52 protein-coding genes (2 of these 52 running past the window's edge) are annotated in these 57,671 nt (G+C 35.4%); 30 read left to right on the plus strand and 22 right to left on the minus strand.

Features of this window, described 5'->3' with window-relative positions; all coding sequences use genetic code 11:
* The 13 genes from moeB to FGF67_RS13215 form a co-directional block, all read right to left on the minus strand.
* Window positions 1-485, minus strand: the start of a protein-coding gene (gene moeB, locus FGF67_RS13155; protein WP_139698225.1) for a molybdopterin-synthase adenylyltransferase MoeB. It extends 613 nt beyond the left edge of the window; only the first 485 of its 1,098 coding nucleotides appear in the window; the start codon lies at window positions 483-485; its stop codon lies off the left edge, out of view.
* Between the two features lie 5 nt (window positions 486-490).
* A complete protein-coding gene (locus tag FGF67_RS13160; RefSeq protein WP_139698226.1) occupies window positions 491-724 on the minus strand; it encodes a MoaD/ThiS family protein in 234 nt (77 codons plus the stop codon).
* Window positions 708-1,292 carry a molybdenum cofactor guanylyltransferase gene (gene mobA, locus FGF67_RS13165; RefSeq protein ID WP_139698227.1) on the minus strand — a complete coding sequence of 195 codons (585 nt, stop codon included), beginning with the start codon at window positions 1,290-1,292 and terminating at the stop codon, window positions 708-710. Before mobA ends, FGF67_RS13160 begins: the two co-directional genes overlap by 17 nt.
* Complete coding sequence (locus FGF67_RS13170) at window positions 1,293-2,033, minus strand: sulfite exporter TauE/SafE family protein (protein WP_139698228.1); 741 nt, start codon at window positions 2,031-2,033, stop codon at window positions 1,293-1,295.
* Between the two features lies 1 nt (window position 2,034).
* Window positions 2,035-2,373: a winged helix-turn-helix domain-containing protein gene (locus FGF67_RS13175; RefSeq protein ID WP_139698229.1), complete on the minus strand. Its 339-nt coding sequence runs from the start codon at window positions 2,371-2,373 to the stop codon at window positions 2,035-2,037.
* 11 nt (window positions 2,374-2,384) lie between these two features.
* The gene (locus FGF67_RS13180; RefSeq protein ID WP_139698230.1) at window positions 2,385-3,560 is read right to left on the minus strand and encodes a molybdopterin molybdotransferase MoeA; all 1,176 of its coding nucleotides are present in this window, start codon (window positions 3,558-3,560) and stop codon (window positions 2,385-2,387) included.
* 160 nt (window positions 3,561-3,720) lie between these two features.
* On the minus strand, window positions 3,721-4,269 hold the full coding sequence (locus FGF67_RS13185) for a rhodanese-like domain-containing protein (protein WP_139698231.1): 549 nt from the start codon (window positions 4,267-4,269) through the stop codon (window positions 3,721-3,723).
* An 18-nt stretch (window positions 4,270-4,287) separates the two neighbouring features.
* Window positions 4,288-4,950 (minus strand): rhodanese-like domain-containing protein, encoded by a 663-nt coding sequence (locus tag FGF67_RS13190; RefSeq protein WP_139698232.1) that lies wholly within the window; start codon window positions 4,948-4,950, stop codon window positions 4,288-4,290.
* A 12-nt stretch (window positions 4,951-4,962) separates the two neighbouring features.
* Window positions 4,963-5,556, minus strand: a complete 594-nt coding sequence (locus FGF67_RS13195) for a YeeE/YedE thiosulfate transporter family protein (RefSeq protein ID WP_139698233.1) — start codon at window positions 5,554-5,556, stop codon at window positions 4,963-4,965.
* Between the two features lie 24 nt (window positions 5,557-5,580).
* Complete coding sequence (locus FGF67_RS13200; protein WP_139698234.1) at window positions 5,581-6,111, minus strand: YeeE/YedE thiosulfate transporter family protein; 531 nt, start codon at window positions 6,109-6,111, stop codon at window positions 5,581-5,583.
* 11 nt (window positions 6,112-6,122) lie between these two features.
* Window positions 6,123-7,082, minus strand: coding sequence for an NrfD/PsrC family molybdoenzyme membrane anchor subunit (gene nrfD, locus FGF67_RS13205; RefSeq protein WP_139698235.1), 960 nt, complete (start codon window positions 7,080-7,082; stop codon window positions 6,123-6,125).
* Window positions 7,083-7,094: 12 nt separating this feature from the next.
* Window positions 7,095-7,628, minus strand: a complete 534-nt coding sequence (locus FGF67_RS13210) for a 4Fe-4S dicluster domain-containing protein (RefSeq protein ID WP_139698236.1) — start codon at window positions 7,626-7,628, stop codon at window positions 7,095-7,097.
* Window positions 7,625-9,868 carry a molybdopterin-containing oxidoreductase family protein gene (locus FGF67_RS13215; protein WP_139698237.1) on the minus strand — a complete coding sequence of 748 codons (2,244 nt, stop codon included), beginning with the start codon at window positions 9,866-9,868 and terminating at the stop codon, window positions 7,625-7,627. The genes FGF67_RS13210 and FGF67_RS13215 overlap by 4 nt, the downstream gene beginning before the upstream one ends.
* Window positions 9,869-10,034: 166 nt before the next feature.
* Between FGF67_RS13215 and FGF67_RS13220 the strand changes: the two genes are divergently transcribed.
* From FGF67_RS13220 to FGF67_RS13340, 25 genes are all read left to right on the plus strand, one after another.
* Window positions 10,035-11,921 (plus strand): hypothetical protein, encoded by a 1,887-nt coding sequence (locus tag FGF67_RS13220; RefSeq protein WP_139698238.1) that lies wholly within the window; start codon window positions 10,035-10,037, stop codon window positions 11,919-11,921.
* 126 nt (window positions 11,922-12,047) lie between these two features.
* Window positions 12,048-12,287 (plus strand): hypothetical protein, encoded by a 240-nt coding sequence (locus FGF67_RS13225; RefSeq protein WP_139698239.1) that lies wholly within the window; start codon window positions 12,048-12,050, stop codon window positions 12,285-12,287.
* Window positions 12,288-12,289: 2 nt separating this feature from the next.
* Window positions 12,290-14,617, plus strand: a complete 2,328-nt coding sequence (locus FGF67_RS13230; protein WP_139698240.1) for a molybdopterin-dependent oxidoreductase — start codon at window positions 12,290-12,292, stop codon at window positions 14,615-14,617.
* A gap of 12 nt (window positions 14,618-14,629) precedes the next feature.
* The gene (locus tag FGF67_RS13235) at window positions 14,630-15,325 is read left to right on the plus strand and encodes a nitrate reductase cytochrome c-type subunit (protein WP_139698241.1); all 696 of its coding nucleotides are present in this window, start codon (window positions 14,630-14,632) and stop codon (window positions 15,323-15,325) included.
* Entirely contained in the window at window positions 15,312-15,941 is a 630-nt protein-coding gene (locus tag FGF67_RS13240) for a cytochrome c3 family protein (protein ID WP_199240689.1), read from the plus strand. The genes FGF67_RS13235 and FGF67_RS13240 overlap by 14 nt, the downstream gene beginning before the upstream one ends.
* Window positions 15,942-15,974: 33 nt before the next feature.
* A complete protein-coding gene (locus FGF67_RS13245) occupies window positions 15,975-17,105 on the plus strand; it encodes a 4Fe-4S dicluster domain-containing protein (RefSeq protein ID WP_139698242.1) in 1,131 nt (376 codons plus the stop codon).
* A 127-nt stretch (window positions 17,106-17,232) separates the two neighbouring features.
* On the plus strand, window positions 17,233-18,459 hold the full coding sequence (gene dsrP, locus FGF67_RS13250; RefSeq protein ID WP_139698243.1) for a sulfate reduction electron transfer complex DsrMKJOP subunit DsrP: 1,227 nt from the start codon (window positions 17,233-17,235) through the stop codon (window positions 18,457-18,459).
* A gap of 154 nt (window positions 18,460-18,613) precedes the next feature.
* Window positions 18,614-19,363 (plus strand): Crp/Fnr family transcriptional regulator, encoded by a 750-nt coding sequence (locus tag FGF67_RS13255; protein ID WP_233244080.1) that lies wholly within the window; start codon window positions 18,614-18,616, stop codon window positions 19,361-19,363.
* 217 nt (window positions 19,364-19,580) lie between these two features.
* Window positions 19,581-19,994 (plus strand): globin family protein, encoded by a 414-nt coding sequence (locus tag FGF67_RS13260; protein ID WP_139698244.1) that lies wholly within the window; start codon window positions 19,581-19,583, stop codon window positions 19,992-19,994.
* Between the two features lie 18 nt (window positions 19,995-20,012).
* The gene (locus FGF67_RS13265) at window positions 20,013-20,825 is read left to right on the plus strand and encodes a c-type heme family protein (RefSeq protein ID WP_139698245.1); all 813 of its coding nucleotides are present in this window, start codon (window positions 20,013-20,015) and stop codon (window positions 20,823-20,825) included.
* Between the two features lie 87 nt (window positions 20,826-20,912).
* On the plus strand, window positions 20,913-21,392 hold the full coding sequence (locus tag FGF67_RS13270) for a hypothetical protein (protein ID WP_139698246.1): 480 nt from the start codon (window positions 20,913-20,915) through the stop codon (window positions 21,390-21,392).
* 8 nt (window positions 21,393-21,400) lie between these two features.
* A complete protein-coding gene (locus FGF67_RS13275) occupies window positions 21,401-22,429 on the plus strand; it encodes a ferredoxin--NADP reductase (protein WP_139698247.1) in 1,029 nt (342 codons plus the stop codon).
* Window positions 22,430-22,443: 14 nt separating this feature from the next.
* Entirely contained in the window at window positions 22,444-23,151 is a 708-nt protein-coding gene (locus FGF67_RS13280; RefSeq protein ID WP_139698248.1) for a cytochrome c3 family protein, read from the plus strand.
* A gap of 327 nt (window positions 23,152-23,478) precedes the next feature.
* Entirely contained in the window at window positions 23,479-24,876 is a 1,398-nt protein-coding gene (locus tag FGF67_RS13285; RefSeq protein ID WP_139698249.1) for a CmpA/NrtA family ABC transporter substrate-binding protein, read from the plus strand.
* 37 nt (window positions 24,877-24,913) lie between these two features.
* A complete protein-coding gene (locus FGF67_RS13290; RefSeq protein WP_139698250.1) occupies window positions 24,914-26,020 on the plus strand; it encodes an ABC transporter permease in 1,107 nt (368 codons plus the stop codon).
* 34 nt (window positions 26,021-26,054) lie between these two features.
* A complete protein-coding gene (locus tag FGF67_RS13295; protein ID WP_139698251.1) occupies window positions 26,055-26,903 on the plus strand; it encodes an ABC transporter ATP-binding protein in 849 nt (282 codons plus the stop codon).
* Between the two features lie 9 nt (window positions 26,904-26,912).
* The gene (locus FGF67_RS13300; protein ID WP_139698252.1) at window positions 26,913-27,746 is read left to right on the plus strand and encodes an ABC transporter ATP-binding protein; all 834 of its coding nucleotides are present in this window, start codon (window positions 26,913-26,915) and stop codon (window positions 27,744-27,746) included.
* Window positions 27,747-27,910: 164 nt separating this feature from the next.
* Window positions 27,911-29,197, plus strand: coding sequence for an alginate export family protein (locus FGF67_RS13305; RefSeq protein WP_139698253.1), 1,287 nt, complete (start codon window positions 27,911-27,913; stop codon window positions 29,195-29,197).
* 102 nt (window positions 29,198-29,299) lie between these two features.
* Window positions 29,300-30,835 carry a YifB family Mg chelatase-like AAA ATPase gene (locus FGF67_RS13310; RefSeq protein ID WP_139698254.1) on the plus strand — a complete coding sequence of 512 codons (1,536 nt, stop codon included), beginning with the start codon at window positions 29,300-29,302 and terminating at the stop codon, window positions 30,833-30,835.
* Window positions 30,836-30,896: 61 nt separating this feature from the next.
* Complete coding sequence (locus tag FGF67_RS13315; RefSeq protein ID WP_139698255.1) at window positions 30,897-32,015, plus strand: DUF2891 domain-containing protein; 1,119 nt, start codon at window positions 30,897-30,899, stop codon at window positions 32,013-32,015.
* A 32-nt stretch (window positions 32,016-32,047) separates the two neighbouring features.
* Window positions 32,048-35,290, plus strand: coding sequence for a S41 family peptidase (locus FGF67_RS13320; RefSeq protein WP_139698256.1), 3,243 nt, complete (start codon window positions 32,048-32,050; stop codon window positions 35,288-35,290).
* A gap of 7 nt (window positions 35,291-35,297) precedes the next feature.
* Window positions 35,298-36,530, plus strand: coding sequence for an Nramp family divalent metal transporter (locus FGF67_RS13325; protein ID WP_139698257.1), 1,233 nt, complete (start codon window positions 35,298-35,300; stop codon window positions 36,528-36,530).
* 1 nt (window position 36,531) lies between these two features.
* Window positions 36,532-37,269 carry a 5-oxoprolinase subunit PxpA gene (gene pxpA, locus FGF67_RS13330; protein WP_139698258.1) on the plus strand — a complete coding sequence of 246 codons (738 nt, stop codon included), beginning with the start codon at window positions 36,532-36,534 and terminating at the stop codon, window positions 37,267-37,269.
* Between the two features lie 4 nt (window positions 37,270-37,273).
* Window positions 37,274-38,005, plus strand: coding sequence for a 5-oxoprolinase subunit PxpB (gene pxpB, locus FGF67_RS13335; RefSeq protein ID WP_139698259.1), 732 nt, complete (start codon window positions 37,274-37,276; stop codon window positions 38,003-38,005).
* The gene (locus tag FGF67_RS13340; RefSeq protein ID WP_139698260.1) at window positions 37,998-38,849 is read left to right on the plus strand and encodes a 5-oxoprolinase subunit C family protein; all 852 of its coding nucleotides are present in this window, start codon (window positions 37,998-38,000) and stop codon (window positions 38,847-38,849) included. Before pxpB ends, FGF67_RS13340 begins: the two co-directional genes overlap by 8 nt.
* Before the next feature lie 71 nt (window positions 38,850-38,920).
* Here FGF67_RS13340 and deoD read toward each other — a convergent pair whose 3' ends face one another.
* The 4 genes from deoD to clpB form a co-directional block, all read right to left on the minus strand.
* Window positions 38,921-39,619 carry a purine-nucleoside phosphorylase gene (gene deoD / locus FGF67_RS13345; RefSeq protein WP_139698261.1) on the minus strand — a complete coding sequence of 233 codons (699 nt, stop codon included), beginning with the start codon at window positions 39,617-39,619 and terminating at the stop codon, window positions 38,921-38,923.
* Window positions 39,620-39,627: 8 nt separating this feature from the next.
* The gene (gene deoC, locus FGF67_RS13350) at window positions 39,628-40,293 is read right to left on the minus strand and encodes a deoxyribose-phosphate aldolase (protein WP_139698262.1); all 666 of its coding nucleotides are present in this window, start codon (window positions 40,291-40,293) and stop codon (window positions 39,628-39,630) included.
* Window positions 40,294-40,445: 152 nt separating this feature from the next.
* Window positions 40,446-41,168, minus strand: a complete 723-nt coding sequence (gene deoC, locus FGF67_RS13355; RefSeq protein ID WP_139698263.1) for a deoxyribose-phosphate aldolase — start codon at window positions 41,166-41,168, stop codon at window positions 40,446-40,448.
* A 327-nt stretch (window positions 41,169-41,495) separates the two neighbouring features.
* On the minus strand, window positions 41,496-44,102 hold the full coding sequence (clpB, locus tag FGF67_RS13360) for an ATP-dependent chaperone ClpB (RefSeq protein WP_139698264.1): 2,607 nt from the start codon (window positions 44,100-44,102) through the stop codon (window positions 41,496-41,498).
* Window positions 44,103-44,307: 205 nt separating this feature from the next.
* On the opposite strand from clpB, the gene ytxJ reads away from it, so the two are divergent.
* From ytxJ to FGF67_RS13380, 4 genes are all read left to right on the plus strand, one after another.
* Entirely contained in the window at window positions 44,308-44,697 is a 390-nt protein-coding gene (gene ytxJ, locus FGF67_RS13365) for a bacillithiol system redox-active protein YtxJ (RefSeq protein WP_139698265.1), read from the plus strand.
* A 94-nt stretch (window positions 44,698-44,791) separates the two neighbouring features.
* The gene (locus FGF67_RS13370) at window positions 44,792-46,579 is read left to right on the plus strand and encodes a DUF885 domain-containing protein (RefSeq protein ID WP_139698266.1); all 1,788 of its coding nucleotides are present in this window, start codon (window positions 44,792-44,794) and stop codon (window positions 46,577-46,579) included.
* A 6-nt stretch (window positions 46,580-46,585) separates the two neighbouring features.
* Window positions 46,586-46,984: a gamma-glutamylcyclotransferase family protein gene (locus tag FGF67_RS13375; RefSeq protein ID WP_139698267.1), complete on the plus strand. Its 399-nt coding sequence runs from the start codon at window positions 46,586-46,588 to the stop codon at window positions 46,982-46,984.
* Between the two features lie 61 nt (window positions 46,985-47,045).
* A complete protein-coding gene (locus FGF67_RS13380) occupies window positions 47,046-48,731 on the plus strand; it encodes an RluA family pseudouridine synthase (protein ID WP_139698268.1) in 1,686 nt (561 codons plus the stop codon).
* A 45-nt stretch (window positions 48,732-48,776) separates the two neighbouring features.
* On the opposite strand, the gene FGF67_RS13385 is transcribed toward FGF67_RS13380, so the two are convergent.
* Together FGF67_RS13385 and fahA are read right to left on the minus strand one after the other, a co-directional pair.
* Window positions 48,777-49,952, minus strand: a complete 1,176-nt coding sequence (locus FGF67_RS13385) for a hypothetical protein (RefSeq protein ID WP_139698269.1) — start codon at window positions 49,950-49,952, stop codon at window positions 48,777-48,779.
* Between the two features lie 123 nt (window positions 49,953-50,075).
* Window positions 50,076-51,359, minus strand: coding sequence for a fumarylacetoacetase (gene fahA, locus FGF67_RS13390; protein ID WP_139698270.1), 1,284 nt, complete (start codon window positions 51,357-51,359; stop codon window positions 50,076-50,078).
* Window positions 51,360-51,558: 199 nt separating this feature from the next.
* On the opposite strand from fahA, the gene glyA reads away from it, so the two are divergent.
* Complete coding sequence (gene glyA / locus FGF67_RS13395; RefSeq protein ID WP_139698271.1) at window positions 51,559-52,830, plus strand: serine hydroxymethyltransferase; 1,272 nt, start codon at window positions 51,559-51,561, stop codon at window positions 52,828-52,830.
* Window positions 52,831-52,945: 115 nt separating this feature from the next.
* Here the strand turns inward: glyA and FGF67_RS13400 are convergent, their stop codons facing one another.
* The 3 genes from FGF67_RS13400 to FGF67_RS13410 form a co-directional block, all read right to left on the minus strand.
* Window positions 52,946-54,508, minus strand: a complete 1,563-nt coding sequence (locus FGF67_RS13400) for a hypothetical protein (protein WP_139698272.1) — start codon at window positions 54,506-54,508, stop codon at window positions 52,946-52,948.
* A gap of 680 nt (window positions 54,509-55,188) precedes the next feature.
* Window positions 55,189-55,809, minus strand: a complete 621-nt coding sequence (locus tag FGF67_RS13405; protein ID WP_139698273.1) for a hypothetical protein — start codon at window positions 55,807-55,809, stop codon at window positions 55,189-55,191.
* A gap of 189 nt (window positions 55,810-55,998) precedes the next feature.
* Window positions 55,999-57,671 carry the 3' portion of a helix-turn-helix domain-containing protein gene (locus FGF67_RS13410; RefSeq protein WP_139698274.1) on the minus strand. It continues 190 nt past the right edge of the window, so the window shows 1,673 of its 1,863 coding nt (coding positions 191-1,863); its start codon lies off the right edge, out of view — the gene reads right to left on this strand; its stop codon occupies window positions 55,999-56,001.

The raw sequence follows: 57,671 nt of genomic DNA on the forward strand, positions 1-57,671 counted from the left end.
GGTCCGTTTTTATAATTAAATACAGAGACTTGTCCTTCAAATTTATATATAGCACCAAATACCAAAGGTTTATTAGTCAAAATACAAGCATCGTTTACTAAATAACGTGTTTCAAAATTATCAGATCCATCTATTATAATATCATACTTTTGAAATAACTTGATTGCATTTTGGTGTGTTAATGCTTCAGGGTAAGTTTTGATAGAAACCTCAGAATTTAAATCTTGAAGCCGTTCTTTTGCAGCAATAGCTTTGTTTTTACCTAAAACAGACGCACCAAAAAGTACTTGGCGTTGTAAATTAGATAGTTCTACCGCATCAAAATCAATAATGCCAATAGTACCCACGCCAGCGGCCGTAAGGTACTGTAATACAGGGCAACCAAGACCTCCCGCTCCAACAACCAAAACTTTAGCTTGATTAATTTTGTCTTGTCCTTGTTCACCAATTTCTGGTAATATAATATGTCGGCTATATCTTGTCATAATTATTAACCTCCTGAAAATGGTGGAAGTAAAGCGATTTCGGCACCTGAAAGTTTGGTTTCAGTAGCTACTAGCTCTTGATTTTGAGCTATTTGAAAATCTTTGTTTTTTAGTTCTTTATACTTTTGGTTTAAAGCATCGAGTAACTCAGAAATATGACTGGCTGATGTTTCTATCTGTTCCTCGTTCTTTTGAGTAACCTCGGCTATTTGACCAAAATATTTAATCGTTATAAGCATGTTTTATCTGTGTTAATTCGTCTTTAGTATTCACATTCATGGTAGTAATCTGTTCATTTTTAGTTAAAACGATATTTTTCACTTTACAAGTATTTACGGCTACACGCAAACGCCGTTCCCCACTTTTTAATAATCTTGAAAATGGAGTCAGGCAAGATTTTTTGTAAAGCGCAATGAGCGGCATAGATTTACCTTGACTTTCTATTTGAATAATATCTGCATCATCTTCTACGCTATGGATAAGCTTTTCTAAAATAGTAGATGTGATAAGCGGAATATCACAACTAAGTATCAGGTTGTAGTCCGTTTTTGAAGCCTCAAGCCCAGAGCAAATACCTGCTACAGGACCTGCATTTTTAACTAAATCGGTAACTCTTTTATAGCCAAACGTATCATATTCAGGAATGTCAGAGACTATGAAAATTTCAGAAACTAATGGTTTTAAGGCATCTAGGCTATATTGTACAAATGCCTTTTCCTTTAACATGAGTCGGCCTTTATCGGTTCCCATTCTTGAACTTTTTCCTCCAGATAAAACGATACCAGTTATGTCTTTTCTTTGAATCATTTAAGTAAAAAATAGTTTAATAGAAGCTATTATTAATACAAAAGCTAAAATGTGTCTTAAGCGTTTATTGTTCATTTTTTTACTGCCATAATAACCTCCAAGAATTCCGCCAATAAGAGCAATGGCAACTAATAAAAAGGATTCTTTTTCTAAAGTTATACCTGTGCTTAGTTGTCCTATGAGTCCAGCAGCGGAGTTAACCCAAATAAATAAGGCAGACACGGCAGCGGCTTCTTTCATTTTGCCCCAATGTAAAAGCAAAATTACCGGACTTAAAATGATGCCCCCACCAATACCAATGAGCCCCGAAAAAAAACCTATAAGCCCGCCAACCAAAAGGCCTTGCCATAATGTTACTTTCTTTATGTGGGTACTTTCTTTACCAAACACATTAAGCATTTTAAGTATAGCGAAGATGAGTAACACGGCAAGTATTTTTTTATATATGGAGGCATCTACTTCTATGGTCCCCCCTAAAAAGGCCAGAGGGATAGAGGCTATTGCAAAAGCTAGAAATAACTTTTTATTGAAAAAACCTTCCTTATAGTAATAATAAAAGGATATACCTGCAACAAAGAGATTGAGTAAAAGGGCAGTAGGTTTCATGTTTTCTGGAGCAAATGAAAATAAAGCCATTAGAGCTAAATAACCACTTGCGCCACCATGCCCCACACTAGAATATAAAAACGATACAACGGGTAATATCGCTAAAAAAATGTATATGTTTTCCGTTTTTAGCATATTAAATTCGTTCTATTTTTTCAATCTGTTTATCTAAAAAAGCCCAACAGTTTTTATTAATTTCATCAAAAGCGGCTACGAGTGACTTGCCGTAATCAGTAAGTTCGGTACCACCACCATCTTTTCCGCCAACACTATTTATGGTGACTGGTTTTTTTGCTGATTTGTTTACAGAATCAAGTAATTGCCAAGCTTTTTTGTATGAAATGTTTAAGGATTTAGCTGCCTTTGAAAGCGAGCCTGTCTCTTGAATGGCTTTTAATAAATGAACTCGCCCTTCTCCAAGAAGTACATTATTATTGGTTTCAATCCATATTCTACTTTTAATTTTATACTTCATGCTAATCTGTTTTAAGGGAGTAAAATAACATCTACCAGGTCTTTTATTTCAATCGTTTCAATTTCGGCTGGCACTAATACTAAGGCATTAGCAAGGGCAAACGTTTGAAGCATGGAAGAGTTTTGTCCGTCTAAAATGTCAACACAATCACCATCAAAAATACCTTTTAAAAATTGTGGCCGATCGCCTCGTTTTATAAAGTTTGAAGCAGATATGGCTTTTGTTTTAGGTAATTCGGTTTGATGATGATGCATCATCTTTTGTAACGTGATATATACGTAAATGTAAAAACAAGAAAGAGCTGCAGCAGGATTTCCGGGAAGCGCAAAAACATGTGTATGATGTTTTTTTCCATAGAAAAGTGGTTTGCCTGGTTTTTGTTTTACTTTATAAAATAGCTCTTTAACCTGTAATTCGTTTAGTGCTTTGCCAACAAAATCATAATCACCAACAGAAATGCCTCCTGTAATAAGTACCAAATCATTGGTGTTAATAACGGTATTTAGTTGCGCTACTGTTTTTTTGTAATCGTCTTCGACTTTAAAAATGGTAACATCATAATATTTTAGTTGATATAAGGCACTCAATAGCATTTTTGAGTTACTCTCATAAATCTTTCCATAATCTAAATGCTGTCCTGGTTCAATCAATTCATTTCCAGTGGTAACAATAGCAATGGTAGGTTTTTTGTAAACCATCACCGTAGAAATGCCTAAAGACGTTAAAAAGCCAATGGCTGCTGGTGTTAGTTTTGTGTCTTTTTTAAGCGCAACTGTACCCGCTTTTACCTGTTCGCCTAGTGGACGAATATTATGTTCTAAATCTAGTTGGTGATCAATTGTAATTTTGGTACCTGCATTAATAACTTTTTCTTGCATCATAACCGCATTGGCGGTTTCAGGAACAGGGGCGCCTGTAAAGATTCTAACAGCATCGCCTTTCTGTAAAACAGGTTGATGGGTATCACCGGCTTTTACTTCACCTATAAGCTGATAGGATAAATTATCATGTAGGTTTAAAGCATAACCATCCATAGCCGATTGCCTAAACGGAGGCATATTTATAGGAGATATAACGTCTTCGGCTAACTTATAACCACCTGCCTTTTCAATAGGTTTGATGGTGGTTTTCAATAATGGTTTGCCGTGCTGTTTTACAATAGAAATGGCCTCTGAAATAGAAATCATAGATTAATCGTTATGTTTTAGCAAATATAACGGTTTTTGTCTGGAATCTAATCAAAAGATATACAGTTTTTTTAGTAGGCTATCTTTTTTAAGTTGCTTTAATTTTTCATTTATTTAACAACCACCTTCTGCAACCTACTTTTTTTCTTTTGTACAGTAATTACTTTTTTGGTGTTTTTAATGAAGAAGTAACATTTGTATTTGACTGCGCAATAAACGCATTAATGTTTTGATGGGCTGCTTCAATAGAAACTTCGGTAGTGATTAATTTATTTTGGTGGTAAGTAATTTCAATAGGAAGTAATTTAATAGTATTGAAGCCTAATTGATAAAGTATTAAAAACGGGATGTTTACTTGCTCTGGATTTTCAGCATATAAAATGAGGGTTTTATTTGATGCGTCAATGCGTTTTAAAATTTCCTGATTTTCTTCCGATAAGATATCTGGAGCACTCATGTTTATGGCATTATTTAAATGGCCTTTATTATACTCGTACTCACTTCTTGTATCAAGTAGCACAATGTTGCTATTTTGAATGTCATTTAAACTGGCAAAATAATTTGTTTTTGTTACAGCTTGTAATGTGCTTTTGGTATTTAGTGTGAAGGTGTTTTTTGGTCGTTCATATGTTAAGAATCCAATAAGCAGGACTAAAATGAATAATGTTGAAGCAATTGAGATGCGTTTAGTTTTTTCTAGTTCTTTCATGATACTTATATTTTCTTTTTAACAGCCACCTTCGGCAACACGTTTCTTTTTCTTTTGTACCGTAATGATTTTTTTTGGTGTTGGTTTAGGTACGGTAAGATTATTATCGATGTCTTGGTCTGGGTAGGTAACGCCAAAATACATACTGGCTGCTTTTCGGGTTTTGTAACGTTCAAAATCTTCCAAAGGCTGGTCTTCTGAAGGGATACTTGGGTTTATAATGGTAGTAAACCATGTATTTAGTCCGCCTTGTAGTACACGTAAATTTTTAAACCCTAACCGATCACATAGCAACCAAGCTTGATCGGCATGAAAATTATCATTAGAGAAAAATACAACATCAAATTGATCCTGATTTATATACTCAAGATGCGCATCTTTAAACAACTCTGGAAGCGGAATATTGATAGCATTGGGCAGTGAATAGGTTTGATAACTTTTTTCATCCCTAACATCTACTAAAATAAAGGAAGGATCTCCATTGATGATTTTATGCGAAATCTGGTCGGTTGATATGTAGCGCTCGTTACTAATGGCATGGCTAAGCAAGGTTTCAGAAGTAATACCTTCTTGTTTTTGATGCTTTGGAAGTAACAATAATCCGCCAGCTAGTATGATTAACACAGTAGCCATGAGCATATACCGAAACGATAAAATTTTTGCAATATTCTTTTTATTCATCTTGGTTTGAGTTTATTCGTAAAACACTTTTTTTACTCGCTTTCTTATAATATCTGCAATGACGAAAGAAACTACGGCAATAATGGCAAATATGAATATAATCCAATATGGATTCCATCCAAATGAATCAATGAGGGTAATGTTGCCTAAAAAATAGCCGTCATAAATGGGCTCAAACAGCGGAAACAATTCAGAGAATAAAAACACGCCAATCATAATACCAAATACGTAAACCCAGGCGTCTAGTTTTCCTATGGCTACAGCACATAAACTTGTTCCGGGGCAAAAGCCTCCAGCTACAAATCCAACACCCATTATTACACCACCAATAATAGCGCCCCATAAATAGGTGGGGTGTATGTATAGTTGTGTGATATCTAGATACCCCAAATAGTCCATATAATAAATACCGATAACCGATACGGCTGCGGCTGTGAAAAACACTTTTAGTACAGCAAAGTCATAGCCGTAAAATACGCCCGCTAACTTTCTTGATGAAGAAAATCCTGAAGACTCTAGGACAAAGCCAAAGGCTATGCCAATAATAATGGCTATAATACTATCCCATTCAAAAGGAATAAAGCCGTTAGGAAGTAATGGTCCCATAATTGTATATGTTTAAGTATGTTGTTAAATCCAATTTTTTCTAAAAAAATATGCGGTGGCAAATGCAGAACCAAAAATGGCTAACATGGTTATAAATCCGCCAGATGATAGCACGGCCATACCACTTAAAGCCGCACCACTTGTACATCCTCTGGCAATTTGTGCTCCAAGCCCGAATAATACACCTCCTAATAGTGCAAAAACAAGTCGCCTTTTGCTTGATATTTTTGGAGAGTGCTGTATGCGCCATCTAATTCTACCGCTTAAACTCCCCGATATAAAAGCCCCAATTATAACCCCTAAAGCTTCAAATACCAGCCAGGTATTCATTGGGGTATCATCATCTTTAAGAAACTGACTGTAATAGGTGTTGTTTTCAGCATGGGTTGGCGCTACTTGATCAACTATTGTAACAACAGTACTTTTTACGGCACCACTAGCACCCAGGCCACGTCCTGTTAAATAGAATGTAAAAATGATGATAATGCCTAGAAGAAAACCTCCAAAGTAGGGATTCCAATAGATGTGTGAATTATTTTGTTTTTTTGTTTTCATTATGTGTTGGTTTAATAGAGATATCGAGTGAGTTGTCCAGCTTCTACCATTATAAATCTAAAAAGGAGTCCGCCAATAATAACTAAAACGGCGGGCACTACTACGGGAACTTTGAAACCGAATAATTCAATGGTTTCTAAGGTAGCAGGAACAAGTAAGCCTAATAGAATGACAAACCCAAAGAACATGAGGGTAAACTCGCCACCAACTAAAAGTTCCATAGCTTCCAGCTGAACCTGAGAACCAGCATAATACCCCATAATCATATGAATGATAAGTGCCATTTCTATAACAATTAAGGCTAAATCTATTTTACTAAATACACGGCGCTCATTTCTGCTTTTTGATAGCAAAATGATTGCTGCGGCTCCTGTTGATAAACCTGAAGTTAAAAATAATGGTCCCAGAATAGCATTGTTCCAAAGCGGGCGCGCATTAAAGGCAGATAGTAAAATACCTGTATATACTCCTAGTATAATAGATAAAGGAATTAATGCATAGGCTATATATTTTCTGTTAGAAATAATAAAATGCTCTGTGCGGGCTAGAAACTTTAATTTTTTAAATAGTTTAAGTTTCGATTCAGTTTTAGGGTATGATTCTCTGTAAAAACTAAATGCCCATAAAAAGGATAACGGTGTTGTTATGAGAAGTACCCATGCCCCCCAAGACATGGGGGACTCTATTCTGAAGGTTGTATAGAGTTGCCAAGTATATAGCGGATGGGTTAAATCGTAAACTAACGCCATTATACCTATTGATAATGCAATAGGAGGAACAATAGATGCTGTTTTTACAGCAGTGGGATATTCTTTTTCTTTTCCTAGAAGGTAAAAAAGAGCTGCAAAAAACAAGATACCTGCCGCAAGGCCTCCTAAAAATAAATATAAGGAAATAGGCCAATGCCATATTTGTAAAGAAGGGTCTATATTTGGAATGTTTCTTCCACTTGTAAATAATTCTTCTTGCATAATGTAGATTCTTTAAGTTAGGTAAAATACATGTGGTTTGGTTCCTGCTTCGGGCGCTAATGTTTTATAGGTTCTGTTTTTCAATAGTTGAGAAACATCACTATTAGGATCATCTAAATCACCAAAATACATGCATTTGGTTGGACAAACCGAAACGCAGGCGGGTAGTTGTCCTTTTTTTAATCGGTGATAACAAAACGTGCATTTATCAACATAACCATCGGGGTGTTGGTATCGTGCATCATAAGGACAAGATTCTATACAAGCGCCGCAACCTATACATTTGTCTGGCGTCACTAATACAATCCCGCCTTCTGCAATATGGCTAGCTCCGGTAGGGCAACATCTTACACATGGTGCATTGTCACAATGGTTACAGCGTTCAGATCTTAATTCTAATTCTAAATTGGGGTAAGAGCCACTAACGGCTTCTGTAATCCAATCACGACAATAGCCATGTGGTATGTTATTTTCAGTTTGACAAGCAACCACACAATCACTGCATCCCACGCATTTTAGTGTGTCTATTACCATGGCGTATCTCATATCTCTTTAGTTTTATGTGGATTTTCTTTTAAAATAGAAACAAAATTTCCTCTAAGTCCTGTGCCGCCCATTAGGGGGTCTATTACGGTGCTTGAAATTAAATCTGTGTCACTCATGCCTTTACCAAAGGCTCTGGATAGTTTTTTGTTATTGTGACCAAAACCATGGTACATATAAACGGAATCCCAACGGATGCGTTCGGTTATTCTAACTTTAATGGAGAAAGTAGAAATAATATCGTCTTGATTTTTAAGCCAGACTTCTTGATCTTTTTTCAAGTTTAAAATGCGTGCCACTTTAGGGTTTACCCAAAGCGTGTTTTCGCTTTTTAAATTGTTTAAATACGGGTTGTTAATAGTTCTGCTAAAGGTGTGCATAGGAGAACGGCCGTAATTTAGTCTGTAAAACCCCTGTGGGGGTTCTGGGTGCGGTACATAAACAGGAATGGGGTCAAACCCATAGTTGGCAAGTTCTTTAGAGTATAATTCTATTTTGCCACTTGGCGTATTAAACTCATAATCTTGTTCGACTTCTAAATATAACGGACCAGATTGCCGTGGAAAGTTCTTTACGCCAATCTTTTTCATTTCTTCAAGCGAAGTACCTAATTTGTTTAATTGCCAAGCGATAACTTCTTCAAAATCATCATAATTAAAATAGGCACCTAAGCCTAATCTTTCGGCTATCTGTTTGCTTATCCACCAGGCAGGTTTTGAATTATATTTAGGTTTTACGGCAGGAATCCTAACGGCTATTGAAGGCGTTCTGTTTGGTGCAGAGCGGATACCGTCGTACCGTTCTAAATAGGTGCATTCTGGTAATACTACATCAGCATATCCTGTTATTTCCATCGGCATGGTATCTACAACCACTAAGAAGTCGAGTTTGTTTATGGCTTCAATGGTTTTTTCTCTCTGCGGAAGGGTGTTGATTAAATTGGTTCCCGCAACCATCCAGGCTTTGATGGGGTATTTACTTTTATCTGCCTGTAACGTGGCATCAACAATAGCTGTAGTTAATCCCATTTCAGCATAAGGGTATTGGGTGCCTAAATCATGCCATCCCCATTTTGGTTCAGGGTAATGAGGGTGTGGGTATTTAGGAATACTTATTTTTTCTTTGAAATAAAAACCGCCTCTATTGCCCCAAGAGCCGAGTAAACCATTTAGAATAGCAACGGCTCTAGAGCGTTGTGAATCGTCACCATACCACACCACATGTCTGCCTGGGTGTATAATAACAGACGGCGCTGCGGCGGCCATAATACGGGCTGTTTTTCGTATGTCTTCAGGTTTTATGGTGGTGATGCCATAGGCCCATTCTGGGGTATAAGGTTTAACGTGTTTTTTAAGTTCCTCAAAACCTGTAGCATATTTTTCAACATAATTTTTATTGTAAAGGTCTTCTTCAATTAAAACGTGCATCCAAGATAGTAGTAAGGCAATATCGGTGGCAGGTTTTATAGGTAGCCAGTGTTTTGACTTACTTGCTGCCGTTGAATATCTAGGGTCTACAGTGATTAGGGTGGCATCATTATCAATAGCATCAGACATTTCTTGAACCTGAGAATTATGCATGTTTTCACCAAGGTGAGAGCCAATTAAAACCAAACATTTAGTGTCCCTAATGTCCGTGGGTTCTGGCGAACCTATCCATGAACCAAAGGTTAATCCAAACCCTGTTTCTCGCGGCCCTCTGCATTGTGCGTAGGCGGGTTCTGCAATAGTATCAGAACCATAAGCTTTAAAAAGATGTTCTAAATGACTACCAGGAGATCCGTGTTTTAGCAATGCGAATGCTTCAGAGCCATAGTTGGCTTTTATGTCTTTAAATTTTGAAGCAATGAGGTTTAAAGCTTCATCCCAACTGGCTTCTCTATAAGTTTCTTCCCCGTTTATGGTAGTTCTTATTAAAGGTGTTTTAAGGCGGTCTTCATCACTATACATACCAATGCCTCCAGTGCCTCTTGGGCAAAGTCTGCCGTTGCAATGGGAATCTTGCTCATTTCCAATGATTTTTTTTATGTCATTATGTTCATCTTTATAAATCCATGCGGCACATTTCCAAAAACAGACTTCACAATAAGTGGCCGATCGTGATAGTCTTTTTGCAACCGTTTCTTTTACGGCTTTATCTAAAATGGGATTGGACTCAAACATGTTTAGTGCGGCCGATGTTGTTGCCAGTCCTCCTAAACCTAAAGCCGAAATTTTAATAAATTTTCGTCTGGACGTAACCATAATTTCGTTAGTTTTTCTGATACAAATATATTGGTTGATTTGTTTTGATTTTATGATAAATGTCACATAATCAGATGTTTATGTGTAACATTTGTTACATAAGCTTTAATATTTGGGGTTAGTTTTAACCCATTAAATTATTGTACATTTGAGTAATTACTTGAAAATGAATCATAAGACTTTTAGGGTTGGGGTTTTTGTTATAGCTATCATCATTTTTGGTGTACTTTTTCTTTTTAGGAATTTTAATTTTTTTCATTTCAGCCCATCTGAAGGTCATGACTATTCAAATATTGAACACAATCAAAAGGAATCATGTTTAGCCTGTCACCAAAACACTAAGGGGTATTCAGCGTATCATAATCCCAAAAATATTGGGTGTGCAAGTTGTCATTTAGGCAATGCTAGGTCCATGGATAAAGAGGCATCACATGATGGTATGGTATTGATTCCTGGAAATTTAAGTGATGCCGAAAAAACCTGTGGAACCTGTCATCAAAGTGAATTATATAAAATAGAAAACTCGCTCATGACTACGAATAGTGGAATTGTTGCGGTTGACAAATTTGTCTTTGGTGAGTCCAATAATTTAGATGCTCATTACCATATTAAAGATTTGAAATTTTCAGCTGCCGATAAGCATTTAAGAGATTTGTGTGCCAATTGTCATTTGGGTGCTCAAAAATCAGAATTTGGTGAAATCAATCAGTTGAGTAGAGGAGGTGGGTGTAATGCCTGCCATTTAAATTACTCAAAAGAAGCGAAGCTGGGGCTTGACACGTATTTAAGTTCAAATAAAACCGTATTGCCCACCTATCATCCTGCAACAGATATTCATGTGAATGATACACATTGTTTTGGTTGCCATAGTAGGTCTAGTAGAATTTCTACGAACTACATGGGATTACAAGAAACGTTACTGGAAGCAGATGCGGTTGTGAATAATAGTGACTATCAGGTTTTAAAAGATCATCGGGTCTATTTAAAATTGGAAGAAGATGTACATCATACAAAAGGGTTGTTGTGTATTGATTGTCATTCTTCTCATGAGGTTATGGGAAATGGAAAACTCTATGCTCATGAAGAACAGGCCGTGACTTTGCAATGCAGTGATTGCCATTTTCAAGAAAAGCCCAAAACAACCTCTTATGATGATCTCGATGCAGAAAGTAGCTTGGTATTTTTACATAGGCATTATACCCATACAGATGCCCCTATTCTTGTGGCTGAAAAGGATGGCCATCCTTTGGTTAATACTTTTGTAGATGCGTTAGGACATGCTTATTTAATAGGCAAAAAAGATGGCACCCTACATGAAATAAAACCCCAATCAGAGGTTTGCGCTAGAGACGTTGCACATAAAAATGTAAGCTGTAGCGCCTGTCATTCATCTTGGACTTCGCGTTGTATTGGCTGTCATAATCAATTTGATGCGGATGAGCAACATGCTTTTGATTTGTTAAGTAAAAAATATACAAAAGGACAATGGAAAGAATATGTTGCTGAATTTTCATCAGACTTACCTGCGTTGGGTGTAAGAGAAGATTCAGATAACCATAGTATAGAACCCGCAGTTCCTGGTATGATTTTAACTATCGATAAAGGAAGTTATACGGGTATGCCTGAAAAAGAGGTATCGTTTCATAGATTATACGCACCCAATGCACCGCATACTACAACAATATCGGTTCGTAACTGTGAGTCTTGTCATGTTAACTCTGCTGCTTTGGGGTATGGTAAAGGTGACTTACAGTATGTGATGAATGAGACCTATGGAACATGGGAGTTTACAGCTGAGTATGCGCTTAATTCAAATGATAGTTTGCCTGAAGATGCCTGGATTCCATTCATGAAAGCCCAGAATAGTAAGAAGCCAAATTCAACAAGATCGGATTTTAGACCTTTTAACCTTGAAGAACAAAAAAACATACTACGTGTGGGTGCGTGTTTACAGTGTCACGATTACAATTCTAAGGTAATGAAACAAAGCTTAAGAGTAGGGTTAAGTAGCATGATTAATAAGGTAAGCAGTTCTTGTGTGTTGCCTAAATAAGTTGTTCGTTTATTTAGAATAATTATAAATATCTGTGTTTTAATATAGAACATGATAAATGTCAGTTTCTTTATTTTTAATTAAGATAAATTTGTCTTAAATTTAACGAACACTAAAACTAAACTAATGCCAATTAAAAGCTATTTAGCGCACCCTCATGACGGTAAAAAAGAGGAGTTGGTTCAGGCTCTATCCAGTCTAAAGAATTGTGAGGTTATCCCAGCAGAAAATAAGGACTTGCTTATTGTGGTAACAGACACCAATGACAAATTAGAAGACGAAAATTTAAAAGAAAAAATAGAAACCATTAAAAGTTTAAAATTGCTTGCAATGGTTTCAGGATTTGATACACCTAAAAGTAATTAAGTATGTATACCTCGTTAACAAACAGACGTAGTTTTATAAAGAAAATGGCTATTATGTCTGCAATGACAGCTGCAGCCACTATGTTTCCAGGCATTTTATTTGCTGAAGAACAGGAGAAGAATCTTCCAAAAGGAGGTAATTTAGATTGGAAAAAAGCACCTTGTAGATTTTGTGGTGTTGGTTGTGGGGTTTTAGTTGGCATTGACAATGGTAAGGCTGTTGCAGTAAAAGGTGATCCTAAATCTCCTGTAAATAAAGGTTTGTGTTGTGTGAAAGGATATCACTCGGTGATGTCTATTTACGGAAAAGATAGATTGACGAAACCTTTGGTTAAAAAGAACGGACAGTATGTAGAAACCTCTATGAAGGAAGCATTAGATTTAATTGCTTCCAAAATGAAAGAAACCATTAGTGAGCATGGTAAAGATGCGGTGTCTATTTATGGGTCAGGACAATGGACCATTCCCGATGGTTATGTGGCTTCAAAACTATTTAAAGGGTGTATAGGTACCAATAATGTTGAAGCTAATGCCCGTTTGTGTATGGCAAGTGCCGTAACAGGGTTTTTAACCTCATTTGGTTTAGATGAACCAATGGGGTGTTATGAAGATATAGATAATGCTGATGTTTTTGTGCTTTGGGGAAATAATATGGCTGAGATGCACCCTGTTTTATTTTCCAGACTTTTAGATCAGAGACTTAAACGGGGTGTAAAAATTATTGATTTTGCAACACGTACTACCCGAACCAGTATGGCAGCAGATAAATCTATAATCTTTCAACCGCAAACCGATTTGGCAGTAGCTAATGCCATTTGTTATGAAATTATAAATAACGGCTGGGTAAACAAATCGTTTGTTGAAAAACACTGTAGCTTCAGTAAAGGGCTTACGGATATGGGATACGGGCTAGAGGATAAATACAGTTTTAATGATAAACCTGAGTCTATTGATTTTGAGGCTTATAAGACCTTTTTGCAAGATTACACTCCAGAAAAGGTAGAGAAGATTTCTGGCGTTTCTGCAAAAGATATTAAGTATTTGGCTTCTTTTTATGGCGATCCCAATAAGAAAGTGATGTCACTTTGGTGTATGGGAATGAACCAACACACACGTGGTACTTGGATAAATAATTTGGTTTATAACATTCACTTATTAACCGGAAAAATATCTACTCCTGGTAATAGTCCGTTTTCATTAACAGGCCAGCCTAGTGCCTGTGGAACGGTAAGAGAAGTTGGTACTTTAACCCATAAATTGCCTCATGGCGTAGTAACCAATGAAGAGCATAGAAAATTTGCAGCCGAAATTTGGGATGTACCAGTTGAAAACATTGACCCTAAACCATCTTATCATACGGTAGAAATGTTTAGAGCCTTAGACAGAGGCGATATTAAATTTATGTGGATTCAAGTAACCAATCCTATGGTAACCATGCCAAAATTAAAACGTTACCGAGATGCTTGTGAAAAAGAAGGACGCTTTATTGTGGTTTCTGATATTTACCCTACACCAACCACAGATATTGCCGATGTTATTTTACCATCAGCGATGTGGATTGAGCGTGAAGGTATGTATGGTAATTCAGAACGCAGAACACAATACTTTGAGAAAATGATTGAGCCTTCTGGGGAAGCTATGAGTGATACTTGGCAAATTGTTGAGGTGGCTAAGCGTTTAGGGTACGAAAAACAATTTTATTACAACGAAGCAACACATATAGAAGAAATATATAATGAATATAGAAGGCATCATGAAGGTAAAAAGCATGCCATGGCGCCTTTAGAAGTCTTAAAGTCACAGCCTGGAGCGCAATGGCCTTATGTAGATGGAAAATCAACAAAATGGCGTTTCAATTCAGAGTATGACCCTGCTTGTAGTAACGGCGAAAAGTTTCATTTTTACGGAAAACCAGATGGTAAGGCCGTGATTTGGCAACGACCCTATGAACCAGCGCCAGAAGTGCCTGATAGTGATTATCCATTTTGGTTATGTACAGGGCGTGTAGTTGAACACTGGCATACTGGCTCCATGACAAGACGTATTCCTGTGCTACATAAAGCCATGCCGCATGCCTATGTAGAGTTAAACCCAGAGCAGGCCAAGGACATGCAAATAAGAACAGGAGATAAGGTGAAATTAACTACCAGACGCGGAGAGATTGTACTTCCAGCTTCAGTAAATGAAAGAGGGGTGCCTGAAAGAAACCAAGTGTTTGTGCCCTTCTTTGATGAAAACATGCTGATTAATGATGTTACTTTAGATGCGTTTTGTCCGATTTCTAAACAACCAGATTATAAAAAATGTGCTGTTAAAGTAGAAAAGGTTTAATAAAGACTTAATATGAAAAGATTAGGAATCATATCATTATTTATTGTACTCTTTTTGGCCTTTATTTTTGTTTGGAATTTAAGCTATCAAGCGGGACAAGAGGAAGCATATATCCCTGTTGATAAAGAAAGTTCTATAACCTTAATGCCATCAGAAACAGGTGTTTTTGAGCGCTCTGAATACGCCTTAGATTATGCTAACATGCCTGTTGATGAAAACCATCAACGTACCTTAAAGGAGTATTATAAAAATAGAGCATTTCATGGGGCGCCACCGTCTATTCCGCATCCTGTTGTAGACGAAATAAGTATGGGAGAAAACAAATGCTTAAAATGTCATCAAAATGGTGGTTTTGTTGATAAGTTTCAGGCCTATGCCCCCGTAACACCACATCCTGAAATGATAAATTGCAGACAATGTCATGTGCCACAGCAAACCAGTTCATTGTTTAAAAACACGAATTTTCCACAACTAAATGCTCCTGAGGTTGGTGTCAATAATGCGTTGCCAGGAAGCCCGCCAGTTATACCACACCAAATACAAATGCATGAAAATTGTTTGTCATGCCATGCTGGCCCAAGTGCTCCCAAAGAGATTCGGGTAACACATCCTGAGCGGGTAAATTGCAGACAATGTCACGTATCTAATAATAAAGAAGTAACAGATATAGGAACTTTTAAAAGAGCAACAAACAATGCAATACAATAAGCGTATTATGAATAAATGGATTTACGGTTTTGTTTTTTTAATGCTGTTTTTTTCCTGCAAGCATGGTGAAGGAGAGTATCATGGTGTTGTTGAAAAAATTGAGGCTGAGAGTAAAAATTATCATGGCGTAACAGTGTCTTCAGAACAGTATCATGACGGTATTGATATGATAAAAATTTCAGAAGGCGGACACGAATTTTTAATCCCCGAACGTAAAGGACAAATTAAAATGTATGCCTGTACTGAGTGTCATAACAAGCCTTTAAGTAAGATGCAAACTGAAGGAGAACAAAAGGCGCATTGGGATATTAAATTAGTACATGCTAATGAGAATACTATGAGCTGCGTAACGTGTCACAATCCTGATAATATGGATCAGCTTAAAAGTTTAACACATAAAGAAATTGATTTTAATAAGAGTTACAACGTGTGTAATCAATGCCATACCAAGCAATTTGAAGATTGGAAAGGAGGCGCGCATGGTAAAAAGATTGGAGGTTGGGCACCACCTAGAGCTTCAATGACCTGTGTGAACTGTCATAATCCGCACAAGCCTCATTTTGAGTCTAAATGGCCAGCACGATTTAATACACAAACAGTAAAAGAAAGAGAGTAAAAAAACACGAGTAGTTTTAATAAAATTTAGGGTATGAGTAGCAATAATAAAAAGTGGTTTTCTTTAAATCTTGGCAGGAAGAGTAGTGCAAGTTCAGGTTCGTGTGGTTGTGGAAAAACATCTGGTGGTTGTGGTTCTCACAGCTCAGATGACTATGAAATGACAGATGAAGCTTTTGTTGCTGCAGCTGTTGATGCCTCTATTGGAGAAGAGCGAACTAAAGATGGCTTTGAGCAGGTGTTTGATGTTAAAATGGACAGAAGGACTGCTTTTAAAAAGTTAACCGCTAGTTTATTAATAGGAGCTGGTGCTGTAAGTACCTCGTGTAGTGTGATTAGTGGGGATGAGAGCAAAGAAAAAGCACAGATTGACTGGGAGGAACAGTTTAAGGGGAACTATAAGCTCATGACGGATGAAGAGAAGAAAGCTACAGTTGATAGATTGATGCGCTCTTATGAATTGCGAACTGGTAAGAACATTAGCATGTCCTCGAAAAATGCCGAAGAAAACATCTTATTTGGTTATGCGTTTAACATCTCCAAGTGTCAGGGGTATATGGATTGTGTGAATGCCTGCGTAGAGGAAAATAACCAAGATCGTGATTCACAAATGCAATACATCAGGATTCATGAAATGAAGGACGGGAATGGTTTTAGTTTTGATGAAGCTGATGATAATTACTATCATGAAGTGCCAGCAGAAGGCCATTTTTATATGGGAACACAATGTTTTCACTGTGATAATCCGCCATGTGTTAATGTGTGTCCTGTACAAGCCACATGGCGTGAAGATGATGGCCTAGTGGTGGTTGATTATGATTGGTGTGTAGGGTGTAGATATTGTATGGCGGCTTGTCCTTATGATGGCCGACGTTTTAATTGGAAGAAGCCTGAGGTTCCTGAGGCTGAGATTAACCACAATCAGCATTATTTAGGAAACAGAATGAGGAAAAAAGGGGTCATGGAAAAATGCACTTTTTGCGTACAACGCTCTAGGGCTGGGAAAAATCCAGCTTGTGTTGAGGCCTGCCCAACGGGAGCAAGAATTTTTGGAAATTTATTAGACCCTAATAGTACTATTAGATGGGTTTTAGAAAATAAGAAAGTCTTTAGATTAAAAGAAGATTTAGGAACAGAACCTAAGTTCTGGTATTTTATGGACTAATTGGTTTGCGTTAGGGATTGCCGAGTAAATCCTTTTTGTGAAGTATGAGCAAAAAGATTGCAACAGAAAGCCCGCCCCCTTGAGGGAACGCCCAAATAAATAAAGCTAAGAGTTAATAAGATTTTAAATGAAACAAATAAAGGTTTTTGGTAGTTTAGTTAAAGATAGTTTAGATACCATAACACATGGCAATGTGAAGTATCATATATGGATGGGGGTTTTAACGTTTATGATGTTGGTGGGCATGTATTGTTATTCCATTCAGTTGAGTGAAGGCTTGCAAGTCACAGGGATGACCGATAGGGTGAGTTGGGGGTTATATATTTCAAATTTTACATTTTTAGTTGGTGTAGCTGCTGCTGCTGTTATGTTGGTAATGCCTACCTATGTGTTGCATGATGTAGATTTTAAACAAGCGGTGTTAATTGGTGAAGGGCTTGCGGTTTCTGCATTGATTATGTGTTTGGCTTTTGTAATTGCCGATATGGGTGGGCCCTCTGTGTTATGGCATATGATACCGGGGCTTGGGGTGTTTAATTTTCCAAACTCTATGTTAACTTGGGATGTTTTGGTACTCAATGGCTATTTGTTTTTAAATATTACCATTCCTTTTTATATCCTCTTTAGGCATTATCAAGGTAAGGAAGCCAAGTCTAAAGTATATGTGCCAGGAGCTATATTGTCTGTGTTTTGGGCTGTTGGAATTCATTTGGTGACAGCTTTTTTATATCAAGGCTTACAGGCGCGTCCGTTTTGGAATAATGCCTTATTAGGGCCTAGATTCTTAGCGTCAGCCTTTGCTGCGGGTCCGGCATTAATTATTTTAGTTTTGGCTATGATTCGTAATTTTACAGCATTTAAGATTGAAGATAAAACATTGAAAAAAATTGCTATGGTAGTAACTGTTGCCGCTCAAATCAATTTAATTATGTTAGTTTCTGAGTTGTTTAAGGAGTTTTATGCGCCTACGCATCATAGTGAAAGTGCTTACTACCTGTTTTTTGGATTGCATGGGAAAGATGCTCTACTCCCATGGATATGGACGGCTATTCCTTTAAATATTTTGGCTACTGTCATGCTAACCTTTCATAAATTAAGAAATAATCCGAAGGTACTTTATTTTTGCTGTTTTATACTTTTTATTGCTATTTGGATTGAAAAAGGGTTTGGGTTAATTGTTCCGGGATTTATTCCAGGACCTTATGGTAAGATTTCTGAATATACGCCAACAGGTATTGAAATTGGGGTGACTTTGGGCATTTGGGCCTTAGGGGCTTTTGTTTTTACCATTTTGGCAAGAACTGCAATCGGTATTGAACTTGGACAATTGAGATACAAAAAGAATAAGCAATAGCTGAAAACGGAATTTACGAGTTTCACATTTAAAAGATATAAAAACATCAATTGAATAGTTTCAGTTGGTGTTTTTTGCATTACCCTTAAAAATAAGTGTTATAGTTTAAAAACTAAGTATTATTACGTAATATTGTGATTGTTACTTCGTTTTTATGATGCAAATAGCTTCACATATAAGGTCAAAACATAAGTTACAGAAAGATGTGTCTTGTAGTGCTTGTTTTAATGATAGTTGTTTGATTAAAAGGAACTTAAAGTCTTTTGATGATTCTGATTTTACCGATAATAAAAATACATTGAGTTGTAAAAAAGGACAGCAATTTATTATGGAAGGTGCTCCCGTAAATGGCTTGTTTTTTATTTTAAAGGGTACTGTTAAAGTCTTTAGAACGGGTATCAATGGACGGGAACAAATTGTACGTTTTGCTAAAGAAGGTGAAATTATCGGGCATCGAGGTTTTGGTACCGAGGAATACTATTCTATTGGTGCTATTGCGCTTCAAGATTCTGTATTGTGCTATTTTTCCAAGGATAATCTGCAAGAAATTTTATTAAAAAATCCTGCGTTTACCTATGATATGATGCTGTTTTATGCTAATGAGCTTAACAGAAGTGAAAATAAAGTGAAATCTATTTCTCAAATGACGGTACGGGAACGCGTCATAGATACCCTATTATATATTCATAGAAAATTTGGTGATTTAAGAGGGTTTATAAATTTACCTTTAAGCAGAAGAGAATATGCCGATTATGCCGGAACAACGGAGGAGCAAGTTATACGTGTTTTTTCGGCTTTAAAAAAAGAGGACTTGATTATTGCGCAAGGCAAAAAAATAGGTATTAAAGATATTCAACTTCTAAAAAAAGAAATTAGCGAGCACAACTTCTTTTTAGATAGCTAATTTTTAATTTTCAATCATACTTATATAAATACTTATTTTTTAAGGGCATTTTTTTGCCTTTTTATTAATTCCTGCGTTATAGTAGTTTTTTTAATGTATCAAAAGATTGTTTTGGTCTGTTTTATATCATAATCGGTTAAGCTTCTAGCTTTTATTTTTGTTTTAAATAAGTATTAATACTTAATTGTAAAGAAACAAACCAAAACACAAATATATTATGGAACCAAAAACCATTACGTTAGTACAAGAATCATTTGAAAAAGTTAAACCAATAGCTCCTGCTGCTGCTGAAATATTTTATTCAAAGTTATTTGAATTAGATCCGCAACTTAAACCACTTTTTCCAAATAGTGAAGAAGCCATGAAAGTACAAGGCAATAAATTGATGAGTATGTTAGGTGCTGCGGTTGCCGGGCTTAATAATTTAGATGCACTCATCCCTGTTTTAAAGGATTTAGGAAAACGTCATGTAGAATACAAGGTGGAAGCTTTTCATTATGATACGGTTGGCGAAGCGCTTTTAGGAACTTTGGAAGCAGGGTTGGGAGATGATTTTACCTCAGAGGTTAAAGAGGCTTGGGCTAGTGTTTACGGAACCATGTCTAGCGTAATGATTGAGGCCGCTTATTAATAACTAAAACAAAACAAGATGAAGACAATTATATATAAAATTTCATTATTTTTTTCAGCTCTAGTACTGGTGGCTTGCGGTGGTGTGCCAGAAGAAAAATCAGAAACGGCTGCTGAAGAAAATGCCTTTTCTGTTGAAGAAGTGTTAGAAATGGTTGCTAAAGAAAATGACGTTACAAGAACGTTATACACAAAAGCTATTGTAGGTAAAGGAAAAGCTCAAGGTATGAAGTTTGATGAAGATTGGAGAAAAGATGACGTGGAGGCAGGACCTTTACCCGCTTTATTCTTAAGAGGTGTGGCAACAAGCATTATAAAGAGTCCTGTGCCTTTGGGGTTGTATTTGGGATCAGATTTTCCTGTAAATGCAGCTAACAAATTTGAAGGGAAGCAAGCCGATTTATTTCAGGAAATAAAGAAAACTCAGGAACCTCAATTTTTTTATGATGAAGATCAAAAATTGCATACAGCCATGTTTGCCGATCTTGCCAGTGCAGGGGCTTGTGTAAGCTGTCATAATAAACACCCTCAAACCACCAAATCTGATTGGAAATTGGGAGACGTTATGGGTGCAACAACTTGGCAATATCCTAAAGACTCACTAACATATAAAGAAACTGTAGCTGTTTTAAATGCTTATGCCAAAGGTACAGTAGATATTTATATGGAGTATTTAGATGAAATTGAGGCGTTTAAAGAAAGTGAGAAGCCGGAAATAGGAAATAAGTGGCCAGCAGAAGGAAATTATCTTCCCACGGCAGAAGTTTTTCTGGATAGTGTAAAAAAATTGTCTTCTTATGAGACAATGAAACACTTGGTTGCTGTAAAATAAACTTAGTTCTTGATTTGCACTTGCTCATCGCTGTAGTAGATAGTTATGGGCAAGTTGCATTATCAACTCAACCAAAAAAAACAGTTAATGATAGCCAAAAATAAATCAACAATAGTTGGGGTGGTGCTTTTATGCGCTTTCTTTTTACAATATTTTTTGAAACTAGAATGGATGTGGTTGTTTCAACTTCAAAAGGAAGAACTTTATAAAAGATGGTCTGGATTGGTTTTGGCACTACTCATTGTTTTTCAATGGGTTTTAACTATTACTCGAGTAGTAAAAAGACTCAGAAAGTATGCCATGCCTATGCAAGCCATACATAAATGGTTAGGAGCTGTGAGTCCTATAGTCTTCTATTTTCATAGTGCAACTTTAGGCTATGGTTATTTGTTATTGCTGTCTTATATCTTCTTTTCAAACACGTTATTGGGGTATTTAAATCTTGATGTTATTAAAAGTAATAATGAGATGCTATTTAAAGGATGGATGATTAGCCATGTTGCATTGTCTATTATTGTGTCAATAATGATGGTATTTCATATTAGTATGGTGTTTTATTATAAATAATTGATTGTATGAAATTGCTAGTAAAAGATATTATAAAAGAGACCCCTGATGCTATTAGTATTAGTTTTAAAAATGGAAACTTTTTTAAGAAGATAAAGTATAAACCAGGACAATTTCTAACCATTCATGTGCCTATTGACGGTCAGATTCATAAACGCGCGTATTCTTTTAGTAGTAATCCGTTTACAGATAAAGATTTAAAGATTACTATTAAACGTGTAGAAAAGGGATTAGTTTCAAATTATATACATGATAACCTTAAGGTAGGTGATAAGTTAGAAGTAGATGATCCAGCAGGTTCATTTTTTATTCAACCTCATGGTAAGTCACAAAAACAGTATGTGCTATTTGCCGGGGGAAGCGGTATTACACCTATGTTTTCTATAGTAAAATCAGTTTTAACAGAAGAAAAAGCGTCGAGAGTATTATTGATTTATGCCAATCAAACCATAGATTCTATTATTTTTCATAATGAAATTAAGGCTTTAGAGTCCAGTTTTCCAAATCAATTTTCTGTTGAGCATATCATTTCTTCAAATAAAATACAACAAGACAATTACCATGCTGGGTTGGCCAGACAAGATGTTTTACAAACAATTTTTTCAAAACATAATCTTGTTTTTGGTGATTATGTGTACATGATATGTGGGCCTAACGGCTACATGGAAAAAATAAAGGAATTGCTTAAGGCTAATGGTGTAGCCCGGGAAAAGATAAAAATAGAAGTATTTAAAGCACCAGTTGTAAAAGTTACAGGCAGGAATTTAATAAGCAATGTAATCTTAACTATTGATGGCGCCTCGCACCAGATACAGGTAAGGGGAGACCGGTCTATATTGCAACAAGCCATGTCTGAGAGTATAGTTATTCCATATTCTTGTAGATCAGGAATGTGTTCTACCTGCAAAGCCAAATGTGTTTCAGGTGAAGTAAGTATGACAGACGGTCATTTATTATCTGATGCCGAAGTAGCTCAAGGCGATATATTAACCTGTGTGAGTTATCCAGCCAGTGAAAATTTAGTTATAGAAATTTAAACCTCAAAAGAAGTATGTTTAAAGTTAGTCCGTTACGTAAAAGACAAGTTCTTGGTGGTGTTATAGGGTTTGTTTTAGGCGTGGTATTGTTTTACATTTTCACCTTAGAGGCTACAGAAAAATACGTATCCATTGGCCCCATGAATACGGGGCATCAAGATTTGTCTTGTTTTACATGTCATGCCGATGCTAAAGGGAATTTATTACAACAAGTACAATCTAATATCTCACATGCTGTAGGTGCCAGAAAGACGGCGGTAGATTTTGGAACCAAAGATGTTACTGTAGATAATTGTTTGGAGTGTCATGATCGAGCCAACGATAGGCATCCAACCTATAGATTTTCTGAACCCAGATTTAAAGACGCCATTAAACATATTGATGCTACTACTTGTATTACGTGTCATTCAGAACATAATAGTGAACGGGTATCGGTAGCTTCCATAAACTATTGCATGAATTGTCATCAAGATTTAGTTGTAGAAAATGACCCCTTAGATATCTCTCACGAGCAACTAATTGTTGCTAAAGAATGGTTCACTTGTATTCAATGTCATGATTTTCATGGTAATCATAAGTATGAGGTGCCAGAAAAATTGTCTGATACTATTCCTATGCAATTTATTCAAGCCTATTTTAAAGGAGGTGAAGACCCTTATGGCACCAATAAAAAATATACTGCCTTATCACAGGAAGCTTGGTTGAAAACTTTAGAAAAGTAAATAATTCGCTTGTTTTAAAACGCGTTCTTTTGTGAGTCTATCACAAAGAAGTAAATTGTAAAATACGTATTTGTGTAAACATAAATACGTATTTTTTTTGTTCTTTTTTGTGCGATTAAGTATATGTTTACGTATTGTTTTATGGTATGTTTAATGTTTTAATATATTGATATTTAGTTTTTTATGCTTGTTTTATGTGTTGTCGCAGTTTTGTTTATGATAAAAAAGAGTTAAGGGTATGTGTATTAACATGAGTAGAAAGTGTTGCTACTTATATATTTGTCAAAAAATAAGTAATTATACTTAGAATTATAAAAACTATAAATTATGAAATCACTAATCAAAAAATCAACTTGGATCTTACCTGTAGCAGTGTTGCTATTTTCTTGTGGAAACAAAGACAAGAAACAAGCAACTTTAGCTGAAAATGTGGCTACAGAAACTTCAAAAACAAAAACTTTAGAAATTGAAAAACCACAGTTAACATTTGGTTTTATCAAATTAACAGATATGGCACCGTTAGCCATTGCTAAAGAAAAGGGGTTTTTTGAAGATGAAGGTTTATTTGTATCAGTTGAAGCACAATCTAACTGGAAAAACGTTTTAGATCGTGTTATTGATGGTCAGTTAGACGGTTCACATATGTTAGCTGGACAGCCTATAGCTGCTGGAGCAGGGTTTGGTCGTCAAGCTAAGTTAGTAACACCTTTTTCTATGGACTTAAATGGTAACGGTATTACAGTATCAAATGATGTTTGGTCTAAAATGAAGCCCAATGTGCCTGTAGGAGAAGATGGAAAACCAATACATCCTATTAAGGCGGATGCATTAAAGCCTGTTATTAGCGAATATAAAAATTCAGGAAAAGCTTTTAAAATGGGTATGGTATTCCCTGTATCAACACATAATTATGAAATTAGATATTGGTTAGCTGCTGCCGGAATTCACCCAGGTATGTATACGGCCGATAATGTACAAGGACAAATAGATGCTGAAGTTTTACTTTCTGTAACGCCTCCGCCACAAATGCCAGCAACACTAGAAGCCGGAACTATTTATGGGTATTGTGTAGGTGAACCATGGAACCAGCAAGCCGTATTTAAAGGTATTGGTGTGCCAGTAACTACAAACTATGATATCTGGAAAAATAATCCAGAGAAAGTATTTGTAATGACTCAAAAATTCATTGATGAAAACCCTAATACAGCCATTGCAGTTACTAAAGCATTAATAAGAGCTGGTAAATGGTTAGATGAACCTGGAAATAGAGCTGAGGCTGTAAAAATATTATCAATGTCACAGTATGTTGGAGCTGATGAAGCGGTATTAGCCAATTCAATGACTGGTACTTTTGAGTTTGAAAAAGGTGATAAAAGAGAGATGCCAGACTTTAATGTATTCTATAAATACAATGCAACATATCCATTCTATTCTGATGGTATTTGGTTCTTAACTCAAATGAGAAGATGGGGACAAATTCCTGAAGCTAAACCAGCTGAGTGGTATGCAGAAACCATTAAAGATATTTACAGACCTGATATCTGGGAAAAAGCTGCAAAACTTTTAGTTGAAGAAGGGCATATTCCAGCAACAGATATTCCTGTAACAGATGGCTATAAAGCACCTACTTCCGATTTTATCGATGGAACAACATATGATGCTAAAGATCCAATTTCATACATCAACAGCTTTAAAATTGGTAACAAAGATAAAGCATTACAGTAATTAAAAATTAAGAAAAGAACTAAGTAAATAATTTGTCATGAAGCAAAGCATAACATTAGGAAAAGTAACCAAATTTATGGGATTAGGGTTTTTAACCACGTTAAAAGATCTATTCACTGGGAAGCTAGAAAAGGAAGATTTTGTAAAATTCTTGCGCAAAGTAGTCGTACCACTTGCTTCCATACTATTATTTATTGGAATTTGGCATTCAGGTGCTAAGGTTCTATACAATAGAGAGGCCGATTTTAAAATTGAAAAAGCACTTGCAGATCAGGGCCCTGAAGCGGCCGAAGCACTAAAAGCATGTATAGCTTCTGGAGATATTAGTTGTCAGCCTAATACCTTACCAGCACCAAGCCAAGTTTGGGAATCCTATAAGTCATTATTACGAGATCATAATATAATTAGTGCAGATAAAGCGGCATTTAAAGAAAAGACTGCCGCTTTAAATGCTAAAAGAATTGCAGAAGGAAAAGAGCCTATTGTTTATACAGGAAGACCATCATTTATTGATCAAATTGTGATGAGCTTAAAAACGGTGTTTGCTGGGTTTTTATTAGCATTGATTATTGCTATTCCTATTGGTATTCTTATTGGGTTGAGTCCAACTTTAAAAAGTGCATTCAACTGGTTTATTCAAATATTTAAACCCGTTTCACCAGTTGTTTGGTACTTGCTGGTGTTCATGATTGTTAAAACTATTTTAATAGATTCAAGTGATGATAGTTCATTTACCATTTCGTTTATCAGTGTAGGTTTGTGTTCTATGTGGGCCACATTAGTAAATACCGCCATGGGCGTGTCTTCTGTTGATAAAGATTATATCAATGTGGCTAAAGTGTTAAAATTAGGGCCTTTTCAAAAGGTTTTTAAAGTGATTTTACCATCATCGTTACCGCTCATCTTTACAGGTTTAAAAATTACATTGTCTGTGGCTTGGATGGTGCTTATTGCTATTGAATTATTAGCGCAAAGTCCTGGTTTAGGATTATTTGTTTGGGAAGAATTTCAAAATGGAGCAAATGATTCCAATTCAAAAATCATTGTAGCCATGTTTGTTATAGGTATTATAGGTTTCTTGTTAGATAGATTAATGCTAACTATTCAAAACGCAGTATCATTTAATAAAAATGAAGGCCTTTAAAAGAAGTTGAAAATCAACAATTAAACCAAAGAAAATGGCGTATTTAGAATTAAATAATATATACAAAAGCTACGGACAAGGCGAAAACACTACAGAAGTGCTGAATAATATCAATCTGACAATTGAAGAAGGTGAATTTGTAGCTATTGTAGGGTTTACAGGAAGTGGAAAAACAACCTTAGTAAATCTTATTAATGGTTTGTTAGAACCAACCAGTGGTGAGGTGCTTTTTAAAGGAGAACCAGTAAACGGAACCAGTCATGAACGTGGGGTAATTTTTCAAAATTATTCGCTGTTACCTTGGTTAACCGTTGGTCAGAATATCTATATGGCCGTAAAGGAAGTGTTTCCTAAAAAGAGTAAAAAAGAGTTAAATGATTTGGTAAAGGAGTATGTTGAAATGGTGGGTTTATCACACGCTATCAATAAACGTCCTAAAGAATTATCAGGAGGTATGCGTCAACGGGTTGCTGTAGCCAGGGCGCTAGCTATGAAACCTGAAATGATTATTATGGATGAGCCACTTGGAGCTTTAGATGCCTTAACCAGAGGAAACCTTCAAGATGAAATTTTAAATATTTGGGGAAAAGATAAGCGCACCGCGTTATTGATTACTAATGATGTTGATGAAGGTATTTACATGGCCGATCGTATTATTCCGTTAAAACCAGGGCCTAGAGCAACCTTAGGGCCTGAGTTTAAAATTGATATTGAACGCCCTAGAGATAAAACCGAGCTCAATGATAATCCTAATTTTAAGGAAACCAGAAACGCTATTATTGAGTACTTAATGGATATTGGTAACGAACGTAAATCTGAAGCTGTCGAAGTCTTTGAGTTGCCTGAGTTAGAACCTAAAAGTTTTGTTGGACGCTTTAAATAATTGATAGAAATGACTACAAATATATTAGAAAATAAAGGTAGAGGAATAATCACGGATAACGGACTTTTTCCTTCTTCAGAGGTTATGTTAGATTTAAAAAATCTAAAAAAAGTGTATCCAACTCCAAAAGGCGATTATGTGGTACTGGAAGGTTTGAATCTTCAAATTCGCAAAGAAGAGTTTGTTACTATAATTGGGCATTCAGGTTGTGGAAAAACAACCATGCTTTCCATGATTGCAGGGTTGAACGAAATATCAGGAGGTTATATTTCAGTTTTAGGAAAACATATAAAAGGCCCGGGACCCGATAGAGGTGTGATTTTTCAAGCACCTAGTTTAATGCCTTGGATGACCTCATTACAAAATGTACTTTTAGGAGTAAATCAGGTATTTCCACATGCAACAAAAGCTCAGCGAAATGATATAGCAAAGTATTATTTGCAGAAAGTTGGTCTTGAAGATGCGTTTGATAAAAAGGCCAGTGATTTGTCTCAAGGCATGCAACAACGTGTTGGTATTGCCAGAGCATTTGCTATAAAACCTAAAGTGTTATTACTTGATGAACCTTTTGGAATGCTAGATTCTTTAACAAGAGGTGAGCTTCAAGATACACTTATTGAAATTTGGAATAAAGAAAAGATTACAGCAGTTATGATTACGCATGACGTAGACGAAGCTATATTTCTAGCAGATCGAGTGGTTATGATGACTAGCGGACCAAAAGCAAAAATAGGAGATGTCTTGAACATTGATTTTGAAAGACCTAGAACTCGTAAAGCTGTTTTAGAACACAACGATTACTATACATACAGAAAGCATCTCATAGACTTTTTAGAGCATTAAGTATAAAAAGGAGGTATTTGTCTTTTTTGTAATCTAAACATGAGTTTTGTCATGTTTAGTGAAAAGCTATACTTTTACTTTTGTTAAAATTTTATTAAAACGAAAAATATCACAAATTTATATTCAAAAACACTTAAAACAAATCAAATTAAAACCTTAAAAAAATGAAAAAACAATACTTAATCTTAGCGCTTTTTTTAGCAGGAATTCAATTTATGCAAGCGCAATTTACCCTTGATGGAGAGTTCAAGCCAAGAACGGAATATAGACATGGTTTTGGAAGTTTAATTCCTGAAGCTGCAGAACCAGGTTTTGGTATTTCAACTAGAGTACGTTTAAATGCAGGGTTTGCCACTGAGACCTATAAATTATTTGTAAGTTTTCAAGACGTTATGGTTTGGGGTGAAAACAGACAGATTTTACCTTATGATATGAATAATTCTTTTGCTGTTTTTCAAGCTTGGGCTGAGTTTCAATTGGGTTCTGGTTGGTCAACCAAATTAGGACGTCAGGTGTTATCTTATGATGATCAACGTATTTTAGGAGGCTTAGATTGGGCGCAACAAGGGCGTAACCATGATGCTGGCCTTATTAAATACAAAAAAGATAAGTTTGCTTTAGATGTAGCTTTAGCATGGAATCAAGATTATTCACACCCAACAGGATTTGTGTCTGTAGGTAATGGATATGATACTACGGGGTTCTTCTCTTATAAAACCATGCAAATGGTGCATTTAAGTAATGCTTGGGATAACTTTTCAGGAAGTTTATTATTGATGAACAACGGATTCCAAAACTTTTCTGATGCTACAGGAACAAGAGTGTATGACGGGGTAAGCAACTTGCAAACTATGGGAGTACACTTAAAATATAAAGCGGGAGGTTTTGGTTTAGCTGCTAATGCTTATGTTCAAACAGGAGAGCATCAACAAGAACTGAAAGTAAAAGGGGCTTATTTGTTAGGCTTAGATCTTAACTTTAAAGCGTCTTCAGCTGTTGGTTTAGTTGTAGGGGCTGAATTAATAAGTGGTAATGACAAACCTGCTGGTGAAACTGGAGCCTTCTTCCCTTTATATGGTACAAACCATAAGTTTAATGGATTTATGGATTACTTCTATGTTGGAAATCATGCAAACAATGTTGGCCTATTAGATATTCATGTGGGTGCTAATTTCAAGCTTGGAGAAACCTCTAGTTTAATGGCAAAAGTGTTAAACTTTAGCGGAGAAAAAGAATTAGCCTCTGGAGAAAAATCACTAGGAACAGAAGTAGATTTAGTGTATGGAAAGAAGTTCAAAGGATTTGGTTTAAATATAGGTTATTCTCACATGTTTGCTGCTGATGGTATGTATGAGTTAAAAGGTGTGTCAAAAGATGCAGCTGCCGATGTGCAAAACTGGGCTTGGGTACAGTTATTAATTAAACCTAAATTTTTAAATACTGCGAAGTAAAACGAATTTTATATATTAAGTTTAATTTTGAATCCCCATTTTTGGGGATTCTTTTTATAAAAACAAATAACTTTTCTTACATTTAAGCAGTAAACACATGTTATGCTTAAAAAAGTTTTTGGAAGTGCGGTATTTGGTGTAGAAGCCACAACCATTACCGTTGAAGTAAATGTAGATTCTGGTATTGGTTATCATTTAGTAGGCTTGCCAGATAATGCTATCAAAGAAAGTAACTACAGAATTGCCGCAGCACTTCAAAACAATGGTTATAAAATTCCAGGTAAAAAGATTACTATAAATATGGCGCCTGCCGATTTAAGAAAAGAAGGTAGTGCGTACGATTTAACTTTGGCTATTGGTATTTTAGCAGCATCAAAACAAATAAATGCTGAAAATTTAGATAAATATCTTATTATGGGAGAGCTTTCGTTAGACGGAAGTTTGCAACCCATAAAAGGAGCCTTGCCCATTGCGGTAAAGGCTAGAGAAGAAGGGTTTAAAGGATTTATTCTTCCAAAGGTGAATGCTAAAGAAGCTGCTATTGTTGATAGTTTAGAAGTTTATGGTGTAGATAATATTACAGAAGTGATTCATTATTTCGATAAAGAAACACCATTAGAGCGCACCATTATTAATACCCGAGAAGAGTTTTTTAAAAATTTAGAATTTCCTGAGTTTGATTTTGCCGATGTAAAAGGGCAGGAAGGCATAAAACGCTGTATGGAAATTGCAGCAGCAGGTGGACATAATATTATTTTAATAGGACCGCCAGGCGCAGGAAAAACCATGCTAGCTAAAAGGTTACCTAGCATTTTGCCACCAATGACCTTACATGAAGCACTAGAGACTACTAAAATACATTCTGTAGTTGGTAAAGTGAAAGATAGTGGTTTAATGGCACAACGCCCGTTTAGAAGTCCGCATCATACCATAAGTGATGTGGCTTTAGTTGGCGGTGGCGCTTACCCGCAACCTGGAGAAATTTCCTTGTCTCATAACGGTGTGTTGTTTTTAGATGAGCTTCCAGAGTTTAAACGTAGTGTGTTAGAAGTTATGCGCCAACCACTTGAAGATAGAGAAGTCACAATTTCTAGGGCAAAATTTACCGTAACCTATCCGTCATCCTTTATGTTGGTGGCCAGTATGAACCCAAGTCCTAGCGGTTATTTTAATGATCCTGATGCTCCTGTAACATCTAGCCCTGCCGAGATGCAGCGGTATTTGGGTAAGATTTCCGGTCCCCTGCTGGATAGAATTGATATTCATATTGAAGTCACACCCGTGCCTTTTGATAAGTTATCTGATGAACGAAAGGGAGAGTCGTCAGTTGATATACGAAAGCGGGTAACGCTGGCCAGAGCTTTACAAACAAAACGTTTTGAAGATTCAGATACGGTGCATTACAATGCACAAATGAACACCAAACAAATTAGAACATATTGTGTGCTTGATGAGGCATCAAAGCAATTATTAAAAACAGCCATGGAGCGACTTAATTTATCTGCTAGAGCGTATGATAGAATACTAAAGGTGTCTAGAACTATAGCGGATTTAGAAGGAGCTGAGCACATAAACGGTTCTCATATAAGTGAAGCGATTCAGTATAGAAGTTTAGACCGAGAAGGTTGGTTAGGATAAGCTTACTTTTTTATGTATCTTTTGTTACACAACCTAACTCGTGGAATCATAATTTTAACACATGAAAATACCTTTATCCTTATTACTGCTTTGTATTGTTTTTGGTTGTAATACAGAAAAAAAACAGCCAATTCAGTCCGAATTAAATAATAAAATAGATAGTTTGAATTTTGAAATTCCAAAACTAGATATAGCTCAGGCTAATATTTTGGCAACATTGCCATTAGATTGCATTAATACAGAGTACCCTAATAAATTGTCTCAGGTTTTAGGGAGTGAAGACGATTTAGGAACACCTGCAAATTTGCATCCTGCATTTTATGGATGTTTTGATTGGCATTCAGCGGTTCATGGGCATTGGAGCTTGGTAAAACTTCTAAAAGACTTCCCAGATTTAGAACGTAGCAATGCCATTAAAGAACGGCTTCTAAACAACATTTCAAAAGAAAATATTGCGGCTGAAGTGGCTTATTTTAAAGGGAAGCACAATACCTCATATGAGCGTACTTATGGCTGGGCTTGGTTGCTTAAATTGGTTGAAGAATTACATACTTGGGATCATCCATTAGCGCGACAACTAGAAGAAAATCTTGAGCCATTGGCACATTTGATTACACAGCGCTACATGGAATTTTTACCTAAATTGAATTATGCGCTTCGTGTGGGGACTCATACCAATACCGCTTTTGGATTGTCTTTAGCTTATGATTATGCAGAAACTTTGAATAAAACCGATTTGAAGGAAGCTATTAGAGACCGCGCTTCCTTTTTCTTTCAGAATGATCAACATTGCCCCATGTCTTGGGAGCCTAATGGGAGTGATTTTTTATCACCTTGTTTAGAGGAAGCCGCTTTAATGAAACGTTTATTATCAAAAGAAGATTATCGTATTTGGTTAAAACAGTTTTTACCCGAATTGAGTAATAAAAATTATGATTTGGCAGTTGGTTTAGTATCCGATAGAACCGATGGGCATTTGGTGCATCTTGATGGCTTGAATTTTTCTAGAGCATGGAATTTGTATAAAATTTCAGAAGGTTTTCCGGAGTACAACCATTTAAAAAACATAGCCAATAAGCATATCAATTATTCGCTGCCAAGTATTTTTGGAGATAGCTATGAGGGCGGACATTGGTTAGGTACCTATGCTATTTATGCCTTAAATACAGCACACAATTAAAAGGAGATATAAAAATTATTCATTCAAACTATATGAAATTAAACATAATATTTGTTGCGGTATTTAGTCTATTTGTGAGTTTAAGTGTGGCGCAAACACCACTTATAAATGCCCCTGCCATTAGTCCAGACGGACAACATATTGCATTTAATTATCAAGGCGATATATGGACGGCTCTTATTGATGGTAGTAATACCAGAAGATTAACTATTCATGAGGCTTATGATACAAACCCTATTTGGAGTTATGACGGAAAGCAAATAGCCTTTCAAAGTGACCGCTATGGCAATGACGATATTTATACTATACCCGCAAAAGGTGGATTACCCAAACGATTAACATTTCATTCAGCGCCTGACAATATTACCGATTACACAAAAAATGGAGATATTCTTTTTTCAACCAGAAGAAATTTTGCACAGGTAGAACGCGAAGCAGAAATACATATAGTTAATGAAAAAGGAGGAACACCGTACCGATTTTTAAATGCGGTGGGGTTACAAGCAACCATGTCTCCTAATGGAAAAATAATTGCCTTTGTGCGGGGAACTTGCAGAATGGAGCGCGAGGCTTACCAAGGTCCTGCCAATAGAGATATTTGGGTATATCACATTCAAAATGATACCTACTCAAAAATAACAACGTATAATGGAAATGATTTTTATCCGCAATGGGCTAACGATCACACTATTTATTTCCAATCTTCAAGAAGTGGAAAATACAATGTACACAAGGTAGAAGTAGATGATAACGGAACAAAAAAAGGAACCGTTTCTCAAATTTCAAACTTTACCAATATGGGAATTTTTTCATTTCAAATTAGTAGAAATGGAAATGATATAATCATGGTTAAAGGCAATAAAGTGTATACTTATAATGTGTCTTCAAAAAAACAAAATAAGATAAATATTGATATTACTTCAGATTATAGGTTCAATCCGGTTTCTCACAAAAGTTTTTCAAGTGGTGTTCAAGATATAGCGGTGTCTCCAAACGGAAAACTAGCAGCGCTTGAAGTGAGAGGCGAACTGTTTATAAGAGAAACAGACAAGGATAAAAAACGAACGGTTAATGTGTCAAAATCGGCTTATAGAGACAGAAATGCGGTATGGTTAAATGATAGTACATTACTATTTGTGTCTGATAGAGGAGGTCAAAATGATATATACTTGGTAAAATCAAATGATAAAAACCAGAGCAATCTGTTTAAAACACTAAAACATAAAATAGAGCGCGTAACAAAAACAACTGAATCAGAAAGTAGTTTAAAATTGGCACCTAATGGGAAACAAATGGCTTTTGTTAGAGGTAGAGGTAAGCTTATTGTAGCTGATATTAGTGACAGCGGAAAACTAACGAATGAAAAAGTGTTATTAAACGGTTGGGATACGCCCAGTGGTATATCGTGGTCACCAGACTCTAAATGGCTAGCGTATAATCTAAGTGATCTTGATTTTAACGGAGAAATTTACATACATAGGGCAGATAATACACAGAAACCTGTAAATATTTCAATGCATCCCAAACAAGATAGAAGTCCTGTTTGGAGTCCCGATGGTAGAAAGCTTATGTTTTCTTCAAATAGAAATAACAGCGATTATGATGTTTGGTTTACATGGCTAAGGCAAGAAGATTGGGAAAAAACAACTCAAGATTGGGAAGAAAACGATGAGGAGAAGCCTAAACCCAAAATTAAAAAAGAAGCCTCGAAAAAAGAAAAGAAGAATACCGAAAAAGAAGACAAGGATGAAGATGTTGACGTAATTATTGATTTTGAAGATATTCATGAACGTCAGGTTCAAGTTACCTCTTTTGTTGGAGGTGAATTTGGACAGTTGTTTTCAAAAGACTCAGAAACGATATACTATACAACAGGAAATGGTGGTAGAGGAGATGCCAAGGTGCCTTCAGATTTATATAAGATTAAATGGAATGGGAAGAGTAAAAAGGAAATTACCTCAAATGACAGTAAACCATCTAACTTAGTAGTTAATAGTGATTTTTCAAAAATTTACTTAACCAAAGGAAAAGGTAGTTTGTCTTCGGTTTCGTTTTCAAATGATAAATCTGAAAATTTAAGTTTTACAGCGCGCATGAATATAGATTATCATGCCGAATCTAAACAAATTTTTGAAGAAGCTTGGACGGCAATACGTGATGGATTTTATGATCCTAATTTTCATGGTCAAAATTGGACAAAGCTAAGAGAAATTTATGAACCGTTAGCTTTAGGGGCCTCCACAAGATCTGATTTTCAAAACATGTTCAATTGGATGTTAGGGCAAATAAATGCTAGCCATATGGGACTTTACGGTACCGAAACAAGAGAACAGTTGGAGCGCGAGTATACAGGATTCTTGGGCTTAGAAGTTGAGCCAACAAAAACAGGAAGCTTAAAAGTGATTGCGGTGGTGCCAAATATGCCAGGTGATAGATCTTCAAGTAAGGTGTTGTTAGGAGATGAAATACTAGGCGTAAACGGAAGTCAGCTAACAAAAGATTTAAACGTTTATAGTTTATTAGAGGGCACAGCAAATCAAAGGATTTATCTGGAGGTCAAACGAGCAGGCGAAACACTAGATATTGTTATAAGACCCAAAAGCAGCAACCGAAATGAAAACTATAAAGCCTGGGTAAAAGAGCGTCAACGCTTAACAGAAAAATATTCTAATGGTCAGTTGGGGTATATTCATATTCAAGGTATGAATTGGACGAGTTTTGAGCGTTTTGAACGTGAACTTACAGCAGCAGGACTAGGTAAAAAAGGTATTGTAATTGATGTGCGTTTTAATGGGGGCGGCTGGACTACAGACTATTTAATGGCTGTTCTTAATGTAAAACAACATGCTTATACCGTACCACGTGGTGCTGCTAAATATTTAGAAAAAGAGCATACAAAATTTAAAGAGCATTACCCCTTTAGTGAACGATTACCGTTGGCAGCATGGACAAAACCCTCAATAGCACTTTGTAATCAAAATAGTTATTCAAATGCGGAAATATTTTCACATGCCTACAAGTCATTGAATTTAGGTACATTAGTTGGGGTGCCGACATTTGGAGCTGTAATTTCAACAGGAGGCGTGACCTTAATAGATGGTTCGTATGTAAGAATGCCTTTTAGAGGTTGGTATGTAAAAGATTCTGGCATGAATATGGAATTAGGGCCTGCTCAACCAGATATCTTGGTTGATAACAATCCTGATGATAAAGCCAACGGTGAAGATTCGCAGCTGAAAAAAGCTGTGGAAACCTTGTTAAGCGAAATAAAATAGTACCTTTTTGATAAAAAAATGGTTTAAAAATATGGGACCAGGCCCTTTGGTAGCTGCAGCTTTCATAGGGCCAGGAACTGTTACAGTATGTACACTGGCAGGTGTAGGTTTTGGTTACACACTGTTGTGGGCTATGGTACTCTCTATTTTGGCGACTATTGTTTTACAAGAAATGGCTGCAAGATTGGGTATTGTTGCTCAAAAAGGACTGTCTGAAATTATTCGCACAGAAATACAGCATCCTATTATCAAGTTGTTTGTTGTACTCCTTATTTTATCGGCTATAGTTATTGGAAATGCAGCTTATCAAGCTGGAAACATAAGTGGTGGTGTTTTAGGGTTAGAGACTGTTCTAGAACATCAAAATATTACCGTTAACAACCTGACTATTAATCCGCTAAATATTATTCTTGGAGTGTGTGCGTTTGCGCTTTTATACTTGGGAAACTACAAAGTATTAGAAAAAGTTTTAATAAGTTTAGTGCTTTTAATGAGCTTATCTTTTTTATATACAGCCATAGTTACTAAACCCAATATAGTAGAGGTACTTCAAGGTGCTTTGATACCAATATTTCCCGAAGGAAGCTTATTAACTATTATTGCCTTGATTGGCACTACGGTGGTACCATACAATTTGTTTTTACATGCATCATTAGTTAAAGAAAAGTGGCACAGTGAAAAGGATTTAAAGTGGGCTAGAAGAGATACCGTTTTGTCGGTAATTTTAGGAGGAATAGTGTCCATATGTATTATTGTTTCTGCCACTGCAATTCAGGCAACTGAAATTAACAATGCAACAGATTTAGCTAAAGGGCTTGAACCTTTGTATGGTTCATATGCCAAATATTTTTTAGGAATTGGTTTGTTTGCAGCAGGTATTACCAGTGCTATAACAGCGCCACTGGCGGCAGCTTATGTAGCTACAGGTTGCTTGGGGTGGGCAAGACATATGAAAGGATTTCAATTTAGAATGGTGTGGATGGGTGTTTTGTTATTAGGTGTTTGTATTTCCTCTTTAGGTATTAATCCCATAGAAATTATAAAATTTGCACAAGTAGCTAACGGTATTTTATTACCTGTAATCGTTGGATTTTTAATTTGGATTATGAATAAGCATTCTGTCTTAGGCCTTTATAAAAACAAGCTATGGCAAAATATTTTGGGAGGTTTTATTTTAATTTTTAGTATCTTTCTTTCCATGGCTACGTTAAACAAAGTTCTCGGCCTAAATATATTTTAACATGAATAAATACATTGACATTAATGTAGATGTAGGGGAAGGCTTAGGTAATGAATCTGAAATAATGCCTTTAATATCTTCTTGCAATATAGCTTGCGGAGGGCATGCTGGTGATGCTAAAACGATGAAAACAATGGTAGCTCTGGCAAAATCGAATAATGTTAAAATAGGAGCACACCCATCTTTTCCTGATAAAGAGAATTTTGGAAGAAAAATAATGAACATGCCTTGTGTGGCCTTGTATACCACTATAGAACATCAAATTAAATGCTTGTTAAAAGAGTTGGAAGATGTTCATTTACAATTACATCACGTAAAACCTCATGGAGCTTTATATAATTTGGCTACAATTGATGAAAAAACGGCTAAGGTTATTATAGAGGTAATGAAAGGACTTATGACCAGAGCTAAACTCTATGTGCCTTACAACTCTGTAATAGCTAAATTGGCTGTAGAACATAATATTCCTGTGATGTATGAAGCTTTTGCAGATAGAAACTATAATGATGATTTAACCTTAGTATCAAGAACAGTGTCTAATGCCGTAATAGAAGATGCAGATGAATTGTATGAGCATGTGTTTAGAGTTGCTACCTCAGGACGCGTAAGAACAATATCAGGACATTTAGAACGCATAGAAGCTGAAACATTTTGTGTTCATGGCGATAACCCCAATGCTGTGTACTTAATTTCCAATCTCACGAAGCGCTTAATAGAAGCAGGCTTTCAAATTTGCTAATTGAATGCACTATCATATAGTATACAAACGCTTTGGTGATCGCGCCATATTAATTGAATGGCCCAAGGAAATTAGCACGTCAATTTTGAGAGATATACTTAATTTTAAAGAAAAACTAAGCATTGATCTTCATAAAGATATTTTAGAAACACGATCTGCTTATAATAGTTTGTTAGTGGTGTATAACAAGGTTATTACATCTTTTAAAGAAACTTGTAACACATTAACCTGTATCTATAAACAAGCAGGTAGTTTGCCAAAACAGAAGTCAACCCTTTGGAAAATTCCAGTATGTTATGATTTCAGTTTTGGTTTAGATTTACGGGATATGGCTAAAGCTAAACAAATGTCTGTTTCAAATATTATTGAACATCATACCGCTGCCATTTATACGGTATATTTCTTAGGGTTTTTACCTGGCTTTATGTATTTAGGAGGATTGGATAAAGTATTAAAGATGCCCAGAAAATCCATGCCAAGAATGAAAATTGAAAAAGGAGCGGTAGCAATAGGCGGTGATCAAACGGGGGTTTATCCTATGGAAAGTCCTGGAGGATGGAATATTATAGGTAATACCCCAATTAACTTTTTTAACGTTGCTAATTCAGAACCTTGTTTTGTAAATGCGGGTGATACAATAAAATTTTATGCTGTGTCACAGGAAGAATATAATGATATAAAAGTGTTGGTTCAAGCAGGCGTGTATCAGTTAACAAGTAAGATGATAGATGATTGAAGTGTTGCATTCTGGGTTTTATACCTCCATTCAAGATTTAGGAAGAACAGGGGTTCAAAAATACGGTGTTCCATATTCAGGTGTGATGGATAAACGAGCCGCTATGTTGGCAAACGCGCTTTTAGGAAATAACATAAACGAAGCGGTTTTAGAAATAACCTTAATGGGACCAAAGCTCCAATTTAATGGAGAAACAGCTCTGGTAATTTCAGGAGGAGATATGAGTCCTAAATTAAATGGTAACCCTGTTCAAAATAATCACTTTATTTCAGTTAATCAAGGGGATATACTTTCTTTTGGACCATTGAAAACCGGTTGCAGAAGTTATTTAGCGGTTTCAGGCGGAATACATTCTGAAAACATTATGGCTAGTAAAAGCATGTATCAAGGTATTACGAAAGCCATTAGTTTAAAAAAGGGAGATGTCGTTAAGGTTTCAAAGCAAGTATTCCAAAGAAAGAAGCATTTTGCTCATTTGCGCTTTGATGACACTTATATAACTTCTGAAGTTTTAGACGTTTTTAAAGGTCCAGAATTCGATTTGCTTTCACCCGAACAACAGCAAAAACTTCAAAATGATATGTTTTCTATTTCAAACGCTAATAATAGGATGGCTTATCAACTCAATGAGCACATAAAAAATGATATAGAGCCTATTATAACGTCTTCGGTGCTTCCTGGTACGGTGCAGTTAACACCTTCAGGTAAACTTATTGTTTTGATGCGTGATTGTCAAACCACAGGAGGATACCCTCGCGTTTTGCAGTTAAAAGATTCAGCTATTGATGTATTGGCTCAAAAAAAGACAGGAGACTCTTTGTTGTTTAAGTTGATTACTCTTTAAGGTAGCTTCCGTAAATGGCAGTTTTTAAGAAACTTACATTATAATAGAGAGAATACTATACCATTTTTATATCAACCCAACTCTAAAGCGATTTCAACCATCTCTTTAAAGGTGGTTTCTCGTTCTTGACTGGTAGTGCGTTCTCCTGTAACCAAAGAATCGGAAATAGTTAAAATTGAAAGGGCATTTACATTGTGTTTAGCGGCCACAGTATACAGGCCTGCAGATTCCATTTCAACACACAGCACACCAAATTTTGACCATTTTTTATAGGAATCAAAATCATCGGCATAAAATTCATCCGATGTAAAAACGTTACCAGCTTTAACAGGGATATTCTTGCTTCTAGCCGTATCTACAGCTTTTTGAAATAAATTAAAATTAGCAGTGGGCGCATAATCTGCGCCACCAAAACGTCTGGCATTTAGTCCAGAATTGGATGATGCGGCCATAGCCAAAACAATATCTCGTATTTTTACATCTTTTTGGTAAGAGCCTGCACTTCCTACTCTAATGAGGTTTTTTACCTTATATTCGGTGATTAACTCATGCGCATAAATAGAAATAGATGGTACGCCCATACCAGTACCCATAACAGATATTCTTTGTCCTTTGTACGCTCCTGTATACCCAAACATGTTTCTAACTTTATTGAAACATGTTGCGTTGTTTAAATAGGTTTCTGCTATCCATTTTGCTCTTAGGGGGTCGCCAGGTAGTAAAATGGTTTCTGCTATGTCTCCTTTCTTTGCTTCTATATGAATACTCATAGGTTATTTTAATAGTTTGAATCTGATGTTTTTCCTGAAATAATGGCAATACCTGAAGATGTTCCAAGCCGATGAACCCCTAAATTGATATATTTTAAAGCAGTTTGTGCGTCTCTAATGCCTCCTGATGCTTTAATTTTAGTGGTACCTTCTATAGCCGACTTCATTAGGGTAATGTCTTTTTCTGAAGCGCCTCGTGTGCCAAATCCAGTAGAGGTTTTTATAAAGTCTGCACCCGCTTCAATGGCTAGCTCACTTGCTTTTATAATGTCATCATCTTCTAAATAGCATGTTTCAAGAATCACTTTTAAGGTTTTGTTAGGCATGATATCTTTTACCGATTTGATATCATTTAATACGCCTTGGTAATCTTTACTTTTAAGCCAACCCACATTTAATACCATATCAATTTCCTCGGCGCCATTTTCTATGGCATCTATGGTTTCAGAAACTTTTGAAACCGTGCTCATAGCTCCCAAAGGAAATCCTATAACGGCACAGACTTTTACTTCGCTGCGTTCTAAGTTGGCTTTTGCTAACGAAACATAGCAACTATTAACACAAACAGAGAAGAAGCCAAATTGTTTGGCTTCTTCGCATAATTGAATAATATCTTGTTTTGTAGCGGTTGCTTTAAGTAAAGTATGGTCTATAAATTTGTTGAATGGACTCATGTGTTACCCTTTTTTATATTGACAATCTAAAATTAAGAGTCGAAATATAGTATTATAGACTCCTTTTCAAAGATATTAAGTATTATTTGTTTAAACTACTTTAAAACATGGTTTAATCAAACATTATAAGGGTAAATTAGGGTAGCGGTCATTTATTGATATACCTTTTCAACCTCTAAGAGTGTGCTGTTTTCTAGGTATTGTTTATAGACTTTATTATTTCTTAATTGTCTTAAATTATTAATGGGTTTGATGATGGTTGAAATTCCAACTCTATCGGCGCCATTTTCCAGATACTTCAAGATGGTTTCAAGGTCATCAATATCGCCAGTGGCTTTAATACTGATATTATCTCGAACTGTTTTTTTTATGATTTTAACAGCGGTTAAGGTAGCACCACCTTTTGAAAATCCTGTTGATGTTTCAATGTAATCAGCCTTGGCATCTAAACAGATTTCGCAAACTTTTATGATTTCATTTTTATTAAGTTCAGAAATCTCTATAATGACTTTAAGCGGGATGTTTCCAATAGCTAATTTAACATCTGTAATGTCTTTTAAAATAGAAACGTAATTTCTACTCTTCAATAAACCAAGGTTTACGACCATGCTAATTTCATCAGCACCATAATCAATAGCTTCTTTTGCTTCAAATATTTTTGTGCTTGTTGTTGCTGCTCCTAAAGGAAATCCAACAACAGTAGAAATTTTAATGTCTGAATCCGTGATAAGCTGTTTTGCTAAAGGAACGTAGCAACTGCTCACACAAATACTATGAAAGTTATATTTTATAGCTTCTTGGGCTAGGTTTATAATGTCACGTTCGGTTGTAGTTGCATGTAATAAGGTAAGGTCAATTTGTTTTGATAGATTCATTGCTATTAATCAATAAGTTAGGGTTTATTAATTCAAAAAATGAGGAGATTAGGGATTCTCGCTCAAGGCTAAACTAAAGATAAAATGATAAAACACTTTAAAGTGTTCGTTTTTTTAGACGAACGGTAATATTAGCTTGCAGATTGTAGAATTAGTGGGAAATTCTTTTAAAATATCATGTTTTTTTATTAAATCATAAAAAAGAGGGGTTTAAAAACAAAAAAGCAATAATCTTCTTCATAATAAGAATCATATTGCTTTTTCAACTAACCAACCAACTAAAAGACTATTTGCAACAGATTTTGTTACAAATAGTCAAAGTTTTTTTTAAAATTCTTTATCCACCAGGTCATTTTGATTTCTAAATACTAGTTTGTCATCAAAAGAATCAAGTAGTATAATACTATCTGTAGTGACCTTTCCAGCTAAAATTTCTTTACTTAAAGCGTTTAAAACTTCTTTTTGAATAACTCGTTTTACGGGTCTGGCTCCATACTCTGGGTTGTAACCTTTATCAGCCAAATAGCTTACCGCTTCGGGAGTCGCATCAAACGTAATACCTTGTTGGGCAATCATTTTTGATACATGCTTTAATTGTAAACCAACAATATCAATAATGTTTTCTTTGCTTAAAGGTGTAAACATTATGGTATCATCAATTCTATTTAAAAACTCAGGTCTTACCGATTGTTTCAACAATGCTAAAACATCAACTTTAGCGGCTTCAATAGCAGATTCTATATGTTTTGTGGCTTCAAATCGTTCCTGAATAATAGTACTTCCCATATTTGAAGTCATAATGATAATGGTATTTTTAAAATCTGCAATGCGGCCCTTGTTGTCTGTTAAACGCCCTTCGTCAAGCACTTGCAACAAAATATTGAAGGTGTCTGGGTGCGCTTTTTCAATTTCATCTAACAATACTACAGAGTACGGTTTTCTCCTTACAGCTTCTGTTAATTGTCCGCCTTCATCATACCCTACATATCCCGGAGGTGCACCAACCAATCGGCTTACGGCATGACGTTCTTGATATTCACTCATATCAATTCTAGTCATGGCATTTTCATCGTCAAACAAGTATTCGGCAAGCGCTTTAGCAAGTTCCGTTTTACCTACGCCCGTTGTTCCTAAAAACAAGAAGGTTCCTATGGGTTTGTTAGGATTTTGCAAACCAGCTCTGCTGCGTCTTACAGCATCACTTACAGCTTCAATGGCTTCTTCTTGACCAACCACACGCTTGTGCAATTCTTCTTCAAGTTTTAAGAGTTTTTCACGTTCACTTTGTAGCATTTTTGTAACAGGAATACCCGTCCACTTTGCTACAACTTCGGCAATATCATCATAGGTTACTTCTTCTTTAATTAAAGAATTTTCAGATTGTGCTTGAAGTTTCTTTTGCAATACTTCAAGTTCTTCTTGCGCTTCTTTTATTTTTCCGTAACGTAACTCGGCCACTTTACCATAGTTGCCTTCGCGTTCTGCTTTTTCTGCGTCAAGCTTATAGTTTTCTATATTCTGCTTTATATTTTGAATGTTATCAACAACGTCTTTTTCAGATTTCCATTTGGCATAAATAGCATTACGTTGCTCTTTTAAATTAGCCAAATCTGAACGAAGGGATTTAAGTTTTACTTCATCTTTTTCACGTTTAATAGCTTCAATTTCAATTTCTAACTGCATGATTTTTCTATCTAAAACATCTAATTCTTCAGGTTTAGAATTGATTTCCATACGCATTTTTGAGGCAGCCTCATCCATTAAATCGATAGCCTTATCGGGTAAAAACCTGTTGGTAATATAGCGTTGAGATAATTCAACAGCTCCGATAATAGCGTCATCCTTTATTCTAACTTTATGATGCGTTTCGTATTTTTCTTTAATACCTCTTAAAATGGAGATAGCGCTTTCGGTGTCGGGCTCATCCACAATAACCTTTTGAAAACGACGCTCTAAAGCTTTGTCTTTTTCAAAGTATTTTTGATATTCATCAAGCGTGGTTGCTCCAATAGCACGTAATTCGCCACGGGCTAGGGCAGGTTTTAAGATGTTCGCGGCATCCATAGCACCTTGACCACCTCCTGCACCAACAAGTGTATGTATTTCATCAATGAATAGCACAATATCTCCGTTGCTTGTGGTCACTTCTTTGATTACTGCTTTTAAACGTTCTTCAAATTCCCCTTTGTATTTAGCGCCAGCAATCAATGCCCCCATATCTAGAGCAAAAATTTGCTTATCTTTTAAATTTTCAGGAATATCGCCATCAATAATTCTGTGTGCTAAGCCTTCGGCAATGGCTGTTTTACCTGTGCCAGGTTCGCCAACAAGAATGGGGTTGTTTTTTGTTCGACGAGATAAAATTTGAAGGATTCTTCTAATTTCTTCATCGCGTCCAATAACAGGATCTAATTTGCCGTCCTTTGCCAGTTGATTTAAGTTTTTAGCATACTTATTTAATGAATTGTATGTTTCTTCCTGACTTTGAGAGGTTACATTTTCTCCTTTACGAAGTTCTTCAATAGCGGCGTTTAATCCTTTTTCAGTAACACCTTGGTCTTTTAACATTTGGGAAATCTTGCTATTCGATTTAAAAATGGCAAGAATTAAATGTTCAATTGACACAAAGTCGTCATTCATTTTTTTCGCCATATTAGCAGCATCATTTAAGGTTTTGCCTGATTCTCTTGATAGCATAATATCGCCACCAGAAACTTTAGAGAAACTTTCAAGTTGTTTTTCTAAAGCCTGTTTCAAAATAGAAACATTAACATTTAATTTTTTTAAAAGGAAGGGTAAAACGTTTTCGTCAACCTCAAAAATACCTTTAAAAATATGTTCGTTTTCTATTTGTTGATGACCATATTCTTGCGCAATTTGTTGCGCCTGTTGTATGGCCTCCTGTGATTTTATTGTATAATTATTTAAGTTCATTTCTTTCTTTTTTTTCTCTTGTTATAGAGTTGATTATTTTACTTTTACACCCACTTAAGGTCAATAATCCTACCAATAAGAAATGTAAGACAAAATGTCTTTTTAGAATAGAATTTTTGTGACTTTTTGTCGGTTTGTAAGTAATGAGAATGGTTTCGACTGAAATTATTGTGTTTTAAAAAATTGTAAAAGAAAGATATATTGAATGAATTTACTTAATAAAATATTTGGAAAAACGACCGAACCCAGAAAAGAAAAGGAATTGCCTTGGGTTCCGTTAACTCATTTAAGTCAACTAGAGGATATCAAAGAGCGTTCTAAACATAAAACTCAGTTGCTTTTTAAGCATTCTACACGTTGCGGAATTAGTAGCATGGTTATGAATCAATTTGTTAAGGCTTATGATAATGTATATGATTTCGATTTATATTATTTAGATCTCTTAAATTATAGAGAGATTTCAAATGAGGTAGCAAATACATTTCAAGTGATACATGAGTCGCCGCAACTATTAGTTATTGCCAACGGACGTGTTGTGGCATATGAGTCGCACGGTGCTATAAACGAAATTAATTTAGAACAATTCGTTTTCTAATAACGGGTTGATTACCTGTAAAAAAATATATTCTTTCGTTAAAGTAGTTTCATATTTGTATTTTTAAGGTATTATTAATTACAAATATGTTATAATGGTACGAAACTTACTTTTGATTGCTTGCGTTTTTCTTAGTGTTGCATGTAAAAATGAACAAGAGAATACACCCGAAGAATCTCCAGCACCAGAACAACTAGCTCAGCTTTTAAAAGATTACTACAACGAAGGCTTAGCTTTTGATGTGAAGAAGGCTACTGATGCTGGTATAGCTACCTATAATGACCAGTTTCCAAATACCTTATCAGAGGCTTTTAAAATGGAAAAGCAATCTTATTATGAAAAGTATAAATCAGCTTTAAAAGACATTGATGCTACACAACTATCTGATGTAGAGCAAATGAGTAAAGATGTTTTGACTTGGGACATCACAATTAATTTAGAGGGTATGACTTTTAAAAAGGATTTAATGCCTATAGATCAAATGTGGTCAATGAATTTAGATGTTAACGGTTATGCCAGCGCAAAAAATGCGCAACCTTTTCATACTGTTAAGGATTATGAAAATTGGCTTAAACGCGTAGATGACTATTTAATATGGCTTGAGGCTGCTAAAAAAAATATGCGCGAGGGTATGAAAACGGGTTATGTTTTACCAAAACCGTTAATAGTAAAAGTAATTCCGCAATTTGAGGGTTTAGCAACAAGTCATGTAAACGAACATTTGTATTATGCACCTGTTCTTAATTTTCCAGAATCTTTCAGTGAAAGCGATAAAGAGAAGCTTGTTGAGGCCTATACAAATATGGTCAATCATAAAGTTAAACCAGTTCATGAGGATATGGTAAAATTTCTAAAAGATGAATATTTACCAGCTGGAAGAGAAACTCATGGTATTGCCGATACGCCACTAGGGAAAGCCTATTATACACACCAAATAAAGCGGTATACTACAACCAATATGACGGCTGATGCTATTCATGAATTGGGTTTGCAGGAAGTTGCTCGCATTCGTACAGAAATGAGCAAGGTTATGACTAAGGTGGGTTTTAAAGGAGATCTTTTTGCCTTTTTTGAGCACATCAGAACAAATAAAGCCTTTATGCCTTTTACAGAACGGTCACAGGTTATTGCATTTTATGATAGTATTTATGCGGTGATGAAACCTCAAATAGATCAACTTTTTTCAAAGCAACCTAAAACACCGTTTGAGGTAAGAAGAACGGAACCATTCAGAGAAAAATCGGTCGCAGCCAATTACAGTCCAGGGTCGCTTGATGGAACAAGACCAGGTATTTTCTATACGCCTATACCAGACGTAGAACAATATAATATTTTTGATAAGGAGGATTTGTTTTTACATGAGGCTATACCCGGGCATCATTTTCAAATATCTTTAGCACAGGAAAATGAAGAACTTCCAGAGTTTAGAAAAACTTTGTGGTATAGCGCTTATGGTGAAGGGTGGGCACTTTATACCGAATCTTTGGGTAAAGAGCTAGGACTTTATAAAGATCCATATCAATATTTTGGTATGTTAAGCTCTGAAATGCATCGTGCTATTCGTTTGGTGGTTGATACGGGCATACATGCTAAGGGGTGGACAAGGGAACAGGCTATTCAATTTTCTTTAGAGAATGAGGCCGAAGCAAAGAACGATATCATTAGTGAAATTGAACGTTATATGGCCAATCCAGGACAAGCACTCTCTTATAAAATTGGGCAATTAAAGCTGATAGAGTTACGCCAACGTGGAGAAGAAAAACTTGGTGAAGCATTTGATATTAGAGCGTTTCATAATGAGGTGTTAGAAACAGGTTGTATACCGTTACAGTTGCTAGAGGAAAAGATTAATCGTTGGATTGATGCCCAATTGCAACCGTAAGGCATTATGAATTGTTTGGGTCATGATTTCTTATTTGTATATGGTACACTATTAAAACAAGCAGATAATGAGATGTCACGTTTTTTGGCATCTCACTCTCATTGTATAGGTGATGGGTATTTTCAAGGCAAGTTATTTCAAGTGGCGCACTATCCTGGAGCTATTTTAAGTGATGCCCCAGCAGATAAGGTATATGGTAGTGTGTATCAATTATATCACGCTAGTACTGTATTTAACGTTTTAGATGATTATGAAGGTATTAATGAGCAGTCTGATGTTCCAGATTTATACAAACGCATTCTTGTTGAGGCTTGGTTATTTGATAAAAGGAAACTGAAGGCATGGGTATATATCTACAATAGACCAACCAAAGGTTTGCCTGTAATTTCTAGCGGAAAATATTGACATCACTTTAGTAAATATTTTTAAAGTTGTTTCTTTGCCTTATCCTAAAACTGAAACCTAAATGCCTTTGTTTTCTGCTTCTTATTTTCATGAGTTCCGTGTTACAGAATTACCAGAATTGCCTGAAAAGTTTACGTTTCCATTTTACTATGAGCCACACCCTTTATGTATTATGGCCGCTCAAGATGTACAGCAATATTTAGAAACACAAACTGATTTTGTACATAATTTTGGCTTAAATAGTACTTTAAAGGGAAATCCTATAGGTAAAATGTTTGGGGTCATGGTAGTGAAAAATGAAGCAAATAAGTTGGGTTACCTAGCGGCTTTTTCGGGTAAATTGGCAGAAAGCAATGATATAAAAGGATTTGTTCCTACAATTTATAATACGCTAAATCAAGCAGGGTTTTATAAAAAAGGAGAAGCTACATTAAATCGGTTTAATGCTGAAATAAAGACTATGGAAGCTTCAAAGGAATTTGCATTAGCTCAAAAGAATATTAAAGATGCTGAAGTGCGATACCAAACAGAATTACTTGAGCTGAAGCAAAATATTAAGTCTGAAAAAAAACATCGAGATCAAGAAAGGGCAGTAGCAAAACAGGTAATGTTAGATACCGAATATGCTGCTTTCAATGAATTGTTGAGTGAAGCCAGTAAAAAGCTTCAGATTGAGTTAAAACAATTTAAACGCCATTGGAAATATAAACAGGAGACTCTTGAAAAAGAATTAAGCGTTATGAAACTTCCAATAGATGCATTAAAGCAAAAAAGGGCGGCATTATCAGCTACGCTTCAATCTCAATTACACCAGCAGTATAGATTTTTAAATGCGAATGGAGAAGAATGTAGTTTGCTTGATATTTTTAGGGATACAGTAACACCCATTCCTCCAGCAGGTTCGGGTGAATGTGCAGCACCTAAACTGTTTCAATATGCATATCAGAATCATTTAGAGCCTTTAGCTATGGCTGAGTTTTGGTGGGGGGTGTCCCCAAAATCAGAAGTTAGAAAACACAAGCAATTTTATCCGTCATGTAGAAGTAAATGCGAACCTATTTTAGGGCATATGATGAAAGGGTTACAGGTAGACAATAATCCTATTTTACAAATACCTCATTACAATGAAGATTTGGATATTGTGTTTGAAGATGATTATTTATTACTGGTAAACAAGCCTCATGAATTTCTTTCGGTTCCAGGTAAGCGCATACAAGAGTCTGTTTACACTAAGATGAAGCAGTATTTGCCACATGCAACGGGCCCTTTGTTAGTACATCGGTTAGATATGTCTACATCTGGTCTTTTGTTAGTTGCTAAAAACATGCGTGTACATAAGCAGCTGCAAAAACAATTTATTGAACGTACGGTAAAGAAGCGTTATATAGCCCTTTTAGATGGTGTTATAGAGCAAAAAGAAGGTGTTATAGATTTGCCTTTGCGGGTTGATTTGGATAATAGACCACAGCAATTAGTTTGTTATAAACATGGAAAACTAGCTAAAACCAAATTTGAAGTGATTACGGTTGAAGATGGGAAAACAAGGGTTTATTTTTATCCCATTACAGGGCGAACACATCAGCTCAGGGTACATGCGGCTCATCAAAACGGATTAAAAACGCCTATACTAGGCGATGATTTGTATGGAACAAAATTGGATAGGTTACATCTCCATGCGGAACGTATAACATTTAAGCATCCCATTTTGAAGGAAGAACTTACTGTCCATTGCTCGGCTCCTTTTTAATATAGCATAAAAAGCCTTTAACGGTTAGTTAAAGGCTTTAATACGTTAAATCCTATAGGAATTAATAATTTGTTTAAGTTTAAGCTTTAAGTCTTCTCCTGTGTCATAAACCATTTGTTCGTTATTAGGAAAAGGTACTCTGCGATGTTCTAAATAGCCAATATCATCAGGGAGTAAAGCGCGCCTATCTCCTTTAGAAGTCGCAAAAATGTATTCGAATACAAATTCACTATTTACAGGGAATTTATCTAATATTTGATTTGTTTTTAAGTCTTTATAAACAACATCACCAATAACTTGAGAGGTTTTTGTTTGAATCGTTTCAAAATAACGACATGTAACTTTTACTATTTTATCAACTTTAATGTCGTTTCCAAGGCTGTCTTTTGCTACGTTACCTTTTTCATCATAGGCGTACTGCCAACCGTCTTTAACCTCTTTTTCTCTAACAAATTCACGCTCCGTGATGCGCTCAGGAGAAACGTTGATTTGTTTTAGGTTAAGCTGTAGCGTGTAATCATAATTAAGATCTTTTATTTTGTTTACATGATAAACACTCCAAAACTTATTAATACCGTAAGTGTCCATGCTTAGTAAGTCGGCTTCAAGTTTTTCAGGAATCATTTGTTCGGTTTCATTATTTATAGAAACCAAGATATAATCTGTTCCACGTTCATGGGCTTCGTTTAAAAGATTAGGCGTATCTTTATAATTTGGGTTAATGTTTTCAATATATTCTAAAGTGTTATATGCTTCTCTAATAGATTGTTTGTCTTTTGCGTTTAATAAGGCTAGCCCCTTTTGATAATAGTAGCTAGATACTTTGTTCTTGGCATCAAGAATAGCATCACTATAATTATTGAATTCGAAAACTACTGGTTGGTCATCTATATATAGAGGTATAAGAGGTTTTATAGACTCCTGTCTGCCATCTAATCCTGTATAAAGCTCATAAATATTTCTATAGGCTTCTGGGTTATTATCCTTTTTTAAATGAGCAATAGAACCTAAATCGCGTTCAACCACTTTGTAGTAAGCATCTTGAAGCATGATAACATAATCCTGATTACGCTTTTTATCCTTATTGGTTCTCAGTTTTTTTAAGGCGGTTTGAATAGCGTGGTCATAGTTGCCTGTATTTACGGCACGTTCTACTTGTTTACGCGTACTGCACGCATAAGCAATCATCACAGTAAATAAAAGAAGTATTAGTTTTTTCATAGGTCAAGTATTTTGGTTATGGGCTTACCTTGTCAATAGTGGTGCCAAAATACGAAACAATCGGATGAAAAACTAATAAATCCGATAAAACGTAAAAAATATTTCAAAAAAGAAAGAATTAAGCTACTTTTTGCTAAATACAGGAAGTAATTTTGTAGAGACTTCTCCAAATCCAATTCTTGTACCATCTTTTTCACAATGACCACGCATAATCACGGTATCATAATCATTTATGAATTTACGCTCTGTTCCATCAGTCATTTTAATAGGTTTTTCACCTTTCCAAGTTAGTTCTAACATGGAGCCATAGCTGGCTTCTGTTGGGCCAGAAATAGTACCACTACCCATCATGTCACCAGAGTTAACAGGACATCCATTTACTGTATGATGAGCCAATTGTTGTACCATATTCCAATACATGTATTTAAAGTTAGATTTACTCACTATAGTTTCTTTGGCTCCTTTAGGTTGAATAGCTACTTCTAATTGAATATCATAACTTTTTTTTCCTTTATATTTTAAGTAATCAAGTTGAGGTTTAATGGGTTTAGGACTTTCAACACGGAAAGGTTCTAAAGCATCAAGCGTTACAATCCACGGCGAAATAGAAGAGGCAAAGTTTTTAGCTAAGAACGGACCAAGAGGTGCATATTCCCATTTTTGAATATCACGCGCACTCCAATCATTTAAAAGCACGAGTCCGAAAATATATTCTTCAGCTTCATGAATAGGAATTGGTTCTCCTAAATCATTGGCGTCGGTTGTAATGAAAGCCATTTCAAGTTCAAAGTCAACTAATTTACTTGGACCAAAAACAGGTTCGCTAGAGCCATGTGGTAAGGTTTGTCCCTGCGGTCTGTGTATTGGAATTCCAGATGGAATAACTGAAGAACTTCTGCTATGATAAGCAACGGGTATATGTAGCCAATTAGGCAATAAAGCATTGTCTGGATCTCTAAACATAGAGCCCACATTGGTGGCGTGTTCCTTACTCGAGTAAAAATCTGTGTAATCACCAATTTGAACTGGTAATTGCATTTCAATTTCATCTAGCCTAAAAAGAATGGTTTTCTTGTGTTTTGTATTATTTTTTAAAGTATCATTTTCAGCATCAAAAATTTCAGCGATACGATTTCTCACTGCGCGCCAAGTTTTTCTTCCATCGGCTATAAAATCATTTAAAGTATCTTGAAGAAAAATATCATCAGTTAGAGGAATCCCTTTAAAATATCCAAGCTGGTGTAATGCTCCAAGGTCAATTGCGGTATCGCCAATACGAGTACCAATAGTGATAATATCATCACGTGTTAAGAAAACGCCAAAAGGGATATTTTGAATTGGAAAATCTGAATTTTTATCTACATGTAACCAAGAGGTTCTATCTGGATTGTTAGCTGATAATGGCATAACTTTAATTTTAAAGGTTATTGTATTCGTATCAAACCTACACATTTTTTTTATTTTAAATGAAAAAAACAAACAAAATCTAAATTAAATCTAACCGTTGATAAAACCGTTAAAAACTTAACTCTTATTCTATAGATTTTGGTGTATTTAACTGAGGTATTTATTATTTTTGCCGAATATTTAATCAGAATTTTATTTTATGCAACGCGACGAACAAATTTTTGAACTCATTCAAGCAGAAAAAGAACGCCAACTTCATGGTATAGAACTTATTGCTTCAGAGAATTTTGTAAGCCCTCAAGTGATGGAAGCTGCTGGCTCTGTGTTAACAAATAAATACGCCGAAGGGTATCCAGGAAAGCGTTATTATGGAGGATGTGAAGTGGTTGATGAAGTTGAGCAAATAGCTATAGATAGAGCAAAAACCTTGTTTGGAGCTGAATATGTAAATGTGCAACCTCATTCTGGAAGTCAAGCTAATACAGCTGTTTATCACGCTTGCTTAAAACCAGGAGATAAAATTTTAGGTTTTGACTTGTCACATGGAGGGCATTTAACTCACGGTTCTCCTGTAAATTTTTCAGGAAAACTTTATAACCCTGTGTTTTATGGTGTAGAGCAGGAGACAGGGGTTTTAAATTATGATAAAATACAAGAAATTGCCACAAAAGAGCAACCTAAATTGATTATTGCGGGTGCTTCAGCGTATTCGCGCGATATTGACTTTAAACGTTTTAGAGAAATAGCCGATAGTGTAGGTGCTATTTTATTAGCTGATATATCACATCCTGCGGGTTTAATCGCTAAAGGAATTTTAAATGATCCACTACCACATTGCCATGTAGTAACTACTACAACGCATAAAACATTGAGAGGACCAAGAGGTGGTATGATTATGATGGGTAAAGATTTTGATAACCCGTTTGGTATTCAATTGAAAAATGGAAGCTTACGTAAAATGTCTTCTTTATTAGATTCTGCAGTGTTTCCAGGAAATCAAGGTGGACCATTAGAGCATATCATAGCAGCAAAGGCTATTGCTTTTGGAGAAGCGCTAACAGATGAGTTTTTACATTATCAATTACAAGTAAAAAAGAATGCATCTGCTATGGCTGATGCTTTGGTAGCTAAAGGTTATAATATTATTTCAGGAGGTACAGACAATCATTGCATGTTAATTGATTTACGTAATAAAAACCTGTCTGGAAAAGATGCTGAGCAGGCTTTAGTTAAAGCAGATATTACGGTGAATAAAAATATGGTGCCATTTGATGATAAATCGCCATTTGTAACATCAGGTATTCGTTTAGGAGCAGCAGCTGTTACTACCAGAGGATTGAAAGAAGCAGATATGATTACTATAGTTGATTTAATAGATGAGGTGGTAGCCAATTTTGAAGATGAGGCAAAACTTGACGCGGTAAAAGATAAAGTGAATGCCATGATGAAGGATAAACCTTTGTTTGTGTAAGCACGAACTATACTTTAATCTATCTAGGGGTTCAATAAAATAAAATCCTGCATCGTTTTGTGCAGGATTTTTTAGTTTGTCTTGTTTGAATTTTAAGATTAAGTGTATTACTTTTTTACTCTTCAGGAAATGTTGTATGTTGGTAGGCCCCAATATCTGGAGCGCTTGTTCTGTTAATGTTCAAAAGATCTAGAGGTATTTGACTAGCAAACTCTATATTGCCTTTATTGATGCCTTCAGACTCATTACCTATAAGCATATTGTTTTGCTCTGTGTTTTTAAAATCTGGATTTTGATTTAAAATCACATTTTCATAAAGCAACACATTATTGAAGTCATAGTTGGGACTATCAAATTCTCCGCTATGATCATTAAAACGCATTAAGCAATTGGTAAATTTAAAGTTGAAATTTACGGTTTCGTCTTCAAGTTCATCAAGTAATATTTCAATATTATCATTGCCATAAATAAGACAATTATTAAAGTTGGCCTCGGTTAAGTCTGTTACAATAGCATTGTTATCTTCGTCTAAAACAAAATTGTTAAGCAATAGGGCAGGAAATTGTCTAAAGCCATTATTCCAGTAATTAGTAATAGTACAATGTGTCAAGTTGTACTTGCCGCCAAATGTTCCAGCAAATGAAGATAAACCTGAATTATTTATTACCATATTTTCAGCTTTAATAGAGGTGTTTCTTCCTAAAACACCAAAACTACTTGCGTTATAAATTTGGGTATTACTTAAATTGAGTTTATTATTAGGAGTGTCAAGATTACCATCAGATAGAACACCAATCGTGGCATTTTTTATTGTAGCATAGCTAATACGGTTGTTTATACTACCTTCAAATAGCCAAATAGTGCCCCATTGCCCTGGCACATCAGAAAACTCAGGTTCTAAACGATCTCCTTCAAGAATCACCTCATTTTCCAGTATTTGTTGATCTGTACTATAGGTACCGTTTATGTGTAAAGACGCATTGTTTAAAACAATTAGTCCGGAGTTGTCGTGAAAATGTAATCTCGCACCAGCTTCAATAGTTAATGTTTTATTCTCTGGAACAGCCGCGAAACCATATATTACATAGGGTTTTTCATTAGTAAAAGTAAGCTCTTCAGGAAGCAATTCTCGTCCTTGTAAATCTGTTTCAACCAGTTCGCCATCAATGTTTATTTTTAAAGTTTCAATAACTTTAGTAGTTTCATCTCTATCAGGGTAAATAAACACAGCATCTTTAACCAAAGTAACCAATTCTACCTTTTGTAAATTTGTTCCAGTATTAAATTCAATTTGATCTGTGTATAAATAGGCAGCATCTGGATTAGGAAAATTATTGATATTAATGGTCGACTCTACAAAAATAAATAGACTGTCATTTGCAAGAATTTCTACATTTTCAAAGTTTTTTCCTGTTAGGCCATCCACATTTAACCTATAATAGGAAGTTTCTCCTAAAGCTAATTTAACTATAGGAATAGAAATGTCATTATTACTTTTATTATATACTTTTAAATTATATGTACTAGAACCAATATTAGTGAATACTGTGTCTAAATAGACCGTGTCTTTGGAGAACTGAAGATTTCCAGTGGCAGGTGTAAATTCAAAATCTTTTCTGCATGAACTCCAAAGTGTTATGAATCCAAGAAAAATGAAAAAATAAAAGTAGCGTTTCATAAAGGGGTAATACTAATTTAGTCAGCAATTATTGGCTAAAATAATGGTTTTGAGACTATGTTTATGGTGTTAAGAGGTATTTAATTGAAATTCTGATTTAATTTTTGACCTAAAGTCTTAATAAAAGTGTAAATAATATATCGCAGCATCAGTTATTGTAATGCCATGAATTATGGTTTATTGGTTAAAATTATAAAGAAACATTCTACTTGGTTAAAGAAATTTAATGTGTTTTTTGTTGTTTAGTTAGCTTTGACTTTCAAAGGTGGTTTAATCACAAAAAGCCCATCTTTCAAGACGAACTTTTTGAATATTTTTTTGATTTTAATATTACCTAGCTTGCACTTCATATGGAGATATAACCGTTTCTGAATTGATAACTGGGAGGTAATTCAGAAGAGATATTATTTTTGAAACCTCAATCTTTTAAGCTTAACCTCCCAGTCTCCATGAAATCACATCAAATTAACTGACATGAATTTTTATAAGCGTTTTTAGTTTAGGGTGTCATATTTAATCTGGTTGAAAGGTAAGCGTTAGAGTGCAAACCATATAATAATTTTTTGCATTGTACAGGTAAAATATATGGCTGTTTACATCTCTATAATCAGCTAGGCTGCTCTTAATAAACTCGAGTGTTTAAATACACAAACCGAGACTAAAGCTTTGTCAAAGATTTATTAATTTCCCTTTTGTAATGTTAAAGTGCCTTCGTTCATAAAGAAATCGGTATAAAAAGGGTCATCTCCATCATCGCCTGTAGTCCCTATATGAACAAATGCATTGGTTTTAGCGCTGCCAGATGCACCTTCAAAACGACCTGTTCCACCAATAAATATTACATCATCATTGAAATATAAAAGATAGTCTGGATTACCTCCTGTATTCAATACTATTTGACCTTCGTTTATTGTAAAGTGTAATTCGTCTCCATTGGCGGCAACAAATTTTCCAGATTCTACAAACGAGTATGATGCATCACTACGTACACAAAATGTCATAAATATTTCTGATAGTTGCCCCAAATGAGCCATTTCTCCGTTCCCTTTCATTCTCATTGTTTCTCTTGAACTACCTTCTTCACATTCACCAGTACCTGGTGGAAGTGCACGCCAAACGGTAAATGTAGCTTTAAAAGGCACGTTAACTTCGTTATCAACCTTTCCTAAATCTCCTTTTAAGGTGAAATTTTCATTTAGAGTCATATCTTCCTCTAATAAGAGTTCATCATTGTTTTTTTCGCAGGCACACATAAGTATTAACCCGATGATTGTGATGCCAATTAATTTAAGTGTTTTCATGATTTTTAGTTTAACAGTTAATGTTGGTTTTCAAGATTATATTCATTTCGAGAATATAATATGGACATCAATCGATTGATAAATAGCTATTTGTAAATTAACCAATTCATAGGGCAGAAAAAAACACGTATGTTGCAAAAACTTTAAAGTTTTTTGAAACATATGTTGCCTTGCTAAAAATGGAACTTATTAGTTGTTAGAAACCCAAGGAAGATTCATTTTTTCCATGAGTACTATAAACCTTGAATTCGATTCAAGTTGGGTTGCAAAATATCTATAGGGTGCATCTCCCAAACGATCTCCTTTGTTGAACGCATCTTCAAGTAGGTTCATAGCTTTTTCTTGCTCATTAAGAAAGGTATAGCAATGCGCTTTTGGAAGAGATTGCTCTAAAGATGTAGCTAACCATAACATTAAGCCATCTCGTCCTGATTTATGGTAAATGAGGTTCAAATCGTCTTCAGGAATTTTATTCGTTAATAATTTAAGATTTATCTTTTTAATGTAATCCAAAACTTCCTCATCATTTTTTAATGCATAATTTGCCCAAAATTGATACAATAAGGGACGTATTTTTTCCTTGTTGAGATCTTCTCCTATTTTAGAATCTATTAAGGACTGAGGATAATTTCCTCTAAATAAATATAGTTTGGCACTTACTTCTCTAACAATGTAAGATAATGGATCTATTTCAAGCGCCTTGTTGATATGCTTACGGGCTTCATCATCCTTATCAATGTAACTCAAAAATTCTGCATATCGGTGATGAAGAGTCGAGTAGTTGTTATTAAACTCTAAGGCATTTGAAAATGAGGTTTGAGCGTTAGCCCAATCCCAATCAATAAAAAAATAAAGCGTGGCCAATACAGTGTGAGCTTCCGCGAGTCTCGGCTCTAACTCTAAAGCTTTTAAAGCGTAAGTTTCTGCTTTATTTCTGTTTTCTCGCATTTCAGTAGAATCTGAAGTTTCCCATATTTTAAGAAAATAAGTGTCACCCAAACCGGCATATGCTAGGGCATAGGTTGAATCTTCTGCAATGGCTTTGTTAAAGTAATTCGCAGCAGTTTTGTAATCTTTCCAAAGCCGCTTACCCCAGTAATAGCGTCCGAGTTGGTAAAATTCAAAAGCTTTGATATTTTCAGTTGGATTTTTCTTGATAATGTCTGTTTGTTGTTTGGTAAGAACTGTACTAAGATCTGATGAAATTTGTAATGCAATTTCACTTTGAATTTTAAAAATATCTGCTAAATCCTTGTCGAATGTTTTCATCCATATATGGTCATCACGCATGGCATCGATAAGTTGTACCGTGATTCTAACCTTATTGTTAGATTTACGAACACTTCCTTCAAGGATATGAGTAACCCCAAGTTCAGAAGCTATTGTAGGTATTTTTTTTGAAGTTTTATCTCGATAGGTTTCTGAAGATGTTCGGGAAATTACCTTAAGGTTGTTAATAGTTGCTAACCGGTTTAGCAAATCCTCCATAAGACCATCAGCAAAATATTGATTATTTTCATCATTACTTAAATTTTTAAATGGTAATATGGCGATGGATTTTTCAGTAGTGGTCGATGTTTCCTTTTTAGGAGAGAAATAATAAAGCGACCAACCCCCTAAAACCAGCATAAAAACAATTGCAACAACGTTATAGATTGTGCGGTGTGGTTTTATTTGCTGAATATTAAATCTTTTTGTTAAGAGTTTCTGCTCAGTTGTTTCAATGATAATTTTTTTTGCTTCACTAGGTGCATAACCATAACGATCGTGAAAACATTTATTAAAATAGGAGGTGCTATTGAATCCAACTTGATAGGCAATTTCGGAAATAGTAGCAGTATTCTCTTGTAGTAGTTTTAGAG

It is taken from the genome of Allotamlana fucoidanivorans, from assembly GCF_006265225.1.
GTDB lineage: Bacteria > Bacteroidota > Bacteroidia > Flavobacteriales > Flavobacteriaceae > Allotamlana > Allotamlana fucoidanivorans.

Excerpts from the sequence above, each read along its gene's own strand:
- FGF67_RS13160 (WP_139698226.1), bottom strand. The coding sequence starts at position 724 with ATGCTTATAACGATTAAATATTTTGGTCAAATAGCCGAGGTTACTCAA.
- mobA (WP_139698227.1), bottom strand. The coding sequence starts at position 1,292 with ATGATTCAAAGAAAAGACATAACTGGTATCGTTTTATCTGGAGGAAAA.
- FGF67_RS13170 (WP_139698228.1), bottom strand. The coding sequence starts at position 2,033 with ATGCTAAAAACGGAAAACATATACATTTTTTTAGCGATATTACCCGTT.
- FGF67_RS13175 (WP_139698229.1), bottom strand. The coding sequence starts at position 2,373 with ATGAAGTATAAAATTAAAAGTAGAATATGGATTGAAACCAATAATAAT.
- FGF67_RS13180 (WP_139698230.1), bottom strand. The coding sequence starts at position 3,560 with ATGATTTCTATTTCAGAGGCCATTTCTATTGTAAAACAGCACGGCAAA.
- FGF67_RS13185 (WP_139698231.1), bottom strand. The coding sequence starts at position 4,269 with ATGAAAGAACTAGAAAAAACTAAACGCATCTCAATTGCTTCAACATTA.
- FGF67_RS13190 (WP_139698232.1), bottom strand. The coding sequence starts at position 4,950 with ATGAATAAAAAGAATATTGCAAAAATTTTATCGTTTCGGTATATGCTC.
- FGF67_RS13195 (WP_139698233.1), bottom strand. The coding sequence starts at position 5,556 with ATGGGACCATTACTTCCTAACGGCTTTATTCCTTTTGAATGGGATAGT.
- FGF67_RS13200 (WP_139698234.1), bottom strand. The coding sequence starts at position 6,111 with ATGAAAACAAAAAAACAAAATAATTCACACATCTATTGGAATCCCTAC.
- nrfD (WP_139698235.1), bottom strand. The coding sequence starts at position 7,082 with ATGCAAGAAGAATTATTTACAAGTGGAAGAAACATTCCAAATATAGAC.
- FGF67_RS13210 (WP_139698236.1), bottom strand. The coding sequence starts at position 7,628 with ATGAGATACGCCATGGTAATAGACACACTAAAATGCGTGGGATGCAGT.
- FGF67_RS13215 (WP_139698237.1), bottom strand. The coding sequence starts at position 9,868 with ATGGTTACGTCCAGACGAAAATTTATTAAAATTTCGGCTTTAGGTTTA.
- FGF67_RS13220 (WP_139698238.1), top strand. The coding sequence starts at position 10,035 with ATGAATCATAAGACTTTTAGGGTTGGGGTTTTTGTTATAGCTATCATC.
- FGF67_RS13225 (WP_139698239.1), top strand. The coding sequence starts at position 12,048 with ATGCCAATTAAAAGCTATTTAGCGCACCCTCATGACGGTAAAAAAGAG.
- FGF67_RS13230 (WP_139698240.1), top strand. The coding sequence starts at position 12,290 with ATGTATACCTCGTTAACAAACAGACGTAGTTTTATAAAGAAAATGGCT.
- FGF67_RS13235 (WP_139698241.1), top strand. The coding sequence starts at position 14,630 with ATGAAAAGATTAGGAATCATATCATTATTTATTGTACTCTTTTTGGCC.
- FGF67_RS13240 (WP_199240689.1), top strand. The coding sequence starts at position 15,312 with ATGCAATACAATAAGCGTATTATGAATAAATGGATTTACGGTTTTGTT.
- FGF67_RS13245 (WP_139698242.1), top strand. The coding sequence starts at position 15,975 with ATGAGTAGCAATAATAAAAAGTGGTTTTCTTTAAATCTTGGCAGGAAG.
- dsrP (WP_139698243.1), top strand. The coding sequence starts at position 17,233 with ATGAAACAAATAAAGGTTTTTGGTAGTTTAGTTAAAGATAGTTTAGAT.
- FGF67_RS13255 (WP_233244080.1), top strand. The coding sequence starts at position 18,614 with ATGATGCAAATAGCTTCACATATAAGGTCAAAACATAAGTTACAGAAA.
- FGF67_RS13260 (WP_139698244.1), top strand. The coding sequence starts at position 19,581 with ATGGAACCAAAAACCATTACGTTAGTACAAGAATCATTTGAAAAAGTT.
- FGF67_RS13265 (WP_139698245.1), top strand. The coding sequence starts at position 20,013 with ATGAAGACAATTATATATAAAATTTCATTATTTTTTTCAGCTCTAGTA.
- FGF67_RS13270 (WP_139698246.1), top strand. The coding sequence starts at position 20,913 with ATGATAGCCAAAAATAAATCAACAATAGTTGGGGTGGTGCTTTTATGC.
- FGF67_RS13275 (WP_139698247.1), top strand. The coding sequence starts at position 21,401 with ATGAAATTGCTAGTAAAAGATATTATAAAAGAGACCCCTGATGCTATT.
- FGF67_RS13280 (WP_139698248.1), top strand. The coding sequence starts at position 22,444 with ATGTTTAAAGTTAGTCCGTTACGTAAAAGACAAGTTCTTGGTGGTGTT.
- FGF67_RS13285 (WP_139698249.1), top strand. The coding sequence starts at position 23,479 with ATGAAATCACTAATCAAAAAATCAACTTGGATCTTACCTGTAGCAGTG.
- FGF67_RS13290 (WP_139698250.1), top strand. The coding sequence starts at position 24,914 with ATGAAGCAAAGCATAACATTAGGAAAAGTAACCAAATTTATGGGATTA.
- FGF67_RS13295 (WP_139698251.1), top strand. The coding sequence starts at position 26,055 with ATGGCGTATTTAGAATTAAATAATATATACAAAAGCTACGGACAAGGC.
- FGF67_RS13300 (WP_139698252.1), top strand. The coding sequence starts at position 26,913 with ATGACTACAAATATATTAGAAAATAAAGGTAGAGGAATAATCACGGAT.
- FGF67_RS13305 (WP_139698253.1), top strand. The coding sequence starts at position 27,911 with ATGAAAAAACAATACTTAATCTTAGCGCTTTTTTTAGCAGGAATTCAA.
- FGF67_RS13310 (WP_139698254.1), top strand. The coding sequence starts at position 29,300 with ATGCTTAAAAAAGTTTTTGGAAGTGCGGTATTTGGTGTAGAAGCCACA.
- FGF67_RS13315 (WP_139698255.1), top strand. The coding sequence starts at position 30,897 with ATGAAAATACCTTTATCCTTATTACTGCTTTGTATTGTTTTTGGTTGT.
- FGF67_RS13320 (WP_139698256.1), top strand. The coding sequence starts at position 32,048 with ATGAAATTAAACATAATATTTGTTGCGGTATTTAGTCTATTTGTGAGT.
- pxpA (WP_139698258.1), top strand. The coding sequence starts at position 36,532 with ATGAATAAATACATTGACATTAATGTAGATGTAGGGGAAGGCTTAGGT.
- pxpB (WP_139698259.1), top strand. The coding sequence starts at position 37,274 with ATGCACTATCATATAGTATACAAACGCTTTGGTGATCGCGCCATATTA.
- FGF67_RS13340 (WP_139698260.1), top strand. The coding sequence starts at position 37,998 with ATGATTGAAGTGTTGCATTCTGGGTTTTATACCTCCATTCAAGATTTA.
- deoD (WP_139698261.1), bottom strand. The coding sequence starts at position 39,619 with ATGAGTATTCATATAGAAGCAAAGAAAGGAGACATAGCAGAAACCATT.
- deoC (WP_139698262.1), bottom strand. The coding sequence starts at position 40,293 with ATGAGTCCATTCAACAAATTTATAGACCATACTTTACTTAAAGCAACC.
- deoC (WP_139698263.1), bottom strand. The coding sequence starts at position 41,168 with ATGAATCTATCAAAACAAATTGACCTTACCTTATTACATGCAACTACA.
- clpB (WP_139698264.1), bottom strand. The coding sequence starts at position 44,102 with ATGAACTTAAATAATTATACAATAAAATCACAGGAGGCCATACAACAG.
- ytxJ (WP_139698265.1), top strand. The coding sequence starts at position 44,308 with ATGAATTTACTTAATAAAATATTTGGAAAAACGACCGAACCCAGAAAA.
- FGF67_RS13370 (WP_139698266.1), top strand. The coding sequence starts at position 44,792 with ATGGTACGAAACTTACTTTTGATTGCTTGCGTTTTTCTTAGTGTTGCA.
- FGF67_RS13375 (WP_139698267.1), top strand. The coding sequence starts at position 46,586 with ATGAATTGTTTGGGTCATGATTTCTTATTTGTATATGGTACACTATTA.
- FGF67_RS13380 (WP_139698268.1), top strand. The coding sequence starts at position 47,046 with ATGCCTTTGTTTTCTGCTTCTTATTTTCATGAGTTCCGTGTTACAGAA.
- FGF67_RS13385 (WP_139698269.1), bottom strand. The coding sequence starts at position 49,952 with ATGAAAAAACTAATACTTCTTTTATTTACTGTGATGATTGCTTATGCG.
- fahA (WP_139698270.1), bottom strand. The coding sequence starts at position 51,359 with ATGCCATTATCAGCTAACAATCCAGATAGAACCTCTTGGTTACATGTA.
- glyA (WP_139698271.1), top strand. The coding sequence starts at position 51,559 with ATGCAACGCGACGAACAAATTTTTGAACTCATTCAAGCAGAAAAAGAA.
- FGF67_RS13400 (WP_139698272.1), bottom strand. The coding sequence starts at position 54,508 with ATGAAACGCTACTTTTATTTTTTCATTTTTCTTGGATTCATAACACTT.
- FGF67_RS13405 (WP_139698273.1), bottom strand. The coding sequence starts at position 55,809 with ATGAAAACACTTAAATTAATTGGCATCACAATCATCGGGTTAATACTT.